Annotated in this window: 50 protein-coding genes and 1 pseudogene (2 of these 51 cut by a window edge); 18 read left to right on the plus strand and 33 right to left on the minus strand. The window is 70.2% G+C overall.

The genetic code is table 11. The annotated features are described in order from the left end of the window. From AUC47_RS04300 to AUC47_RS04330, 7 genes are all read right to left on the minus strand, one after another. Positions 1-438, minus strand: the beginning of a protein-coding gene (locus AUC47_RS04300) for a GntR family transcriptional regulator (RefSeq protein ID WP_096713972.1). Its footprint begins 672 nt before the window's first position; the window shows 438 of its 1110 coding nt (coding positions 1-438); its start codon is at positions 436-438; its stop codon lies beyond the left edge, outside the window. Positions 439-517: 79 nt separating this feature from the next. Next, positions 518-3637: a glycoside hydrolase family 38 C-terminal domain-containing protein gene (locus AUC47_RS04305; RefSeq protein ID WP_096713973.1), complete on the minus strand. Its 3120-nt coding sequence runs from the start codon at positions 3635-3637 to the stop codon at positions 518-520. Positions 3638-3721: 84 nt separating this feature from the next. Continuing rightward, positions 3722-4663 (minus strand): ROK family protein, encoded by a 942-nt coding sequence (locus AUC47_RS04310; RefSeq protein ID WP_218838199.1) that lies wholly within the window; start codon positions 4661-4663, stop codon positions 3722-3724. A gap of 39 nt (positions 4664-4702) precedes the next feature. Continuing rightward, positions 4703-5524, minus strand: coding sequence for a carbohydrate ABC transporter permease (locus AUC47_RS04315; protein ID WP_218838200.1), 822 nt, complete (start codon positions 5522-5524; stop codon positions 4703-4705). After that, positions 5521-6417 carry a carbohydrate ABC transporter permease gene (locus tag AUC47_RS04320; protein WP_096713974.1) on the minus strand — a complete coding sequence of 299 codons (897 nt, stop codon included), beginning with the start codon at positions 6415-6417 and terminating at the stop codon, positions 5521-5523. The genes AUC47_RS04315 and AUC47_RS04320 overlap by 4 nt, the downstream gene beginning before the upstream one ends. Before the next feature lie 5 nt (positions 6418-6422). Continuing rightward, positions 6423-7178, minus strand: a complete 756-nt coding sequence (locus AUC47_RS04325; protein ID WP_096713975.1) for an extracellular solute-binding protein — start codon at positions 7176-7178, stop codon at positions 6423-6425. Next, on the minus strand, positions 7118-7666 hold the full coding sequence (locus AUC47_RS04330) for an ABC transporter substrate-binding protein (protein ID WP_143740702.1): 549 nt from the start codon (positions 7664-7666) through the stop codon (positions 7118-7120). The genes AUC47_RS04325 and AUC47_RS04330 overlap by 61 nt, the downstream gene beginning before the upstream one ends. A gap of 194 nt (positions 7667-7860) precedes the next feature. Between AUC47_RS04330 and AUC47_RS04335 the strand changes: the two genes are divergently transcribed. Together AUC47_RS04335 and AUC47_RS04340 are read left to right on the plus strand one after the other, a co-directional pair. Next, complete coding sequence (locus AUC47_RS04335) at positions 7861-8874, plus strand: LacI family DNA-binding transcriptional regulator (protein WP_096714196.1); 1014 nt, start codon at positions 7861-7863, stop codon at positions 8872-8874. Between the two features lie 105 nt (positions 8875-8979). After that, positions 8980-10755: a class I mannose-6-phosphate isomerase gene (locus AUC47_RS04340; RefSeq protein WP_096713977.1), complete on the plus strand. Its 1776-nt coding sequence runs from the start codon at positions 8980-8982 to the stop codon at positions 10753-10755. 116 nt (positions 10756-10871) lie between these two features. Here the strand turns inward: AUC47_RS04340 and AUC47_RS04345 are convergent, their stop codons facing one another. After that, a complete protein-coding gene (locus AUC47_RS04345; protein ID WP_096713978.1) occupies positions 10872-11651 on the minus strand; it encodes an IclR family transcriptional regulator in 780 nt (259 codons plus the stop codon). 27 nt (positions 11652-11678) lie between these two features. Continuing rightward, positions 11679-13982, minus strand: coding sequence for an FAD-dependent oxidoreductase (locus tag AUC47_RS04350; protein WP_096713979.1), 2304 nt, complete (start codon positions 13980-13982; stop codon positions 11679-11681). A gap of 130 nt (positions 13983-14112) precedes the next feature. Between AUC47_RS04350 and AUC47_RS04355 the strand changes: the two genes are divergently transcribed. After that, positions 14113-15444: an MFS transporter gene (locus AUC47_RS04355; RefSeq protein WP_096713980.1), complete on the plus strand. Its 1332-nt coding sequence runs from the start codon at positions 14113-14115 to the stop codon at positions 15442-15444. Between the two features lie 2 nt (positions 15445-15446). After that, positions 15447-16442, plus strand: a complete 996-nt coding sequence (locus tag AUC47_RS04360) for an NAD-dependent epimerase/dehydratase family protein (RefSeq protein WP_096713981.1) — start codon at positions 15447-15449, stop codon at positions 16440-16442. Between the two features lie 91 nt (positions 16443-16533). Here the strand turns inward: AUC47_RS04360 and AUC47_RS04365 are convergent, their stop codons facing one another. Genes AUC47_RS04365 through AUC47_RS04375 form a run of 3 tightly spaced genes read right to left on the minus strand, consistent with a single transcriptional unit; the run spans position 16534 to position 18756 of the window. Then, complete coding sequence (locus AUC47_RS04365; protein WP_096713982.1) at positions 16534-17718, minus strand: MalY/PatB family protein; 1185 nt, start codon at positions 17716-17718, stop codon at positions 16534-16536. A gap of 46 nt (positions 17719-17764) precedes the next feature. Beyond that, a complete protein-coding gene (locus AUC47_RS04370) occupies positions 17765-18529 on the minus strand; it encodes a 3-keto-5-aminohexanoate cleavage protein (RefSeq protein WP_256999440.1) in 765 nt (254 codons plus the stop codon). Next, on the minus strand, positions 18529-18756 hold the full coding sequence (locus AUC47_RS04375) for a DUF2188 domain-containing protein (protein ID WP_096713984.1): 228 nt from the start codon (positions 18754-18756) through the stop codon (positions 18529-18531). The genes AUC47_RS04370 and AUC47_RS04375 overlap by 1 nt, the downstream gene beginning before the upstream one ends. A 201-nt stretch (positions 18757-18957) precedes the next feature. Between AUC47_RS04375 and AUC47_RS04380 the strand changes: the two genes are divergently transcribed. After that, positions 18958-20319 carry a serine/threonine-protein kinase gene (locus AUC47_RS04380; RefSeq protein WP_096713985.1) on the plus strand — a complete coding sequence of 454 codons (1362 nt, stop codon included), beginning with the start codon at positions 18958-18960 and terminating at the stop codon, positions 20317-20319. Between the two features lie 103 nt (positions 20320-20422). Here the strand turns inward: AUC47_RS04380 and AUC47_RS04385 are convergent. Next, a pseudogene (locus AUC47_RS04385) lies at positions 20423-20876 on the minus strand (VOC family protein). Between the two features lie 98 nt (positions 20877-20974). Between AUC47_RS04385 and AUC47_RS04390 the strand changes: the two are divergent. The 3 genes from AUC47_RS04390 to AUC47_RS16650 are packed head-to-tail and all read left to right on the plus strand — an operon-like array spanning position 20975 to position 24438. Continuing rightward, the gene (locus AUC47_RS04390; RefSeq protein ID WP_096713986.1) at positions 20975-21922 is read left to right on the plus strand and encodes a helix-turn-helix transcriptional regulator; all 948 of its coding nucleotides are present in this window, start codon (positions 20975-20977) and stop codon (positions 21920-21922) included. 39 nt (positions 21923-21961) lie between these two features. Continuing rightward, on the plus strand, positions 21962-24295 hold the full coding sequence (purL, locus tag AUC47_RS04395; RefSeq protein WP_096713987.1) for a phosphoribosylformylglycinamidine synthase subunit PurL: 2334 nt from the start codon (positions 21962-21964) through the stop codon (positions 24293-24295). Continuing rightward, a complete protein-coding gene (locus AUC47_RS16650) occupies positions 24292-24438 on the plus strand; it encodes a hypothetical protein (RefSeq protein ID WP_179297510.1) in 147 nt (48 codons plus the stop codon). The genes purL and AUC47_RS16650 overlap by 4 nt, the downstream gene beginning before the upstream one ends. A 232-nt stretch (positions 24439-24670) precedes the next feature. On the opposite strand, the gene mscL is transcribed toward AUC47_RS16650, so the two are convergent. Further along, positions 24671-25078, minus strand: coding sequence for a large conductance mechanosensitive channel protein MscL (gene mscL / locus AUC47_RS04400; RefSeq protein ID WP_096713988.1), 408 nt, complete (start codon positions 25076-25078; stop codon positions 24671-24673). A gap of 247 nt (positions 25079-25325) precedes the next feature. Continuing rightward, positions 25326-25898 (minus strand): TetR/AcrR family transcriptional regulator, encoded by a 573-nt coding sequence (locus tag AUC47_RS04405; RefSeq protein ID WP_096713989.1) that lies wholly within the window; start codon positions 25896-25898, stop codon positions 25326-25328. Between the two features lie 69 nt (positions 25899-25967). Here AUC47_RS04405 and AUC47_RS04410 point away from each other — a divergent pair, with 69 nt between their 5' ends. The 3 genes from AUC47_RS04410 (at position 25968) to AUC47_RS04420 (ending at position 29593) form a co-directional block, all read left to right on the plus strand. Next, positions 25968-28532: an MMPL family transporter gene (locus tag AUC47_RS04410; RefSeq protein ID WP_096713990.1), complete on the plus strand. Its 2565-nt coding sequence runs from the start codon at positions 25968-25970 to the stop codon at positions 28530-28532. Between the two features lie 229 nt (positions 28533-28761). After that, entirely contained in the window at positions 28762-29085 is a 324-nt protein-coding gene (locus AUC47_RS04415; protein ID WP_096713991.1) for a cupin domain-containing protein, read from the plus strand. Positions 29086-29242: 157 nt separating this feature from the next. Beyond that, a complete protein-coding gene (locus tag AUC47_RS04420) occupies positions 29243-29593 on the plus strand; it encodes a TraR/DksA family transcriptional regulator (RefSeq protein ID WP_096713992.1) in 351 nt (116 codons plus the stop codon). A gap of 74 nt (positions 29594-29667) precedes the next feature. On the opposite strand, the gene AUC47_RS04425 is transcribed toward AUC47_RS04420, so the two are convergent. The 7 genes from AUC47_RS04425 to AUC47_RS04450 form a co-directional block, all read right to left on the minus strand. Further along, positions 29668-30753, minus strand: a complete 1086-nt coding sequence (locus tag AUC47_RS04425; RefSeq protein WP_096713993.1) for a tartrate dehydrogenase — start codon at positions 30751-30753, stop codon at positions 29668-29670. A 10-nt stretch (positions 30754-30763) separates the two neighbouring features. Continuing rightward, a complete protein-coding gene (locus AUC47_RS16655; protein ID WP_179297511.1) occupies positions 30764-31789 on the minus strand; it encodes an ABC transporter ATP-binding protein in 1026 nt (341 codons plus the stop codon). Next, the gene (locus AUC47_RS16660) at positions 31786-32811 is read right to left on the minus strand and encodes an ABC transporter ATP-binding protein (protein WP_179297512.1); all 1026 of its coding nucleotides are present in this window, start codon (positions 32809-32811) and stop codon (positions 31786-31788) included. Before AUC47_RS16660 ends, AUC47_RS16655 begins: the two co-directional genes overlap by 4 nt. Next, complete coding sequence (locus AUC47_RS04435) at positions 32808-33710, minus strand: ABC transporter permease (protein ID WP_096713994.1); 903 nt, start codon at positions 33708-33710, stop codon at positions 32808-32810. Before AUC47_RS04435 ends, AUC47_RS16660 begins: the two co-directional genes overlap by 4 nt. Next, a complete protein-coding gene (locus AUC47_RS04440; RefSeq protein ID WP_096713995.1) occupies positions 33707-34672 on the minus strand; it encodes an ABC transporter permease in 966 nt (321 codons plus the stop codon). Before AUC47_RS04440 ends, AUC47_RS04435 begins: the two co-directional genes overlap by 4 nt. Before the next feature lie 40 nt (positions 34673-34712). Beyond that, entirely contained in the window at positions 34713-36413 is a 1701-nt protein-coding gene (locus AUC47_RS04445; RefSeq protein WP_096713996.1) for an ABC transporter substrate-binding protein, read from the minus strand. A gap of 384 nt (positions 36414-36797) precedes the next feature. Then, on the minus strand, positions 36798-38630 hold the full coding sequence (locus tag AUC47_RS04450; protein ID WP_096713997.1) for a S9 family peptidase: 1833 nt from the start codon (positions 38628-38630) through the stop codon (positions 36798-36800). Between the two features lie 187 nt (positions 38631-38817). On the opposite strand from AUC47_RS04450, the gene AUC47_RS04455 reads away from it, so the two are divergent. Beyond that, positions 38818-39549, plus strand: a complete 732-nt coding sequence (locus AUC47_RS04455; protein WP_096713998.1) for a TetR/AcrR family transcriptional regulator — start codon at positions 38818-38820, stop codon at positions 39547-39549. A gap of 116 nt (positions 39550-39665) precedes the next feature. On the opposite strand, the gene AUC47_RS04460 is transcribed toward AUC47_RS04455, so the two are convergent. Further along, positions 39666-40766 (minus strand): M20 family metallopeptidase, encoded by a 1101-nt coding sequence (locus AUC47_RS04460; RefSeq protein WP_096713999.1) that lies wholly within the window; start codon positions 40764-40766, stop codon positions 39666-39668. Beyond that, positions 40763-41638 carry an alpha/beta fold hydrolase gene (locus AUC47_RS04465; protein ID WP_096714000.1) on the minus strand — a complete coding sequence of 292 codons (876 nt, stop codon included), beginning with the start codon at positions 41636-41638 and terminating at the stop codon, positions 40763-40765. Before AUC47_RS04465 ends, AUC47_RS04460 begins: the two co-directional genes overlap by 4 nt. Positions 41639-41760: 122 nt before the next feature. Here AUC47_RS04465 and AUC47_RS04470 point away from each other — a divergent pair, with 122 nt between their 5' ends. Together AUC47_RS04470 and AUC47_RS04475 are read left to right on the plus strand one after the other, a co-directional pair. Next, the gene (locus tag AUC47_RS04470) at positions 41761-42570 is read left to right on the plus strand and encodes a hypothetical protein (protein WP_096714001.1); all 810 of its coding nucleotides are present in this window, start codon (positions 41761-41763) and stop codon (positions 42568-42570) included. Next, a complete protein-coding gene (locus AUC47_RS04475; protein ID WP_096714002.1) occupies positions 42567-43412 on the plus strand; it encodes an SMP-30/gluconolactonase/LRE family protein in 846 nt (281 codons plus the stop codon). Before AUC47_RS04470 ends, AUC47_RS04475 begins: the two co-directional genes overlap by 4 nt. Before the next feature lie 109 nt (positions 43413-43521). On the opposite strand, the gene AUC47_RS04480 is transcribed toward AUC47_RS04475, so the two are convergent. Both AUC47_RS04480 and AUC47_RS04485 read right to left on the minus strand, forming a co-directional pair. Further along, complete coding sequence (locus AUC47_RS04480) at positions 43522-44376, minus strand: fumarylacetoacetate hydrolase family protein (protein ID WP_096714003.1); 855 nt, start codon at positions 44374-44376, stop codon at positions 43522-43524. Between the two features lie 13 nt (positions 44377-44389). Next, positions 44390-45367: a C-terminal binding protein gene (locus AUC47_RS04485; RefSeq protein WP_096714004.1), complete on the minus strand. Its 978-nt coding sequence runs from the start codon at positions 45365-45367 to the stop codon at positions 44390-44392. A gap of 78 nt (positions 45368-45445) precedes the next feature. Between AUC47_RS04485 and AUC47_RS04490 the strand changes: the two genes are divergently transcribed. Then, on the plus strand, positions 45446-46195 hold the full coding sequence (locus AUC47_RS04490; RefSeq protein WP_096714005.1) for an SDR family NAD(P)-dependent oxidoreductase: 750 nt from the start codon (positions 45446-45448) through the stop codon (positions 46193-46195). Beyond that, the gene (locus tag AUC47_RS04495) at positions 46188-46529 is read left to right on the plus strand and encodes a nuclear transport factor 2 family protein (RefSeq protein ID WP_096714006.1); all 342 of its coding nucleotides are present in this window, start codon (positions 46188-46190) and stop codon (positions 46527-46529) included. The genes AUC47_RS04490 and AUC47_RS04495 overlap by 8 nt, the downstream gene beginning before the upstream one ends. Here AUC47_RS04495 and AUC47_RS04500 read toward each other — a convergent pair. From AUC47_RS04500 to AUC47_RS04515, 4 genes are read right to left on the minus strand one after another with little or no spacing between them, the layout of a single operon-like run. Further along, on the minus strand, positions 46519-47322 hold the full coding sequence (locus AUC47_RS04500; RefSeq protein ID WP_096714007.1) for an SDR family NAD(P)-dependent oxidoreductase: 804 nt from the start codon (positions 47320-47322) through the stop codon (positions 46519-46521). The two genes, AUC47_RS04495 and AUC47_RS04500, sit on opposite strands and share 11 nt — an antisense overlap. Next, complete coding sequence (locus tag AUC47_RS04505; protein ID WP_096714008.1) at positions 47319-48404, minus strand: enolase C-terminal domain-like protein; 1086 nt, start codon at positions 48402-48404, stop codon at positions 47319-47321. Before AUC47_RS04505 ends, AUC47_RS04500 begins: the two co-directional genes overlap by 4 nt. Further along, the gene (locus tag AUC47_RS04510; protein ID WP_096714009.1) at positions 48401-49162 is read right to left on the minus strand and encodes an SDR family NAD(P)-dependent oxidoreductase; all 762 of its coding nucleotides are present in this window, start codon (positions 49160-49162) and stop codon (positions 48401-48403) included. The genes AUC47_RS04505 and AUC47_RS04510 overlap by 4 nt, the downstream gene beginning before the upstream one ends. Beyond that, positions 49159-50598 (minus strand): hypothetical protein, encoded by a 1440-nt coding sequence (locus AUC47_RS04515; protein WP_179297513.1) that lies wholly within the window; start codon positions 50596-50598, stop codon positions 49159-49161. Before AUC47_RS04515 ends, AUC47_RS04510 begins: the two co-directional genes overlap by 4 nt. Positions 50599-50706: 108 nt before the next feature. On the opposite strand from AUC47_RS04515, the gene AUC47_RS04520 reads away from it, so the two are divergent. Further along, entirely contained in the window at positions 50707-51354 is a 648-nt protein-coding gene (locus AUC47_RS04520; RefSeq protein WP_256999441.1) for a GntR family transcriptional regulator, read from the plus strand. Between the two features lie 5 nt (positions 51355-51359). Then, positions 51360-52199, plus strand: coding sequence for an SDR family NAD(P)-dependent oxidoreductase (locus AUC47_RS04525; protein WP_096714011.1), 840 nt, complete (start codon positions 51360-51362; stop codon positions 52197-52199). Positions 52200-52311: 112 nt separating this feature from the next. On the opposite strand, the gene AUC47_RS04530 is transcribed toward AUC47_RS04525, so the two are convergent. The 3 genes from AUC47_RS04530 to AUC47_RS04540 all read right to left on the minus strand — a co-directional run. After that, complete coding sequence (locus AUC47_RS04530) at positions 52312-54465, minus strand: peptidase C14 (RefSeq protein ID WP_179297514.1); 2154 nt, start codon at positions 54463-54465, stop codon at positions 52312-52314. A gap of 85 nt (positions 54466-54550) precedes the next feature. Then, positions 54551-55492 carry a hypothetical protein gene (locus tag AUC47_RS04535; RefSeq protein WP_096714012.1) on the minus strand — a complete coding sequence of 314 codons (942 nt, stop codon included), beginning with the start codon at positions 55490-55492 and terminating at the stop codon, positions 54551-54553. Next, positions 55489-56215, minus strand: the 3' portion of a protein-coding gene (locus tag AUC47_RS04540) for a hydroxyacid dehydrogenase (protein WP_096714013.1). The gene runs 296 nt beyond the window's last position; 727 of the gene's 1023 nt are visible here — the last part of the coding sequence; the start codon falls outside the window, past its right edge; it ends in the stop codon at positions 55489-55491. Before AUC47_RS04540 ends, AUC47_RS04535 begins: the two co-directional genes overlap by 4 nt.

Below are 56215 nucleotides of genomic sequence, written 5' to 3' on the forward strand. Positions count from 1 at the left end.
CAGGAGCAGTCCCTCGACTCCCGCGTCGACGAGGGCACGGATGCAGGCGTCCTCTTCGGCGAGGTCCCCACTCGAGCGCTTGATGACGACGTGCGTGTCGGCACCGGCAGCGGCGAGGATGCCCTCGATCACCTTGTTGCCGAAGGTGTCGTCGAAGCTGGTGATGACGCAGCCGATGAGCGAGGGCCCGCGGTCGGGCTCGCCCGCCATGCGGGCGGTGGATGCCGTGGGCGTGGCGCTCGTGACGACCGTGCCGATGCGCGGACGACGCATGATCATGCCGTCGGTGCGCAGCAGGTCGAGCGCCCGCTTGACCGTGATGGGGCTGACCTCGAACTGCTTCGACAGCTCCGCCTCGGTGGGGAGCTTGTCGCCGACGGCGTAGGTGCCCTGCGCGATGGACTCGCGCAGGGCTTCGTAGACCCGTTTGTAGAGCACGGCGCCCCCTCACCCGATTAGTTATATTTAATCTACAGGGTGGGACCTCCCGGCGGGGAACCCGGCCCGCCGACGTCGCTCACCGAGCGGAGGAAGTCCGCACCTCGACCGCCGCCGTCTCGAACGGCGCGAGCTCGAGCACGACGCCGCCGTCGTCGACCGGGAGGTCGCCGACCGGGTCGCCGAGGAGAGTCGTGCGGCGCGCGGCATCCGTCCCGGCGAGGGCGATCCGCACCCGCGCCGGCTCGTCGGCGAACGACTGCAGCCGCACTCGTGACCACCCCGGTTCGTCGGCCGCCCCGACGCCGATGACGGCGATGCGATCGTCGTCGACGTGCAGGATCGAGGCGGTGGGCTCCGCCGCCCCTCGACCAGCGGCAGGGATGGCCAGCAGGGGTCGCGCGACCGCGGATGTGGTCGACACGGCCAGCGCCTCGACGCTCTGCGACTCGACCGCCCGCACGCCGATGGCGTACGAGAACGTCGCGGTGAACCCCTGCTCGATCGGGAAGTTCGTGTCCCACACGTTGTTGTGGAACCACGAGATCACCGTCGACGGTTCGTCCGGCGACGTGCTGGCGGGGAACGGCGAGTACGGCAACGCGATCGCCCCGGTCTGCACGAGCGGAGCATCCTTCGTCGCCCAGGCGACCGCGTCGGCGCCGTCGGCGACCGTGACCCAGTTGCGGATGGCCCGCATGTGCTGAGGCGCACCGGGGATATGGGCGATGCCGTCGCCGGTCACCCCTCCGGAGACCTCGAGTCGCACGACGGGGTCGGCCGCGGCGAACGGGAAGACGAAGTACCCGCTCTCCTTGACCCGTGTGACGGGCTTGCTGACGCGGTTCTCGATCAGCAGCGTCGGATCGCCGTGCCGCAGACGCAGCGTGACCCGCACCGCGTCCACGCCGTCGGCGGGGAACTCGTACACGAGCCGCTGCTCGATCACGTCGTCCACGCGCTCCACGACGACGGCCGGCCGACCGACGGTGCGCGAGGCCAGCAGTTCGAGCCGCGGCGAGACCGAGAGCTTGTTCGCGAGGTGGTTCACTCCGGCCCCCGAGCTGCCGTAGGTGTCGTAGACGTAGCCGTTGAATCCGGCGAACGAGTCGCCGTTCACCCAGTCACGGCCGGTCGACTTCTCGACCAGCGAGCGGATGACCGACCGGCGGTCGTCGACCTCGACCCGCAGATGCTCGTTCTCGAGGACCAGGATGTCTTCCCGGCGTCCGGTCTGCAGCGGATGCTCGGTGGGTGCCGCGGCCGGCTCGTCCGCGGCCACGAGGTCGAACCGCACCCACCCGACCTCGGGTGCGTCGGCGACCGGGAAGGTGATCCAGCGCCCCGACTCGCGGTGCAGCGAGTTGCCCTGGTCTTCGACGGTGTGGGGCACGACGTCTCCCGATCGTGCATCCACGACCGAGAAGTGCGCGTCGAGCGCGACCTGCGACTCCTTCACGAGCACCCGCGCGGTGGTCGACCGGACATGACCGGCGACGTTGACGACGACGTAGCTCGCGAGCGCATCCTCCGCCGGCGCGACAGCCTGACCGAGATGGTGCAGCGCCAGCTCGGTCGCGTCCACCGTGCGCTGGTGCGCGGCGATCGCGTGCCCGACCTTCCACTGCCACTGCCGCTCGCCCGAGTCGTAGCCCTCGTCACCGTGGGTCCAGGAGTTGCTGGCTCCCCAGGTGTGCTCGTTGAACATCGAGATCGCCTCGTACGCCGCGCGGGCGTCGGCTCCCTCCGAGGCGACCGGGTCGCCACCGCTCCACCGCGACAGCTGCGAGATGGAGCGCGCGACGGGGGCGGCGGCCTGGGCCTCGCGGGCGAGCGCGAGCGGCACGGCCCCCGAGCCGACGCCCTCGACCCACCAGTCGCCCCAGTCGCCCTCGAAGGTCACGAGCTCATCGCCGTAGCGCGCCTCGGCCTCCTCGAAGAAGTCCTCGTTGCGCGAGACGCGCAGTCGCGGGTACTCCCAGGTCTCGTTCCACTGGCGCACCTGCTCGGAGAGGTGGAGTCGAGCCGGGCCGTTGTCGCCCATGAAACCCTGCGTGCGCACGTGCAGCACGTCCCACGGGTACGGCTGACGGCCGGGGTCGTCCTCGCCGTGCGCGCCGAACACACCCGGAGGGAACGGATAGCCCTTCGTCGACAGCGACGTGAGGTAGGCAGAGAACACGGTCTCCAGCGTCTCGAACGACTCGGTGAACCCGACCATCGGTCCCTCGATGTAGGCGAGTCCGTGCGGGCTGTCGGTCATCCACACGAGCACCGACTTGCCCGCCGGCGACTGCCAGCGGAACATCCGGGGATTGTCGAGGCCACCGTTGCGGTGGGGTTCCGAACGGCCGGCCCAGTTGTGCGCGACCGCGAGATACCGCACCCCGAGGTCCGAGAGCGCGTCGGGGAGACCCGCCACCTGTCCTGGCACGTCGGTCTGCATCGCGCTGCGGAACGAGATGCCGTACTGGTCGCGGATCCGACGCGCCGAGGCGAGCAGTTCGTGCAGCTCGTCGGTGGAGCACGTGTCGGTGTGCAGGTTGTACGGCATCGCGCTCAGCCCGATCGACCCGTCCTTCACCAGGCGCACGAGCTCCTCGATCTCGGCCGGAGTGCGGTGGCGCTCCCAGTCGTCGAACGACCACAGCGCCTCCGCGTTCCAGCGGAAGCGCGACTCCTCGGGCCAGTCGGCGGTGCGGTGGATCAGCTCCACCGCCGAGTCGAGGTACGACCGCTGATTGGCGATCACCGCGGCCTGCGGATCGGTGTAGCCGAAGTCGAAGTGGGAGTGATGCACCACGTGCACGCTCCACGGGCGGACGCCGTCGAGCCGCACGGAGATCGTCTCGTGCCCGAGGTCGGGCACGCGCACGACGACATCGATGGGGTCGGCGGATGCCGGTACGAGCACGCGCACGGATCCTGCCGGAGCCGTCGCCCGATCGAGGCCGAGAGAACGGCCCTCCGCGTCGACGATCTGCACGTCGAGCGCGTCGGCGTCGGGCGCGCGATCGCCTTCGATCGCCACGCGGACGCTGCGAGCGCTCTGCCCGCGCGCCTGCCGCTGCAACGGCTCGGGGATGACGCGGACGGTGTGCGAGCCGACAGTGGCCACCGCGGCGGTCGCCCGTTCGAGCAGGCCTTCGCGGGCCTCCTCTCCGGTCCACGGGCTGGCGGAGATCAGGGACGGTTTCATGATCGGATGCTCCAGGGGTCGAGGTGCGGGGGATCAGTCGGAAGGGGGGTCGGTCGATGGGGGATCGGTGGGGCGCTGCCGCGGTCATGCGGAGGCGGGAAGGTCGTGGGCACGGAGCCAGTGCGCGGCACCGAGGAGCGGGGCGGCGTCGAGGAGCCGCGACGGGGTCACGTCGAGCCGGCCCGGGGCGCCACCCTGCGCGAGCCCGTCGCGGAGGGCGCCGACCAGCACCGGCCAGGAGCGCACCATCGAGCCGCCGACGGTGAGACGGTCGGCGCCGAACGACGCGAGCCACGGCGCGAGAGCCCGTCCGAGGGCGCCCATCGCGCGGTCGAGCACAGCCGCCGCATCCGCCTGCCCATCCGCCGCCTCGCCCGCGATCTCCTTCACGGTGCAGGATCGGCCCGTGCGGCGCTCGTAGTCGGCGACGATGGCCCTCGTCGAGATCGTGTCCTCGAGGGGTCGCCCCTCGAACTCCAGCGGGTACACCCAGCCGTCGGGCGGGACGCCGTCACCGCCGGTCACGATCCGGCCCTGATCGAGGAAGGCCGAGCCGACTCCGGTGCCGAGCGTGACGCACACCTGACGGGAAGCCCGGGTGTCGGCGCCGAACGCCCACTCCCCGAGGGCGTAGGCGGCGGCGTCGTTCACGAAGGAGACACGATCGGGCGCGAGGCCGAGACGTGAAGCCATGCCCTCGCGCACGTCGATGCCCCGGAGCGCGTCGAACTTGGCGACGTCGCCGAAGATTCCGATGCCTCGCTCGTAGTCGAACGGGCCGGGCATCGCGACGACCCACCGAGTCACGAGCGACTCCGTGAGTCGCCGCGCCGGTGCGACGAACCCGTCGAGGAGCTCGTCCGCCGACAGAGCGGGGTCGAGAGCTCGGGTAGCCGAGTCCACGATCCGTGCCGCCGACCCGAGCAGTTCGACGGTCGCCGCCGTCGCGTGGCTCCCGCCGACCTCGATCACGCCGCACAGCGTCGCCTCCGGCATCCCCGTCGTCTCCCGCGCGTCGTCGCTCATCGCTCGTACTCTCGCATCCTGCGTCGGGACGGGCATCGGTCAGTACTGCCCCAGAGCGAGACCGCGCTGGAACGTGCGCTGCGTGAACATGAACAGCAGAGCGGTCGGGATGGAGACGAGCAGCGCCGCCGTCAGCAGCACCGTGAACGCCGAGCCTCCGCCCTGCACCGACTGCAGCGCCTGCAGCAGGGGCATGACCGGACGGGTCTCGGAACTCTGCGTGAGGATGAGCGCGAGGAGGAAGTCGTTCCACACCCAGGTCGCCTGCAGGATGAAGACGACGACGAGGGCGCTGCGCGACATCGGCAGATAGATCTGCGTGAAGATGCGCCACGGCTTCGCGCCGTCGACGACGGCCGCCTCGAACACCGACTCGGCGATGCCCGCGAAGAAGTTGCGCATCACGAACGCGGAGAACGGCAGGCACACGACCGAGTAGATGAGGATCATGCCCACCGCGGTGTCGAAGAGCCCGACCTGCGAGTAGGCGGCGAACAGCGGGATCACCATGAGCTGCAGCGGGAACACCGTGCCGCAGAAGATGACGAAGAACCAGAAGAACCCGTGCTTGAGCTTCAGCGCGATCACGGCGTAGCCGACGGCCGCGCCGAGCACGACCGCGATGAACGGCGCGATGATGGCGTAGACGAGGGTGACGAACAGGCCCGACGGCACGTCGGTCGTCGTGAAGACATCGACGATGTTGGTCCACAGACTCCCGAGGTTGCCCGGTTCCCACAGTCGCGATCCGGAGTACTCCGAGGTCACCTTGCCCGCATTCGCGAGGAGCAGGTAGATCGGAAGGAGCCACACGATGCCCATGGCGATGAGGATGCCGTAGCGGAGGATCTTCGAGATCATGCGCGGCGCGCTCCCTTCGGTGCGCTGTCGCCGAGCGACAGCTGACGGCGCAGGTAGATGACGGATGCCGCGACGGTGACGACCGTGAGGAAGATGGCCACGGCCGAGCCCATGCCGTACTCGTTGTTGAGGAACGTCTCGCGGTACATCGTGACACCGAGCGTCTCGGACACCCGGTTGGGGCCGCCCTGGGTCATCGACTGCACGATGTCGAAGGTCTTGAGGCTGTTCACGATCGAGAGCCCGACGACGATCGTCGTGGTCGGTCGCAGCAGGGGCCAGACCATCGAGCCGAAGAGCCGGAACCCTCCCGCGCCGTCGAGCTTCGCCGCCTCCAGCGGCTCCTTGGGGATCGACTGCAGTCCGACAGTGAAAAGAAGCGCGTTCACCCCCACGCCCTGCCACGACGCCGCGAGGATCATGACGACGGTGTTCAGCGGCGCATCCTGCAGCCACCGCAGTTCGGATCCGGGCAGCCCGAGGAACGCGAGCGCCTGCGACAGCGCTCCCCCGTTCTGCAGGACGAAGGAGAAGATGACGCCGACGGCCACGCCGGAGAGTGCGTAGGGGATGAGGAACGGCACGCGCAGCCACGCGGCGCCGGGCAGCCCGTACGCGAGATACGCCACGAGGAGGCCGAGTCCCACGGGCACGAGCAGGGTGCCGCCGACCCAGGCCAGGGTGTTGAGGATGGAGGTGAGCATCGCCGGGTCGCGGAACATCTCCACGTAGTTCTCGACGCCGATCCACTCGGGGTCGCCGAGACCGTCGTACTCGGTGAAGCTCAGGTAGACGGTGTACAGCACCGGGACGTACAGCGCGAGGATGACCACCGCGACGCCCGGGCCCATGAAGGCCCAGGCGTCGCGCTGCCGCGCGGTATGAGCCGGCATCCGACTCAATGCTCGCTCCAGTACTCGTCCGCCGTGGCCTGGATCCCCTCCAAGAAGGGCATCGGGTCACCGGGGTTCGTCATGAATCCCGTGAACTGGTCGAGCGACGAGGTGAGGATCGGCGCAGGGGCCGCCTCGTAATAGCGCAGGTAGAACGTGTACTTCGGGTCGGTGTACTCCTCGCCGATCTTCTGGAACTCCTCAGTCGCGGCCGTGGCGTTCGGATTGAACGGCAGGTTGCCCTGCTGCTCCGACCACGCGGTCTGCGCGTCGGTGCCCATCCACCACTCCGAGTACTCGAGCCCGAGCTCGCGCTGCGCCGACTTCTCGGGCACGCAGGCGGGGGCGGTCTCGATGGCCACCGGAATGACCTCCTGCTCGGGGTTCACGTTCGGGATGGGGAACACGCCCCAGTCGGTGCCGCTCTCCAGCCCGACGGTGTCGAGCGTGCTCGCGTACCAGGTGCCGAAGGGGATCATCGCGACCTCCTGGTCCTTGATCTGCGTCTCGCCCGGAGTCTTCGAACCCGGGTCGGAGAAGTAGCCCTTCTCCTTCATGTCGAGCCAGACGTTCATGATGTCGACGACCTCGGGGTCGGTGAACTTCGCCTCACCCGAGACGAGGTCGTTGTAGAGCTCGACGTCGGTGCCCGCCGTGAGGATCTGGAACCACACGAACGCCCAGGGATTGCCGCCCGAGTTCAGAACGGTGCGATGCCGGCGTCTACGAGCGTGTCGGCGACCGTCATCATCTCGTCCCACGTCGTGGGCACCTCGAGGCCGAGCTCGGAGAACGTGCGCTTGTCGTAGTACATGACCCAGTCGTCGACGCTGATCGGGGTGCAGTACTGCTTGCCGTCGATCGTGTAGAGGTCCTTCACCGACTCGCTGATGTCGCCGTCGGCGACGGCCTTCTCCCAGATGTCGGTGGTCTCGGCGACGAGTCCCTCCGAGACGAGGTCCTCAAGCGACGAACCGGTGTGCCAGGTGAAGAGTCCCGGCGCCTTGTTCGATCGGAAGGACTGCTTGATGAACGCCTGGAACGCGTTCTGGTCGGCGTAGTACGCCGGGTCGAGCGACACGTCGATGTCGTCCTTCGACACGGCGGAGAACTTCTCGAAGTCCCAGCTCTTGTCGGTGACGAACTGCAGATCGGTCGATGATCCGGCAGTCGAGCCGGCGCACCCGGCGACCGATGCCACGGTCACGAGCGCCGCCGTGGCGACGATCATTCTTCGCGGGAACTTCACACGGAACTCCTTCGTTCGGGTCGAGGATCGGTATCGCGATCATCGGGTTGATATCGTTATCAGAATCGGACTGTAACACGGTCGAGAAGACGAGGGCAAGCGATCCAGCGCAAGTCGTCGGGCGCATCTCGCGGCAGGATGCCGGTCGCTCGGCGTTACCCGAACCGACGCGAATGTATCGATACCATGACGGCATGACCGGTCGTCCTGCGAAGAATCGCGGCTCCGCCGCTCCCACCGTCCAGGACGTCGCCGCAGCGGCCGGGGTCTCGCCGATGACGGTGTCGCGAGTGCTCAGCGGCGGGCCGAATGTGCGGCCCGAGAAGGTGCAGGCGGTGCTGGATGCGGCCGCCGCCCTCGGGTACCGCCGCAACGAGAACGCCCGCAGCCTCCGACCCGGTCAGCGCACCGGCCTGATCGGCGTGATCATCACCAACGTCGCGAACCCGTACTACGCGCAGGTGCAGCTCGGCGTCGAGGAGATCGTGACCGCCGACGGCATGCTCCTGCTCGTCGGCAACAGCGGCGAGGACATCGAGCGCGAGCGCGCACTGGTGAACGACTTCATCGGCCGGAAGGTCGACGGACTCATCGTCGTCCCGGCCGGCGGCGACGTCACGCACCTGCGCACGGCGGTGGCTGCCGGCATGCCGCTCGCCCTGGCCTCCCGCCAGGTCGACGGCGTGACCGCCGATGTGGTGCTCGTCGACGACGAGAACGGAGCGCGAGACGGCACGGCGTCACTGCTCGCCCGGGGGCACCGTCGGATCGCCTTCCTCGGGAACCGGGCCTCGGTCTTCACCAGTCGGCGGCGGCGCCTCGGTTTCGAGCGGGCGCACCGCGAGGCCGACGTCGCCATCGACCCCGCTCTGATGCGGGCCGGCCAGAACGACGATGCGGCCGCGCACGACGTCATGGTCGAGCTGTTGACGAGCGACGATCCGCCGACGGCGGTCTTCAGCGCCAACAACCGCAACACCATCGGCGCTCTCCGCGCTCTTGCCGAGCACCCCGAGCTCGCCGCGGGCATGCGCATCGTGGCTTTCGATGACTTCGAGCTGTCGGGCCTCGTGCCCTTCGACCTCTCGGTCATCGAGCACGATCCGCGCGAGCTCGGGCGCACGGCCGCCCGCATGATGATGCAGCGTCTCACCGCACCCGACAGCGAGCCGCAGCTGGTCGAGCTGCCCACGCGATTCCGGGCGTGAGGTCCGCGTGATGCGCTTCCGCTGGACGTAATGTACGTTGATAACGATATCAGCGCGGGGCCTCCTCGGCATCCGCGTCGGCATCCGGAACGAAAGGCTGCAGCGATGCCCCACACCCCCGCGCGCGCCGGTGAGCGTACGTCCTCCTACGACCGCCATCCCGTGATCGGACTTCCGCCGGGCGAGGCGATCCGTCACGGTGCCGACGTCTGGCGCGCGATCCGCGACGCCGCGGAGCCTGCGGGCGATCGAGCCCTCATCGCGATCGACGCCTATCCCGGTACCGACCTCACCGCGCTCGCCGACGAGATCCGCACCGGCCTCCCCGGGTTCGAGGTCGTCGACGTGGAGTCGGCGGCGCTGCCGGCATCCGAGCTGGCTGCGCGATTCGCGCACACCCTCACCGACGATCGAGTGTTCGGGATCATGTCGCACGCGACCATCGACGCCTTCTACGACGCGGCGAAGCGTGACGAGCTGCGCGACCGGGTCGAGCACCGCGCGGCTCCGACCGTGGTGCTCGGCTGGGGCGCGGCCGCCCTCACGCGCCCCGACGTGACGGTGCTCGTCGAGATGGCGCGGTGGGAGATCCAGTTGCGCTACCGCCGCGGCATGCCGAACTGGCACGCCGAGAACGCCGACGAGGATCCGCTGCGCAAGATCAAGCGCGGCTTCTTCCTCGAGTGGCGCGCCGCCGACCGGCACAAGCGACCCCTGTTCGACACCGCGGACTTCATCATCGACGCGAACCGGGTCGGAGACGCGACCCTCATCACCGGCGACGCCTTCCGCGGTGCGCTGGCCGCGGCATCCCACCGGCCGTTCCGCGTCGTGCCGTACTTCGATCCCGGCGTCTGGGGCGGGCAGTGGATGAAGCAGGTCTGCGGCCTCGACGCGTCGGAGGCCAACTACGCCTGGTCGTTCGACGGCGTGCCCGAGGAGAACAGCCTGTTGCTGAGCGACGGCGACGGCGTCTTCCAGATCCCGTCGATCGACCTGGTGTTCTCGCACCCGAGGGAACTCCTCGGTGAGCGCACGTTCGCGCGTTTCGGGGCCGAGTTCCCCATCCGCTTCGACCTGCTCGACACGATGGGCGGCGGCAACCTTTCGCTGCAGGTGCATCCGCTCACCGAGTACATCCGCGACCGCTTCGGCATGGCGTACACGCAGGACGAGAGCTACTACCTGCTGGATGCCGATGACGATGCCGTCGTGTACCTCGGACTCAAGACCGGGGTGGACCGGGAACGGCTCGCCGCCGACCTGGCCCGCGCGCAGGGCGGTGAGATCTCGTTCCCCGCCGGGGACTACGTCAACACCTACCCGGCGAAGAAGCACGACCACTTCTCGATCCCCGCCGGCACCGTGCACTGCTCCGGAGCGAACTCCATGGTGCTCGAGATCTCGGCGACGCCGTACATCTTCACCTTCAAGATGTGGGACTGGGACCGCGTGGGCCTCGACGGCGTGCCCCGACCGATCCACCTCGATCACGCGCTCGCGAACATCCAGTGGGAGCGCGACACCGCGTGGACAGACGAGAATCTCATCGATCAGGTCGAGCCGATCACCGAGGGCGACGGCTGGCGGGAAGAGCGCACCGGTCTGCACGGACTCGAGTTCATCGAGGTGCGCCGCCACTGGTTCACGGACCCAGTGCCCCATCACACGGCCGGGACGGTGAACGTGCTGAACCTCGTCGAGGGAGCCGAGGCGATCGTCGAATCGCCCACCGATGCGTTCGAACCGTTCGTCGTGCACTACGCCGAGACCTTCATCGTTCCGGCGGCCGTCGGCGCGTACACGATCCGTCCGCACGGCGCGGGTGTCGGTGCCGAGTGCGCGACCGTGAAAGCCTCCGTGCGGGGCACCGCCGTGTGATCGGATCTCGGCGGAGGGGTCGGGGTGAGACTTTCCGCGGAGGGCACCGCGTTTCGTCTCGCTCGGCTCCGCCGTGCTCGCTCAACGGCCGGAGGGGATGGGCCCGCGAGGCCGGCTCACCGGGCGGTCGGAGGCACCGCCGAGATGAGGCCGAGGGCGACGCTGATGCGGTCGGCGGATTCGACGACGTCCTCCTGCAGCCGGTCGAGTCCGTGGTCGCGCATCATCGTGAGGCGGCCGGACAGCGAGATGGCGCCGACCGCCCGTCCGGTCGCGTCGCGGATGGGCGCGGCGACGCACAGCCGCCCCAGGGCCAACTCCTGATCCTCGGTCGCGTACCCGTCGCGGGCGACGCGGTCGAGCTCGGCGTCGAGCGCGTCGTGGTCGCCGATCGTGTTGACGGTGAACTTCGGCAGCTCGTCGCCGAGCAGCTCGCGTCGCTCCTGCGCGGAAAGTCCCAGCAGCAGACACTTACCCAGCGCGGAGGCGTGCAGAGGCTGCCCGAGTCCGACCATCGTGTGCGACTTGCGCGCGAGCTCGCCCTCGGCGTGCGAGAGGTACACGGCTTTGTCGCCGACGCGCACGGCCACATTCGCGCTGAAGCCGGTGCGCTGCGCGAGCTCCTGCACCGGCGTGCGGCTCTCGCGATGGATCGGGTACTGGTTGAGACCGCGGCTCGCGAGCGACATGACCTCCGCTCCGATCGCGTAGCCGTTGTCGACCTTCGAGACGTAGCCGAGCTCCTCGAGAGTGGTCAGCATGCGGGCGATCGTCGACGCGCCGAGACCGGTCGCGCGCGAGATGTCGGAGGCACGGGGCGGCCCGCCCGTCGCACTCGCGATCGCCTCGAGCACCGCCGCCGCCCGGCCGACTCCCTGCTGAACTTCCGCCGCCATGCCCCCAGTCTCCCCTACGACCGCGCCTCACCAGGGAAGTGCGACATCGCGCCCGCTCTGCTCGGCGTACACGCGCACGCTGCTCAGCGTCACGTACGCGTAGCCGTTCGTACGGCTCACGCGCACCCGCACCGCCTCGATCTCGTGCCGCGCGAAGTCGTGGATGCGGTGCCGGTGCCTGTTGTCGGTCACCGCGGCGACCGTCAGCCACGCGCCGTCGACCTGCACCTGCACCTCGTAGTCGGCGACGAGCTCGGGAATCACGGTGAACTCGGTGCGGTGGTGGTGGAGGTTGATGAGATCCTCGTCGACGTCGTCGTTCCACACGAGACGGACGGATGCCGCGGCGACCGGCTCCGACCAGCGCAGCTCGATCCACTCCGGCGAGACGGCGAGCGCCTCGGCATCCACCCGCTCCGACGACCACATACGAGGGCCGCCGTAGGGCCGGTTGCTGCCGTCGACGATCTTGTCTGCTGACCACGCGCGAGTCTCGCCGAGCGCGCGGAGCGAGACGCTGCGGCGACGCAGCATCCGGGCGTTCCAGTCGGTGACGAGCTGGTGATCGGCGTCGGGGATGTGGTCATCGAACGCGGCGTCGTCGGCGCGCTTCGCGCCCATCGCGAGCACGCCATAGGGTCGCTCGTCCGTGAGCACGAGGGAGACGTGCGGGTCGGCGCGCACGATGACGACGGCGTTCGCGGGGCTCTCCGGATGCCAGGCGAGCGGGGCGAGGACGGAGTCCGCGCCCGCGGTGACGGGCACCTCGACCTGGGCGATCCGCTCGACGGGCACGGCGTTCTGCGGCTTGCCGGTGTTCCACAGCTCCACGCGGAGGGTGGTGTCTGCGTCAGCCACGACGTCGAGCTCGACCCCCTCGATCCGCGGATCGACCGGCACCATCACGGCGATGTCGCGATCGAGCGGCAGCGTGTCGGCCGTGCGGTGCGCTCGGGTCGACACCTCGGCGAGCGCGCTCGACGCCGTGACCGTCGCCGTCTGCGCGAGGTCGTCGGCGTCGGTCGCGGAGACGCCGAACACCGGGGCGTCCTCGCGCAGCAGCGCCGCCTGCAGGTCGCCCCGGTGCGACCCGGCGAGGTCGCGGGGCGTGAGTCCATCGCGGGCGAGCAGTGCGGCGGCCGTGCCGACGGCCTGCCCCTGCGTGGCGCAGGTGGCCATCACGCGGGTGGAGCCGAATGCGATGTGCGACGCCGAGATGTTGCGGCCGGCGAAGAGCAGGTTGGAGACGTCGCGGGAGTAGAGGCTCCGGAACGGGATCTGGTAGATGCCGTCGCTGTAGCGCTGCAGCGCCCCCGCCTTCTCGGCGTAGACGCCCTCGACGGGATGGAGGTCGATGGACCAGCCGCCGAAGGCCACGGCGTCATCGAACGACCTCTGCTCCAGCACGTCGTGCTGCGTCATCGTGTAGTCGCCGATGAACCGCCGGTACTCGCGCTTGCCGGGGATCGCGCCGACCCACTCCAGCGTCAGCCGATCGGCGTCGAACTCGCCGGAGTTCTTGATGTAGTCCCAGATGCCGTAGACGATCGACCACAGCTCGTCGCGGATCTGCTCATTCGATGAGACGGTGTCGAGGTGTCCGCCCCACTCGATCCACCAGTAGTCGCAGCCGTTGTCGCCGGTGCGGATGATGCGGTTGCGCACGATCGGCGTCTCGCGGATGTCCTTCGCGATCAGCGGGGGCACGAAGCGCTCCGGCCGCCCGGCATCCTTCGTGTAGAAGAAGAGGGAGCTGCCGAGCAGCTCGTCGTCGGCGACCTCGGGCGCCCAGGGCTCGTCGAACTCCGCACGAGACTCGCGGCCGACGCGGTAGCCGGCGCCGGCGAGGTGGCCGATGAGGCCGTCACCCGAGCAGTCGAGGAAGACCGGAGCCTCGAACACCGTCTCGATCTCGCTGCCCATGGTCCAGCCGACCACGGCGGCGATGCGCGGCGCCTCGCCTGGTCGGGTGTCGTGCATGCGCACCTCGCGGACGTCGGTGTTGAGGTGCAGCGAGATGTTCGGCTCAGACCGCACGCCGTCGAGCAGCACCTGGTCCCAGTAGTAGGGGTTCCCCTCGGGGTTGCGGTACTGGTTCTCGAGCACGAGCTCGCCGACGATCCCCGTCTCGCGGGCGAACCGCTGCGTGCCGTGCGCCGTGGCGCCGACGACCCACACCCGCACCTCGCTCGAGGAGTTGCCCCCGAGTACCGGCCGGTTCTGGATGAGCGCGACGCGCGAACCCATCCGCGCTGCGGCGATGGCCGCGCACGTCCCGGCGAGCCCCCCGCCGACGACCACCACGTCCACCCGGCTCTCCGCCTTGATCATCGGACCTCCTCGTCGCTTCGACTCATCAGACTTTACCGTTCAGAGGTTGCAGATTACCACTCAGCGGTAGTAGCTTCTCATCAGACGCTACGATCGTGGTGTCCCCACCACCTCTACTCAAGGACGCGTAATGGGTATCACTGACACCGCCGACGGCGTCGGCACCGCGGTTCTCACCGACGACGAGCGCCGCCGGCGCATGCGCAAGGTCATCACGGCAGCCGGCGTCGGCCACTTCGTCGAATGGTTCGACTTCGGCCTCTACGGCACCCTTGCCACCGTCATCGCGCTGCACTTCTTCCAGACCGGCGACCCGCAGGCAGCGCTTCTGTCGTCGTTCGGCGTCTTCGCGGCCGGGTTCATCATGCGCCCGATCGGCGGACTCTTCTTCGGCTCCATGGGCGACCGCATCGGTCGCCGCACCACGCTCGGCCTGGTGATCATGGTCACCTCGGGCGCGACGTTCATCATGGGCATCCTGCCGACGTACGACGCGATCGGTCTCGTCGCGCCGATCCTGCTCGTGATCGTCCGGCTGGTGCAGGGCTTCGCGGCCGGAGGCGAGAGCAGCGGAGCGACCACCCTGCTCGCCGAGTACGCGCCGAGCAACCGCCGCGGATTCGTGTCGAGCTTCGTCGACGTGTTCGGCTTCGCGGCGTTCGTCGCCGGTTCCGGTCTCGTGCTGCTCTTCACCGCGACCCTGGGCTCCGACGCCCTGAACGACTGGGGCTGGCGGGCGATGTTCGCCCTCGCGCTGCCCCTGGGCGCGGCGGGTCTCTACCTGCGACTCAAGCTCGAGGACACCCCGGAGTTCCAGAAGATCAAGGAGAAGGGCGAGGTCACCGCGAAGCCGCTGCGCACCTCGATCTCGCGCTGGTGGAAGGCGCTGCTCTTCTGCGTCGGCTTCGTCGTGCTCAAGGCCGTCGGACACTGGATCCTGCAGACCTTCATGCCCTCGTACCTGCAGACCGACCTGAAGTTCGACCAGCAGACGGCCTACGCCGTGACGACCATCGGGCTCGCGGCCATCATGATCCTCGTGCCGCTGTTCGGCCTGCTCAGCGACCGCATCGGCCGCAAGCCCGTCATGATCATCGGCGCCGCCGGCTTCATCGTGCTCACCTACCCCACGCTGATGCTCATGGGCTCGGGAGCGTTCCTCGCGGCCGTGGTCGCCATGATCATCCTCGGCGTCTTCATGGCCGCCTACGACGGGGCGATGAGCGCCGCGATGGCCGAGCTCTTCCCCACGAACATCCGTTACGGCTCGATGGCGATCGCGTACAACATCTCGGTCGCCGCGTTCGGGGGCATCACGCCCTGGTTCTCGCAGAGCCTCATCTCGTGGACCGGTAACACCTACGCTCCCGCGTTCTACGTGATGGGCGCCGCCGTCATCACGCTCGTCGTGGTGATCGGTGCTCGTGAGACCGCGAAGAGCCCGCTGATCGAGAAGGGCTGACCATGCGCATCGTCGTCACCGGAGCCTCCGGACGCGTCGGATCGACCGTCGCCGCACAGCTCGTCGAACGCGGCCACGCCGTGATCGGTCTCGACCGGGTCGCACCAACCGAGCCCATCCCCGGCGTCGAACACATCGTGACCGACCTCACGGAGCTCGCGCCTCGCGATCCACGACTGGCCGATGCCGAGGCCGTGGCGCACCTCGGAGCCTTCATGTCGTGGAACGACGCCGATGCCGAGGCGGTCTACGAGGCCAACGTCACCGGGACGTTCGCGCTCGTCCGCGCGCTGACCGGGTCGGCGGTGCGGCGGTTCGTGCTCGCGAGCACCGGCGAGGTCTATCCCGAGAACGCACCGCAGTACCAGCCGCTCGACGAGCAGCATCCGCGCCTTCCGCGCACCTGGTACGGACTCAGCAAGGTGCTCGCGGAAGAGACTGTCGCGTTCGCCGGCCGCACCCTGGACTGGAGCACGGTGGTGCTGCGGTTCTCGCACACACAGCATCCGGCCGAGCTGCTCGATCCGACGTCGTTCTTCTCCGGCCCCCGCTTCTTCGCGAAGGCACGGTTCGCGAAGGAGGATGCCGCAGGCAACGCGTTCGTCGCCGATCAGCTCCGCGGCTTCGCCGACGATGAGGCCGACACCGTGATCGTCGCCACGCGCGCCGACGGCACCCCGACGACCATGGGGATCATGGCCGCGCCCGATCTCGCGCGGGGTGTCGTGCTGGCCCTCGAAGGCGACACGTCCGGCCATGAGGTCGTCGGGCTCGGGCCCGACTCCTCGACCGACCTCGGCTCGTTCGCCGCGCGTCTGGCGGATGCCGCAGGGCTGCCCACGACGACGCTGATCCTGCCCGACACCGCACCGTCGTACACGACCAGCAACGCACAGGCCAGGGAGCTGCTGGGCTTCCGGCCCGAGTACGACGAGGCGCACATGATCGAGGCCGCCGTCGCGGCTCGACGGGAGCGCGCGGAGGCGGCGCGGGCGTAGGCGGTCTGCGGAGGGAACCGCGTTTCGTCTCGCTCCGCTCGCTCAACGACCCGGCGGGGCTCCGCTCGCTCGACGACCGGGCGGCGGCTCGTCAGCGCGATGCGCGGACGGCATCCCCCATCGCGGCGAGCGCCTCGGCCAGAATCGGCCGCGGCGTCGCGAACACCACGCGCACGAAGCCCTCGTACCCGTGGCCGAGCAGCGCGCCGTCGGTGAGCACGACGCCCGCCTGCTCACGGAAGAACCCGGCGGGCGAGCCCTGGATGCCGAGCGCGCGCGTGTCGATCCAGCCGATGTAGGTGGCCTCGGGTTCGCGGTAGACCGCACCGGGCAGGTGCTCGGCGATGAGCTCGCCGAGCGTGCGCCGCGAGTCGGAGAGGTAGGCGAGCACATCGTCGAGCCAGGGTCGCCCCGAGCGGTACGCCGCGGTCGACGCCACGACTCCGAGCGTCGAGGCTCCGTGCTGCACCGAGAATCCGAAGCGCCGGTACTGCTCTTGGTCGATGTCGTTCGACAGCACGAGCTGGGCCGCCTTGAGTCCGGGGATGTTCCACGCCTTCGACGCGCTCGTGCCGGTGACGGTGTGCGCGGCCGTCGCCTCCGACAGCGAGGCGTAGGGAGTGAACGGGCGTGCGTCGAAGCGCAGCGGCGCGTGGATCTCATCGGCGAACACCCGCCCGCCGTGCCGCTCGACGATCTCGGCGATCGCCTCGAGCTCGGCGCGGTCGACGACGGTGCCGGTCGGGTTGTGCGGGTTGCACAGCACGAGAGTGCGCGCACCGGCGGCGAAGGCCTCGTCGATGCGGTCGAGGTCGTGGTGCCAGCGTCCGTCGACTTCGACGCCCGGCACCTCGATCACGGAGTGCCCGATCGACGGCAGGTAGGTGAGGAACGGCATGTACGCGGGGGTCGGCACGATCACCGGCGATCCGGCCGGCGCGTACTCCTCTACGGCGACGCGGAGGGCGGCCATCACGTCCGAGACCGGATGCACGCGCTCTGGGTCGACCGTCCAGCCGTACTCGTCGCGCATCCACTCGGCGGTGGCCGCTCCGAGGTCGGCCGCGAGCGGCGGCGACAGATATCCGAGCGTCTCCTCGTCGATCGCGCGGTGGAGTGCTGCGGCGATCTCGGGCGCGATGCCGAAGTCCATCTCGGCCACCCACGCGCCGATGCTGCCCGGGTGCAGGCTCCACTTGCGGCTCTCGGGACGATCGAGATCGAATCGGGTCCGAGAGTCGAAGGGATGCGGGGTCTGGCGCGCGGGGTGGTTCACGTCGCTCGACTCTAGGCCACGGGCCGATCTCCCGCACCGTACGTGCTCATGCCGGGGCGACGAGCGCCATCGCCGCACGCACGAGCGCGGCGTTGTCGAAAGCGGTGCGGTCGTCGGGGAGCACGAGCGTGTCCTCCAGCCCGATGCGAGTGTCGAGTCCGAGTTCGGCCGCAAGGACGAGCGCCGGCCAGGCCGACCGCTCCTCGCCGTGCAGCAGGATCGGCACCTCGGCATCCTCCGCCCGCACATGCGCGATCAGGCCCTCGGCATGGGTGCGCACGACATCGGCGGCCTCGTCGGGCAGCTCGATCAGCACACGGAGGCATTCCGCGCGGACAGCGGAGTCCCGCCAGACCTCGAAGCCGGTGCCGTCCCAGATGCCCGCCTCGACACCCACGCCCCGGCGCCGCAGCGCCACCGCGACCTCATCGGCACCCGCCTCGTGCCAGTTCACCGAGGCGTAGTCGGGCAGCTCTGTCCAGGCCTCGATCGCCGCGATACGGCGCTCGACGTCGGGTTCCGTCCAGGCGCCGGTCGTCACGCCGATCGGGATGCCGGGGCACGCCGCGCGCAGCGCGCTCACCCACTCCGCGACATGGTCGGGTGCCACCGAGTCGCGCCCCGCGGCGTCTTTCGGGTGCACGTGGATCTCCCGCGCGCCGGCCGCGACCGCCCGCGCCGCATCCGCGGCGGCCAGCGTCGCATCGGCTGTCAGCCGCGGATGCTGGGTGAGCTCGCGCGCGCCGTTGATGCACGCCTGCACCAGCATCCGTCCTGAATCGACAGACCCCGCGTCACCAGGCGCGGACATCAGTTCATGAGCTCCCGCGGGTGGAACTGATGCAGCCCTCCGGTGTCGGACGGGCCCTCCTCGGTGCGGATGTTGTGCGCGACCTGGCGTGCGGTCGCCGCGCCGCGCCCGACCCGCACCGCTTCCTCCTGCGTCTCGAAGCTGTTCCCCAGAGTGCGTGACTCCCCCTCGATCCGGTTGAACCAGATGCCGTCGCGCTGGAACGTCTCGATGTCTCCTGCAGCCATGGGGATGTCCTCTCCGTCCCCTCTTTTCTACGCGAGGGCTGGGACACGGCAGGAGGGGCTTGACAGAATCCGCGGTTCTCGACGATGGGGACGGCCTCGCGATGCAGACATCCCGCGTCACGTCAAGGGCGATGACGGGGCGATTCCACGACCGTACGGTCATGTCATGCCCGACCCGAAGACCGCTGCGTGGAGCGCCCGATGAGCCTCGAGGTGATGTCGCCCACTGAGGCGCTGCTCGACGGCCGCTACGTGCTCAAGGAGCGGGTCGGTCGGGGCGGCATGGCGACCGTGTACCGGGCGGAGGACACCCACCTCGAGCGCGTCGTCGCGATCAAGATGATCCACGAGGATGAGGACGCCTCCTCTGCCGAGCGGGCTCACAACGAGAAGGCACTGCTCGCGGCCGTCGATCACCGTGCACTGGTCACGCTCTACGACGCGCAGCTGATCCCCGGTCGCCCGCGGTATCTCGTCATGGAGTTCGTCGAGGGCCCTACCCTCGCCCGCCGCATGAGCACAGGGCCGATGCGTGCGCGCCAGGTCGCCCGCGTCGCCCGGGACGTCGCCGAGGCACTGTCGATCGTCCACGGAGCGGGCATCGTGCACCGCGACGTCAAACCGTCGAACGTGCTGCTGGCCCGCGATCCGGGCGGCGGACCGTGGACCGCCAAGCTCGCCGACTTCGGCATCGCCTGCACGGTCGGCAGCCCCCGCCTGACCTCGCCCGGGATCGTGCTCGGCACCCTCACCTACATGGCACCCGAGCAGCTGCGCGACGCCGAGCCCGGCACAGCTGTCGACGTCTTCTCGCTGGGCCTCATGCTGATCGAAGCCCTCACCGGCGAGCCCGCCTACCCGGCGATGAGCACCGGGCGCGGAGCAGCCGTCGCCCGGCTCATGAACCCGCCCACGATCCCGGCGAGCGTGCCCGAGGAATGGCGCGAACTGCTCGAGCGGATGACACGCCTCGAGCCCTCCGAACGCCCCACCGCGCGCGAGGTCGCCCGCGCCGCCCGAGCGCTCATGCGCGGCGAGGCTCCGACCGCTGTCGTGCCCGCTGCTGGTGCCGGGATCGCCGCGGGGGCGGATGCCGCGGGGGCGGATGCCGCCGCCTCTCCTGACGCCAGCGCAGGCGCCGCAGGCGCCGCTGCCGCCGCCGCTCCTGCGGAACGGCCGACCGACCGCACCGCCGTCCTCGACTCCGCAGCCTCTGCACGCCGCCGTCGCAACCCGCGCGCCGTCGCCGGCATCGCCGCAGCCGCCGCGGTCGTCGTCGCCGGAGGACTCGTCACCGGCTTCGTGGCCGGGAACCCGCCCGTCGCCGAGGGCGGCCGCCTCGCGGCATCCTTCGCCGAGCGCACCGTCATCGCGCCCGACGACTCCGGCGAGGCTCCCGTCGAGGTGGTCGTGAGCGAGCCGACCGATCAGGAACCGATCGTGAACCAGCCGGCGGTCGACCAGCCGGCGAAGAACGAGAACAAGGGCCCGGGCAACAACAACGGCGCCGACAAGCCCGGCGACGGGAACAAGGGTCCAGGCCACAAGGGCGACGACGACTGACCCCCGGCCCCCCGCCCCGGCCCCCCGTCCCCCGTTCAGTTGGCACCTCCTGCGGGAATCCACGCGGAATTCCCGCAGGAGGTGCCAACCGAAGGCGTGAGGCTCACGCCCCGCGCACGTCGAGCACCCAGGTCACGCCGAACCGGTCGGTCAGCATTCCGAATCCGGCCGACCACGCCGACGCGGCGAGGGGCTCGATGACCTGCGCGCCGTCGGCCAGGGCAACCCAGCAGCCCTGCAGTTCGACCAGCGACTCCGGCCTGCAGCGACTGGAAGAACGTCCGATCCGTGAGCGTGACGCCGTTCTCACGGCGGGTGGTCCCGGCGACGGACTCGGCCTCGTCGGCGCCCGGCACGTCGTAGGCCATGAGGCGGAACCCGGAGGCGTTCGCGACCTGCCCGAATACGACGCGGTCGGAGCCGGGCGCGTCGGCCGGCATCCCGAAGTCGGCGTAAGTCGCGATCGTGACGTCGGCGGCGAAGACCGCGCCGTAGAACTCGAGCGCCTGACGAGCCGTGCCGCGGAAGTTCAGGTGGGTGGTGGTGGTGACGGTCATGACGTTCTCCTGTCGATGAGTGCGGCGGATGCCGATGAGAACCACGATCACAGCAGTAGAGGTCAATTTCGGTCCGCTTCTCGCAGCAGAATGGAGGCATGTCGGGCTCCTCATCGCGGATGCTGTCGCTGCTGTCCCTCCTGCAGGCAAGGCGCGACTGGCCGGGCGCAGTGTTGGCCGATCGCCTCGAGGTCACCCCGCGCACGATCCGCCGCGACATCGACCGTCTGCGCGAGCTCGGCTACCGCATCACGGCGATCAAGGGCCCCGACGGCGGGTATCGACTGGATGCCGGATCCGAGCTGCCCCCGCTCCTCTTCGACGACGCGCAGGCCGTCGCGATCGCCGTCGCCCTGCAGAGCATCCCCGCGAGCGGCGTCGATGTCGACGAAGCGGCGGTGCGGGCCCTCGCGACGGTGCGCCAGGTGATGCCCTCACGGCTGCGGCACCGCATCGACGGCATCCGCTTCTCCGGATCCGCGAACGACGTGCGCGTCGACCCCGCTGTGCTCGAAGCGACGAGCGCCGCGGCGCGCGACCACCTCGTGCTGCGCTTCGATTACGGACGGGCCGACCGACCGCCCCGGCGCACCGAGCCGCACGCCGTCGTCGCCCGCGAGGGCCGGTGGTATCTGCTCGCCTGGGACCTCGACGCCGACGACTGGCGCACCTTCCGCCTCGATCGGATGACCGCGCGCATCCCCACCGGCCCGTCGTTCACTCCGCGTCCGCTCCCCGCGCAGGACGCGCAGACCTACCTCGCCGCGCGAGCCAAGGGGTCGGATGCCGACGACCGCTGGCCCTGCATCGGCGAGGTCGTGATCGAGCTCCCGGCACGCGAAGTGGCACCCTGGATCGGCGCCGACGGCTCGGTCGATCCCGTCGACGACGGATCGTGCCGGGTCACGGTCGGGTCGTGGTCGTGGGTGGGCGTGCTCGCCGCCGTGACCCGCTTCGACGCCCCGTTCACGGTCGCGGGTCCGGCTGCCTTGGCGGAGGCCGCCCGCACACTCGCGGCGCGCTTCGCCGCGGCATCCCCCCGGTAGACTGGGGTCGCCCCGCCGGCCCCTTCCCTAGGAGTGCGCGTGACCACCGCCCCTGCACCTGCCCACAAGCACGTCCCCGACTCCGTCGAGAACGCGATCGCGACTCCCGAGAAGGAGCAGCCCTACGCGGCGCTGGGCCTCAAGGACGACGAGTACGCCCGCATCAAGGAGATCCTCGGTCGCCGCCCCACCTCCGGCGAGCTGGCGATGTACTCGGTCATGTGGTCGGAGCACTGCTCCTACAAGTCCTCCAAGAACTACCTGCGCCGCTTCGGCCAGAAGGTCTCGGACGAGATGAAGGAACGCCTCATGGTCGGCATGGGCCAGAACGCGGGCGTCATCGACGTGGGCGAGGGCTGGGCCGTCACGTTCAAGGCGGAGAGCCACAACCACCCGAGCTTCATCGAGCCCTTCCAGGGAGCGGCGACCGGCGTCGGGGGCATCGTCCGCGACATCATCTCGATGGGCGCCCGCCCGGTCGCGGTCATGGACGCCCTGCGCTTCGGTGCGATCGACCACCCCGACACCGCCCGCGTCGTGCACGGCGTGACGAGCGGCATCAGCTTCTACGGCAACTGCCTCGGCCTGCCGAACATCGGCGGCGAGACGGTCTTCGACTCCGTCTACCAGGCCAACCCCCTCGTGAACGCCCTCGCCGTCGGCGTGCTCCGCCACGAAGACCTCAAGCTCGCGAACGCCACCGGCGTGGGCAACAAGGTCGTGCTCTTCGGCGCCCGCACGGGCGGCGACGGCATCGGCGGCGCCAGCATCCTCGCCTCCGACACCTTCGCCGACGGCGGACCCACCAAGCGCCCCGCGGTGCAGGTCGGCGACCCCTTCGCCGAGAAGGTGCTCATCGAGTGCTGCCTCGAGCTGTACCGCGGCGAGCTCGTCGAGGCCATTCAGGATCTCGGCGCGGCCGGCATCTCGTGCGCGACCTCCGAGCTCGCGGCCAACGGCAACAGCGGCATGAAGGTCTCGCTCGACAACGTGCTGCTTCGCGATCCGTCGCTCACGGCCGAGGAGATCCTCATGTCGGAGTCGCAGGAGCGCATGATGGCGATCGTCGCTCCCGAGAAGCTCGACGCGTTCATGGCCGTCGTGAACAAGTGGGAGGTCGAGACCTCGGTGCTCGGCGAGGTCACCGGCGACGGACGCCTCATCATCGACTGGCAGGGCGAGCGCATCGTCGACGTCGACCCCTCGACCGTCGCGGTCGACGGCCCGGTCTACGACCGCCCGGTCGCCTACCCGACGTGGATCGACGCACTCCAGGCGGATGCCGCTGAGAACCTGCCGCGCTCGAACGACCCCGACGTGCTGCGCGAGCAGTTCCTCGCGCTCGTGGCCTCGCCGAACCTGGCGGACACCCGCTGGATCACCAACCAGTACGACTACTACGTGCTCGGCAACACGGCCCTCGCGTTCCCCGACGACGCCGGCATGATCCGCGTCGACGAGGAGTCGGGCCTGGGCTTCGCGATCTCGACCGACGCCAACGGCCGCTACTGCCAGCTCGACCCGTACGCGGGTGCGCAGCTCGCCTTGGCCGAGGCCTACCGCAACGTCGCCGTCACGGGCGCCGTCCCCACCGCGATCACCGACTGCCTGAATTTCGGCTCCCCCGAGAACCCCGAGGTCATGTGGCAGTTCGGCCAGACCGTCGACGGTCTCGCGGACGGATGCTACGAGCTCGGGACCCCGGTGACCGGCGGCAACGTCTCGTTCTACAACCAGACCGGAGACGTGCCGATCCACCCGACCCCGCTCGTGGGCGTGCTCGGCATCATCGACGACGTCTCGCGCCGCATCCCGTCGGGATGGCAGGACGAGGGCCAGAACATCTACCTGCTCGGCACGACGTCGACGGAGCTCTCGGGTTCGGCGTGGGCCGAGACCGTGCACCAGCACCTCGGCGGGCTGCCCCCGAAGGTCGACCTCGCGGGCGAGAAGCGCCTCGCCGGTCTGCTCGCGGCGGCGCGCGACGAGTGGCTGATCTCGTCGGCGCACGACGTGTCAGAGGGCGGTCTCGCGCAGGCGCTCGCCGAGGGCGTCTCGCGCTTCGGCGTCGGCGCGCGCGTCTGGCTGAACGAGATCATCGAGCGGGACGGAGTGGATGCCGCATCCGCGCTGTTCTCAGAGTCGACCGGTCGCGTGATCGTGACCGTGCCACGCGAGGACGACGTGAAGTTCCGCGGTCTCTGCGAGGGCCGGAACTACCCGGTCGCCCGCATCGGCGTCACAGACGGCCAGGATGCGAAGCTCGAGGTGCAGGACGTGTTCACGATCCCTGTCGCCGAGATCCGTGAGCGCTCGCAGGCCACGCTGCCCGCGGCCTTCGGCCCGACCGTCGCGGAGCCGGTCGGCGCATGAGCGAGCTGAGCCGCCCCGACGACGACTACGGCGACCTGGGCGAGCGCCGCAATCGCCGCATCCGCGTGGTCGCGTGGGTCGTGATCGTGGCTCTGCTGCTCGGCGGTGGCGGCGCGACCGTGATCACGCTGCTCCTCGGCTGATCCCCGGAGTTCATCCGCGACGGGACACCCTCGAGGACACGGATGAGGGGTGACCGCCCGAGCGGCCACCCCTCTCCGGTTCCGAGGGGAGGTCTCGTCACCGGAATAGGCTCGGTCCCGTACTGAGCCTCTTGTCGACCGCGCCCTACGGGGAGTGCGGCCGACGATCGAGGCCCGGCGCCGGCACCGGTCCTCGACGATCGACGGGACTCGGGGGAGTCCCGCGTCTGTCTCAGCGTGCTGCGCCCTCGCGCAGCAGATCGCGGATCTCCACCAGAAGCTCGGCCTCGGTCGGCGCGATGACCTCGACGACCGCGGGCTTGCGTGCCGCCTGCCGGGCCTTCCAGGTGTTCATCGGCAGCACGAAGACGAAATACACGACGAGCGCGACCGCGAAGAACGCGATGACCGCCGAGAGCAGGTCGCCCAGCGGGAAGGTGACCTCGTTGCCGTAGATGTTCGTGAGCTTGGGTCCGAACTCTCCGCTGGCGTCGGCCTCGAACACGAGTCCCACGAGCGGAGTGATGACGCTCGCGACGACCGCGTTGACGATGGCCGTGAACGCGGAGCCGATGACGACGGCGACGGCGAGGTCGATCACATTGCCCTGTGCGATGAAATCCTTGAATCCCTTGATCATGGTGTCCCCAATGCAGAAATCGGCCCCAGCCGAGAAGGAAGTGGCGAGACGAATGCCCCGATGACGTCCGTCGCACGATGCACGATCGGATGCCCGACATTCAAGCGCATTCCGCGTTCACAGTTGCCGGCCGAATTGTGTGAACAACCGCTCGATCGCGCGCTTTTTCGGAAAATGATGGTGCGCGAACGCGTTGATTTCATCTCGGTATATTGCGCCACCGCATGATGGCCGACCGAGAAGGGATTCAGCGCGAGAACAGAAAGCGCGTCAGTTGCACAACCGCGGCGGTGTCGTGCTGCTCGCGTCCGAGTGATTCCACGATGATGGCCCCGAGGATCGCCCGCCCGAGCTGCTCCACCGGAGCGTCGGCGGCGAGCTGCCCGTCGCGGATGCCGCCGTGCAGCCGCTCATTCAGGTACTTCTCCACCCCGAGGCTCTCGCCGAGGTGGGCGCCGACCCCGGCATCCTCCGTCGCCGCCGCGACGAGCGAGCGCAGCAGCGCGCCGCCTTCGGGAGCGTCGAGGATCGACAGCACGCTGCGCAGCCACGTCTCGACGTCGGCGGCGAGATCACCGGTGTCGGGCACGACGAAGTCGACGGGGATCAGCCTCCCCTCCGCGAGGCACTCGCCGATCAGCGCACCGCGAGACGGCCACCATCGATAGATCGTCTGCTTGCCGACACCGGCCTCTTTGGCGATCCCCTCGATCGTGAGGCGGTCGTAGCCGCGGTTGTGGAAGAGCCGGGCCGTCGCATCGAGGATCGCCTCGCGAGCAGCCGTGCTGCGCACGGGCCCGCTCCGATGCTCGTTCACCACGTGTTCAGGATAACCACAGAACTCTAGACGAGACGCACCGTATGCTCTTGATGACTGAAGGAGATCGCGTTGGCCTCACTGCTGTACCGCCTGGGTTCGCTCGCTGCTCGTCGCGCCTGGGCGGTGATCGTCACCTGGGTCGTGCTCCTCGGCATCGGCGTCGGCGCGTTCCTCGGCCTCGGCGGCACGCTGAGCAACAGCTTCGACATCCCCGGCACCGCGTCCGGGGCCGTTACCGACCAGCTCGCGAAGAAGCTTCCCGACACCGCGGGAGGCACCGGCACCGTCGTGTATCGCACGACCGACGGCTCAGCGTTCACCGACGAGCAGAAGAAGGAGATCTCCGACCTGGCGACGGGCGCGGAGGATCTCGACGGGGTCGCCTCTGTCATCGACCCGTTCGCGACGCAGGCGGAGCTGGCCGACCAGGCCGCTCAGCTCGCCGACGGAGAGAAGCAGATCGCCGACGGGCGGGCGCAGCTCGAGGCCGGTCAGGCACAGCTCGACGACGGCCGCGCGCAGCTGCAGTCCGGACTCGACCAGCTCACCGCCGCCCGCGCGCAGGCCGAGGCCGCCGGGGCGCCGTCGGCGCAGCTCGCCACACTCGACGCGCAGCTCGCCGGGCTGAACGCTCAGCTCGCCCAGCTCGACGCGCAGCAGAAGACGCTCGACGAGTCGCGCACCGAGCTGGAGGACAACGAGGAGCAGGTCGAGCTCGGCTCCACGCTCCTCGACCTCGCGAACGGGATCGGCGTCGTCTCGGAGGACGGATCGACCGCCATCGTCAACGTGTCGTTCGAGGACCCCCGCCTCGAGCTGTCCGAAGAGATCAAGCAGGGGACGATCGCGCACTTCGCCGACTCGCCCGTCGACGGCGTCGAGGTCGACTTCGGCACCGACATCGCGCAGGGCGTGCCCGAGATCTTCGGCGTGGGCGAGGCGATCGGCCTGGCCATCGCCGCCGTCGTGCTGATCGTGATGCTGGGCTCACTGCTCGCGGCATCCTTCCCCATCATCACCGCGGTCGTCGGCGTGGGCGTCGGCGTGACGGCATCCCTCGCGTTCTCCGGAGTGGTCGACATGGCGTCGGTGACTCCGGTGCTCGGCGTCATGCTCGGACTCGCCGTCGGCATCGACTACTCGCTCTTCATCGTCAACAGGCACCGCAAGCAGCTGCTCGCCGGATCGCCGGTGCAGGAGTCGATCGGCCTCGCGACCGGCACCTCGGGAACCGCCGTCGTGTTCGCCGGCTCCACCGTGATCGTCGCGCTGCTCGCGCTCAACATCACCGGCGTGCCGTTCCTCGGCCTCATGGGCACGGTCGGCGCCGCCTGCGTCGCGGTCGCCGTGCTCGTCGCGATCACGCTGACGCCGGCGCTGCTCGGACTGGCGGGGATGCGTCTGCTCGGCCGCAAGGCCCGGGCCGCCGTCGGGCAGCCGCACGCCACAGGCAAGCCCGTGAAGCGCATGTCGACCCTGCGCGCGATCGTCACGGTGCTCGTCAGCGTCGTCGCGCTGCTGGTCGTCGCCATCCCCTCGATGTCGATGCGCCTCGGACTTCCCGACGGGTCGAGCGAACCCACCGATTCGACCAGCTACCGCGCGTATCAGACCGTGGACGAGCAGTTCGGCGAGGGCGCGAACGGACCGCTGCTCGTCACGGCGTCGCTCGACGACGCGGTGAGCGACGACGATCTGCTCGCCACCCAGGTCGAGGTCGCGCAGAAGCTCGCCGATCAGGACGACGTGCTCGCGGTCGCACCGATCGCGGCATCCGACGACAACACCCTGCTCGCGTTCCAGGTGCTGCCCGCCGAGGGTCCCAACAGCGCGTCCACCGAGAAGCTCGTGCAGGACATCCGATCGCTGCCGTCGAACGACGGCATCACGCTCGGAGTGGCGGGCCAGGCGGCGATCAACATCGACATCTCGGAGTCGCTCGCCGGCGTGCTGCCGATCTACCTCGTCGTCGTGGTCGGGCTCTCTCTGCTCATCATGATCGTCGTGTTCCGGTCGCTGCTCGTGCCGCTCATCGCCACCGGCGGATTCGTGCTGTCGCTCTTCGCGACCTACGGTCTGACCGTCGCGGTGTTCCAGTTCGGCTGGGGTGCGGAGCTCATCGGGCTGCACAGCACGGGGCCGATCCTCAGCTTCCTGCCGGTCATCCTCGTCGGCATCCTGTTCGGACTCGCGATGGACTACCAGCTGTTCCTCGCCTCAGGGATGCGCGAGGCGTACGTGCACGGAGCGAGCGCGCGGGATGCCGTCGCCCAGGGCTTCCGCGCCGGCCGCTCGGTCGTCATCGCGGCGGCGCTCATCATGGTGTCGGTGTTCGGCGGGTTCATCTTCTCGGAGTCGACCATCATCCGCTCGATCGGGTTCGGCCTCGCGTTCGGCGTGCTGCTCGACGCGTTCGTCGTGCGGATGCTGCTCATGCCGGCGCTCATGCACCTGCTCGGACGCTCGGCCTGGTGGCTGCCACGCTGGCTCGACCGCATCGTGCCGAACGTCGACATGGAGGGAGCGGCGCTCGAGCGCGACCACCCCTCGGTGCACACCGACACGGTGACCGTGGCCGACCCGGAGAGTGCTCCGGCACCCCGGACGCGGCGGGCTCGGCGCGAGCGGGGCTGACGACCGGCATCCGCCCTTTCGCAGGTCGGGAACCCGCCTGCATGCCGAACCGTCCGATTTCGGCATGCAGGCGGGTTTCGGGCATGCAGGCGGGTTCGGTGTGGCCGTCTGGTTGACGGAATCCCGGATGGCGGGATGCCGGTGGTCGGCCAGCCGACCGGGGAAGGGCCAGCCATGCGGGTGGTGGGAGCGGACGCCGGACGGTAGCCTCGGCGTGCGAGGAGGCGCCATGACGACCCAGCCCACCCCCATCGGAGCGGACGAGAACATCAAGGGCTACCTGATCGGCTCGCCGGTGAGCCTGATCCGGGAGTTCACGGCGGCGCCGGGATCGGGGCCGCGGCTGCACCGGCATCCGTACGTCGAGACGTTCCTCGTGCACTCGGGGCGGGCGCTGTTCACGCTCGGCGACGACCAGGTCGTCGTCGAGGGCGGACACGTCATCACGGCGCCCGCGCTCGTCGCGCACCGGTTCGAGGTGCTCGACGGCGGCACGTACAACGCGACGCACATCCACGCCAGCGACCGGTTCGTGACGGAGTGGCTGGTCTAGATCTCGTCGGGCACGGAGGTCTGGCGCATTCTCGGATGACGGGACGGCTGCCGCGGCGCCGCCGGCCATCCGGGGATCATCAGCCGGATGTACCGTGCCGCAGGTGTCGGATGCCGTCGGGGATGCCGGTGTCGGTAGGGCGGCGTAGGGTGTGCGGATGGCATCGGACCCGCGTGACCTGCTCGAACGGCTGCGCGCGGACGCGCTCTCGCGGGTCGAGTCGACGAGGGCGACGCTGGATCAGCTCACGCACGACCGCGAAGGATCGAACGACGATGACGAGCACGACCCCGAAGGGGTGACGCTCTCGTCGGAGTGGTCGCGACTGACCGGGCTGGCCGAGGCGGCGGCATCCGAGCTCCGGCAGGTGGACGAGGCGATGGAGCGGCTGGATGCCGGAACGTACGGCGTCTGCGCACGCTGCGGCCGGCCGATCCCGGCGGCGCGCCTGGAGGTGCGACCGTTCGCCACGCACTGCGTCGCCTGTGCGGAGAAGCTCGGGCTGTGAGGCGCCCTGCGGAACCGGAACCGCGTTTCGTCTCGCTCCGCTCGCTCAACGACCCGAAGCGTCGCTCCGCTCGCTCAACGACTGGAGGCCACGGCCTCCGCGATCGCCGTGCCGAGGTCGACCGTCGTGGCGGTGCCGCCGAGGTCGGGAGTGAAGGGCGCGGCATCCGCTCCACGGGCGAGCACCTGCTCGATGCCGGCGAGCACGGCGGCGCCGGCATCCGCGTGGCCGAGGTGCTCGAGCATCATGGCGCCGCACCAGATCTGGCCGATCGGGTTGGCGACGCCCCGCCCGGCGATGTCGGGCGCCGATCCGTGCACCGGCTCGAACAGGCTCGGGAACACGCCCTCGGGGTTGATGTTCGCGCTCGGCGCGATGCCGATCGTGCCGGTGCAGGCGGGGCCGAGGTCGGACAGGATGTCGCCGAACAGGTTGCTCGCCACGACCACGTCGAACCAGTCGGGGTGCAGCACGAAGTTCGCGGTGAGGATGTCGATGTGGAACTGGTCGCGCGTCACGTCGGGGTAGTCCAGCCCGACCGCCGCGACACGTTCGTCCCAGTAGGGCATCGAGATCGAGATGCCGTTGCTCTTCGTCGCCGAGGTGAGGTGCCCGCTGCGACGCGCCGCCAGATCATAGGCGTAGCGCAGCACCCGGTCGACGCCGGTGCGGGTCATGACGGTCTCCTGCAGCACGAACTCGCGCTCGGTGCCCTCGAACATGCGGCCGCCGATCGACGAGTACTCGCCCTCGGTGTTCTCGCGCACCACGTAGAAGTCGATGTCGCCCGGCTCGCGTCCTGCGAGGGGCGAGACGACGCCGGGCATCAAACGGCACGGCCGCAGATTGACGTACTGGTCGAACGCACGCCGGAACTGGATGAGGCTCCCCCACAGGCTCACATGATCGGGAACGACCTCGGGCCAGCCGACGGCGCCGAAGTAGATGGCGTCGAATCCGCGGAGGGTCTCGAACCAGTCGTCGGGCAGCATCGTGCCGTGCTGCTGCCAGTACGCGGCGCTCGCGAAGTCGAACTCCTCGAACTCCAGGGCGATGTCGAACCGGGATGCCGCGGCGCGCAGAACGCGCAGCCCTTCTGGCATCACCTCGGTGCCGATGCCGTCTCCGGCGATCACTGCGATGCGGTGGATGGTGGTCATGAAAGTCCTCTCAGTGTCCGGGTCGGAGCACGTCGCGCTCGGCGGGGTGATGGCACGCGACGCGGTGCGTGCCGCCGTGGTCGGCGAGCTCGGGCACGACCTCGGCGCAGATCTCGCTGGCCTTCCAGCAGCGGGTGCGGAACCGGCATCCGCTCGGCGGTGCCACCGGGCTCGGCACGTCTCCCGTGAGCACGATGCGCTCGCGGGCCCGCTCGGCCCGGGGGTCGGGAACGGGGATCGCCGACAGCAGCGCCTGCGTGTACGGGTGCAGCGGACGCTCGTAGAGCTCGTCGACCGGGGCCTCCTCGACGAGCTTGCCGAGGTACATGACTCCCACGCGATCGCTGAGATGGCGCACGACCGACAGGTCGTGGGCGATGAACAGGTAGGTGAGGCCCAGGTCGCGCTGCAGGTCGTCGAGCAGGTTGAGCACGCCGGCCTGCACGCTGACATCGAGCGCGCTGACCGGCTCGTCGAGCACGATCACCTCCGGCTCGACGGCGAGCGCCCTGGCGATGCCGATGCGCTGCCGCTGGCCGCCGGAGAACTCGTGCGGGAAGCGGTCGGCGTGGGCGGGGTTCAGCCCGACCTGCGCGAGAAGCTCCTCGACGCGGCGATCACGGTCGCCGCGGTGCAGCCCGTGGATGATGAGCGGCTCGGCGAGCGTCGCCCGCACCGACTTTCGCGGGTTGAGCGAGGCGTACGGATCCTGGAACACGAACTGCACCCGCCGTCGCAGCAGGCGCAGACTCTCCCCCGACACGGCGGTGATGTCGTCGTCGCCGAGCCGGATGGAACCGGCGTCGCTGGGCTGCAGGCGGGCGACGCTGCGTCCGAGCGACGACTTGCCGCACCCCGACTCGCCCACGAGCCCGAAGGTCTGTCCGCCCTCGATCGACAGGCTCACATCCGACACCGCCTGCACGACGTCGCGGCCCCGGCCGAACAGGCCGCCGCCGACGCGGTACTCCTTGACGAGTCCGTCGACCGTGAGACCGGTGCTGCCGGTACGTTCCCCCACCTGCGATGCGCTCATGACACTGCCTCCGTCTGCCATTCGTCGACCCGCACGCACGCAGCGGTGTGCCCGACGCCGACCTCGACCGGCGGCGGCACCACCACGTCGCAGAGTCCCGCGACGGCGTGGGCGCAGCGCGGTGCGAAGCGGCATCCCTGCGGCCATTCCGTCGCCACCGGCGGCTGTCCGGCGATCTGGTACAGGCGCTCGTCGCGTGACGAGCGCCTGTCGAGCCGCGGCAGAGAGGCGAGCAGCCCGGCGGTGTACGGATGGGCGGTCTCGTAGAAGAGCGGGTCGACGTCGGCGGTCTCGACGAGTCCTCCCGCGTACATGACCAGCACGCGGTCGGCGGTGCCCGCGACGACGCCGAGGTCGTGCGTGATGAGCAGCACTGTCGTGCCGGTGCGGCGCTGCACCTCGCGCAGCACCTCGAGCACCTGCGCCTGCACGGTCACGTCGAGGGCGGTGGTCGGCTCGTCAGCGATCAGGAGATCGGGTTCGTTCGCGATGCTCATCGCGATCATCACGCGCTGGCGCATGCCGCCGGAGAACTCGTGCGGGTAGCGATCGACGCGCAGCTCGGGAGAGGGGATGCCGACGAGGTCGAGGAGTTCGACGGCCCTGGCCTTCCGCCCGGCGGCCGTGCTCTCGGGGCGGTGCACGCGCACGGCCTCGATCAGCTGCTCGCCGACGCGCATCACCGGGTTCAGTGCGGTCAGAGCATCTTGGAACACGATCGCGACGTCCTTGCCGCGGATCTCACGCAGCTCGTCGTCGGAGAGCCCGACGAGTTCGCGGCCGCGCAGTCTGATCGACCCGGTGACGACGGCTTTCTTCGGCAGCAGTCCCATGATCGCCATCGCCGTCATCGACTTGCCCGATCCGGACTCGCCGACGATGCCGACGGTCTCGCCCGTGCGCAGCGTGAACGAGACCCCTTCGACGGCGCGGGCGAGGCCGTGGTCGGTGGGGAAGCTGATCGCGACGTCCTCGACCTGAAGCAGGATCTCGCCGCGTCCGCCGACAGAGGGGCTGGTCATAGGTTCTTCCCCTGCGGGTCGAGGGCGTCGCGGAGACCGTCTCCGATGAAATTGACGCAGAGCACGGTGACGAGGATGAACAGGCCGGGGAAGTACAGCAGGTACACCTGCGGGGTGCCGACGTACCCGGCGGCCTGGCTGAGCATCGATCCCCAGCTCGTCTGCGGCGGCTGCACGCCGAACCCGAGGAAGCTGAGGGTCGACTCGGCGATGATCGACGACGCGACGGCGAGGCTCATCGCGACCGCGATCACTCCGGCGAGGTTCGGCAGCAGGTGCGACACGACGATGCGGAACCCGGATGCTCCGATGCCGCGCGCCGCGTCGATGAAGTCCTTCTCGCGCAGCGACAGCACCTGCGCCCGCACGACCCGGGCGATGTAGGTCCAGCCCAGCGCGGTGAGTGCGAAGACGATCGTCGTGGGCGACGAGCCGAGCCCCTGCAGGATGACGGCGAGCAGCGCGATCGCCGGCACGATGAGGAACAGGTCGGTGATGCGCATGATGAGCTCGCCGATCCACCCGCCGAGGTAGCCGGCGATCGCGCCCAGCGCTGTGCCGACAACCGTGGCGAGGAGGGCGACGGCGAGACCGATCGCGAGGGAGATCTGCCCGGCGAACAGGATCTCGCTGAGGTAGTCGCGGCCCAGTTCGTCTGTGCCGAGCCAGTGCGCGCCCGAGGGCGGGGTCGGGCCGGTCAGCAGGTCCTGCTGTCCCTGCGGGTACGGCGCGATCCACGACGCGCCGAAGCAGACCACGAGCAGGATGACCAGGACGACGAGACTCACGACCCCGAGCCGATGCCGCAGGAAACCCTTCAGCAGCTGCCGGGTCGGCGCCTTCTGCGGATCCTGCTCGGCCAGCAGCTCCTCCCGGCCGGCGATGCCTGCACCGCTCATGACAGCCTCACTCTCGGGTCGAGCACCGCGTAGGCGGTGTCGGCGATCAGGTTGCAGACGACGACCGCGACGGCGACCACGATCATCCACGGCAGGAGCACGTAGACGTCGCCCGCGACGAGCGACTGCAGGAACAGTCGACCCATGCCGGGGATCGCGAAGATCTGCTCGGTCACGACGAGTCCGCCGATGAGGATCGCCGCATCGAGTGCCACGACCGTCACGAAGGGGGCGAGGGAGTTGCGCACCGCGTGCCGCCAGATGACCTGGCGGCGGGGCACGCCCTTCGCCCGCGCGGTGCGGACGTAGTCGCTGGACAGCGCGTCGAGCATGGCCGCGCGCCCGAACCTGCTCCACGACGCGACGAGCGCGATCATCAGCGCGGCCACCGGGAGGACGAGGTGACGGAGGTAGTCGAGCGGATCGCTCTGCCCCGGCGAGTTCAGCCCGATGAAGAACAGCGGCGGCTCGCTGAGACCGAACTGCTCCTTGGGCCACACCGCGAAGGTCTGGATGAGGATGAGGCCGAACCAGAACGCGGGCATGGCGATGCCGATGTACGAGGCGCCCGTCAGCAGGTTGTCGCCCAGCGAGTACTGCCGGACGGCCGAGTACACGCTCACCGCGCCGGCGATGAGCACGGCGATCACGAGTCCCCAGAACGCGAGCTGCAGCGTCGGCCACAGCGCTTCACCGATGAGCGGCAGCACCGGGGTGCCGGTGCGGGTGCTGAGCCCCCAGTCGCCGACGACCATCGATCGCAGCCACAGGAAGTACTGCTCGGGGATGCTGCGGTCGAGGCCGAGGCGCTCGATCTCACGGGCGATCACCGCCGGGTCGTGCGCCAGGCGGAGCTTCGCCAGCGGGTCGAACGTCGAGCGCACGGCCCAGAAGAGGATGAACGAGGCGACGACGATCACCGGGATCGAGTAGAGAACCCGTCGGGTAATGAATGTGAGCACGTCGTCGCCTCGTTCCTGTCCTGCTGTGCGGGAGCGCGCCTCAGCCGGCCAGGCCCCATTCGGCGAGGTTCCAGAACGGACCCTCGATCGGGTTGATCTGCAGCGGACCGCCGACCTTCTCGCTCCACAGGAGCACGTTCGGCACGACGTCGAGCGGCAGCGAGGGCACGTTCTCGGCGATCAGAGCGTCGGCTTCCTGCGAGGCCGCGATCCGCGCATCCTGGTCCACCTCGGTGTCGACCTGCGCGAGCAGGTCATCGAGGCCGTCGATGTTCGCGCGGTAGAAGTTGATGCCCGAGAAGCCGTTCGCGTCGCTGGGGATGTTTACCGACGAGAAGGTCGACGACAGCGTGGGGTCGGGGAACGTGTCGACCAGCGCCCAGATGCCGGCCTGGAAGTCGCCCTCGGGCGCGATCGTGCCGAACAGGTCGGCGGGGGTGACCTGGTCGATGGTCATCTCGAATCCGGCATCCGCCAGCTGCGACTGCAGCACCTGCACCGTGAGGTCGCGGCGCTTGTTGCCGGCGAGCGTCTTGATCGAGAACGTCGCGGTCTCGCCGCCCTTGGCCCAGACGCCGTCGCCGTTCTTCGACCAGCCGTCGCCCTGCATGAGCTCGTCGACCTTGTCGAGGTCGAGCGAGTACTGCGAGAAGTCGTCGGCAGCGAACGGCGCGACCATCGGGGAGTTGAAGCTCTGCTGCGCCTCGTCGATCCCGAGGCTGCCGAACAGTCGCTCGACGATCGCGTCGCGATCGATCGAGTACGCGAGAGCCTGACGCACGGCGACCGAGTCGAAGGGCGCGACGGCGTTGTTCAGCCAGATCGCCTCGAGGTTGCCGCTGCGCGCATCGACCTGCGAGCGGATGCCGGGCAGCCCCGCCTCGATCTGGTTCAGCGCGTCGAGCTGCGGCGTCGGAGCGAGGACGCTGACCTGGCCGCTCTTGAGCGCCTGGAACGCCGCGGTCGTGTCGGGCAGGAACAGGAACGTGACCTTGTCGAGGTGCGGCTTCTCACCCCAGTAGTTATCGTTCGGGACGAGCGTGACCGAGGTGCCGCGCGTCCACTTCTCGATCTTCCACGGGCCGCCGCTGAAGTCGTAGCCGTCGGCCATGATCGCCGCGCGGTCCTGCCCCTCGAGCAGGTGGGAGGGCATCACGCCGTAGACGCTGAACAGAGTGCGCCACCCGGCGTAGGCGGAGTTCAGAGTCACCACCGCGGTCGCCGGGTCGGACGAGTCGACCGCGGTGATGCGGTCGTAGCCCGTCTTGTCGAAGATGTCGTCGCCGTCGCGGATCTGCAGCGCGGTATAGGCGAAGTCGGCGGAAGTGATCGGCTCTCCGTCCGACCACACGGCGTCGGGATTGATCGAGTAGGTGATGGTCTGGGTGCCGTCGTCGGCGACCACGACCTCGGGCTCGCCCGTGACGAGGTCGGACGGGGTGGGCTGCCACTCGTCGTCGACGAGCCGGGTCTGGAACACGCTCGGCATCGTCGGGATCTGCATCACGTACGTGCCCCAGATCGAGCCCCCGCAGGTCGCGATCCAGTCGGCGCAGTCGGGCTCCTGCTCGGCGCCGATGACGATCTCTCCCCCGTCGACGACGGCGACGTCGCTGGGCTCCGGCGTCGACGACGACGAGGTGCAGGCGGCCAGCGAGCCGACGAGGGCGGCGGCGGTCAGGGCCGCGATGACAGCGCGGCGTGAAGCGGGTACAGCGGTGCGGAGGCGTGATTGCGACATTGCCGGATCTCCAGTGATCGATACGAATCGGGCGGGTACGACCGTGCTGTGGTGCGGGTAGGTGGTCTGACTCTAGAACCGTCGACCCGAGATAGCAAGTGTTTTAGTCAATGTTCGTGACTATCGGACGGGCAGGCACCCTGTTCGAGGGTGGCGAGGGGCCCGAGAGGCGCCTCGGATCAGGCGTTCGGCGCGGCTACGTCAGGGCGCCGCCCCCTTGAGGAGCAACCCGGCGAGGAAGGCGACGGCGATGAGTCCCAGCGTCAGAAGGACGCATCCGATCACGATCGTGCGCGACACGAAGAAACCGGTGCCGTGGCCTTGCGTCGGGGGCTCATCCCCCGACGCTATCGCGGCGGGTGCCGCGGGGCGCGCCGCGTCGGGTCAGCCGTCCCAGCGCTCTCCGGCAAGGGTGCGGCGGGCGAACTCGTGCATCCGACGCTGGTCGACCGCCGCGGCATCCAGCCCGGTGGGCTCATGCCCACCCTCGAAGACGTCCAGTACGACGTCGCCGCCACGCGCGCTCAGCTCGTCGACGTAGCGCTGCACGCCGACGATCGGAGTGCGGGTATCGACGTCGCCCTGGTTGATCCACACGGAGGCCGTCACGTCGTCGAGATAGGTGATGGCCGAGAAGGGTTCGACCATCTCCGGCGGGACCCACGAGCTCCACACACTGCGCACCGCGGGGTTCATCGCGTCGATCGCCGCCGACCACTCGGCTACCGCGACGTGGGCGAGTCCGCCGGCGAACAGGTCGGGCAGCCGTCCGACGCTGAGCAGGGTCATGTGCCCGCCGTAGGACGCACCCGTGATGAACGTCGTCGCGGGGTCGGCGAGGCCCTGCTCGCGGAGGAAGCCGATCGCGGCCGCGACGTCTTCGATCTCCCGATCTCCGCCGACGCCCCAGAAGCCCTCTCGAAAGGCGCGGCCGAATGTCACCGACCCGCGATAGTTGAGCGCGGCGACGGCGAAGCCGGCATCCAGCCACGCCTGCGCCGAGGGATCGTAGCCGTCGACCGTCACGAGGTTCGGCCCGCCATGGATGGTCAGCACCGTGCCGAGCGGCTCAGCCCGCGACGGCCGCCCCCACCAGAGCTGTACGCGGGTGCCGTCGGCGCTCGGCACCATGGCCGAAGCGAGCGGATGCCCCGGCGGCACCGGTGCGGGCTCGATCAGGGTGACCGCGGTGCCGTCGGCGGCGATCTGCTCGACGTGCAAAGGCACGTCCCAGGTCGAGCGCACGGCACGCACGGCGCCGGTCGGTGCGAAGTACGACGCCCATTGGAACGGATGCAGGTCGGCCACGTCGGGGTCGAAGACGCTGCCGCCCTCTGCCACCACACGCACGTCGCCGGTGGCCTCGGCGATCTCGAGCAGACGGTGGATGCCGTCGTCGACGTGAACCGCGAGGATCCGGCCGGTCGGCGAGTGCCAGTCGACCGGGACCACCTCACCGGCGAGATCGGGCAGGTCGAAGTCGACGCGCTCCCCCGTGCGAACGCTCCAGATCGCGGGGCGCGAGAACCCGCTGCGCTCGGTGTTCAGCAGGAGACGGTCGTCACCGGCATCCGACGCGAAGCGCACTCCGCGCACGGGCCCGGCGGGGAGGTCGTCGAGAGTCGCGACGACCTCGCCGGTACGACCGTCGACGACCGTGAGCAGCGGACGGCGGATGCCGGGATTGTGCGCCGTCGTGTCGACCGAGACGAGCGCGCCGTCAGGGGAGATCTGCCCGTACCAGGCCTCCACGGGGTTCGAGTAGACGACCCGGGGATCGCCCCACGGAGCTGCGGGGATCACGAGCACGTGGAAGCCGTCCTCGTCGACCACGGTCGAGACGACCGAGCGGCCGTCGAACGAGGACTCGAGACCGCGCAGGACGTACGGGGCGCGGCCGGGCGTCAGCGAGACGCGTTCGGAGCCGTCGACCGCGAAAGCGACGAGACCGCCGACCTCCGATCCGCCGTCGTCGTCGAGGTCGACCACCCAGCGGGCATCCGCCGTGAGGATCGCTCCGACCCCGACCGGGAACGGCAGGAGATCACTCGGCGCAGCGGGCGCACGCCAGATGCGACCGCGCGCGCCGTCGGGGTGGTTCTCGACGAGGAGGGCGAGGTCGTCCGGGCCGGGCACGGGGCGCACCGTCAGCAGGTACGGCACCGCGAAGCGCGCATCGAGCGCCTCGTCGGACGGGACTGCGGGGACCTCGAGCATCCTTGCTCCTTCATGTCGCACCCATGCTCGCGCACGCGTTGGTCAATAACGTTGACTATAACAGTGGCTACTGTTCCGAGGCTAGACTTCGGGCATTGTCGACGGCACTGACAGCTCGGCTGACAGGCGTGAGGTACCGTGAATCTGCGCGAGCCGACACGGCCGCGATCTGCGAACGGAGTACTCGATGGCGACACGGAAGGCCGCGGATCCGGCGAAGAAGCCGGCAGCGACATCCGGTGCGAAGGCGACCAAGGCAACCGGTCGCCCGCGCCGAGCCCGCGACTCGCTCAGCCGCGAGATCATCGTCGCCGCCGCCGACCGCGTGGTCGAGCGCGAAGGCCTCGACCGCCTGACGTTCCAATCGATCGGCGAAGAGCTCGGCGCACACCCCACGTCGATCTACCGGCACTTCCGCGATAAGGACGAACTGCTGCTCGCGCTCATCGACACGCTGCGCGCCCGCTCGTACAGCGGCGGCATGGTCGCGACCGACGACTGGCTCGCCGACCTGCGCGCCCAGGCGCACCTCATCCACGACCACTACATGCGCTATCCCGAGTTCGCCCTGCAGATGGCGCTGCGCCGGCCGACGGACTTCTCGTCGATGGAGTTCTCGATCGGCGCGCTGCGCCGCGGCGGGTACGACAGGGAGCAGGCCGCCCTGTATGCCAGGGCGCTCGGGCAGCTGATCCGCTCGGCGTCGAGCATCCAGGCGGCGCTCACCGCGATTCCGGCCGAGGTGCAGGATGCCGATGAGCTGACGTGGCAGATGGACCGCCGCCGCCTCGACGCCGACGAGTATCCGGAGATCACGTGGGCGGGCGACGCGCTGCCCGGCATCCGCGACCCCCGGGCCTGGGAGACGGCGCTCGACCTGATGCTGGAGAGCATCGCACGACACGCCCCCGGCGCCTGACGCGGGCAAGGCGTCTTGTGCGCGCATAACGAAGGAGATCTCGCGCTACGAAGGAGCATCTACGCGGATTCGTCCTGCGATACGTGAGATCTCCTTCTTTGTGCGCGTGGCGCGAGTCAGCCCGCGCCCGATTCAGAGGCGGCGTCGAGGTCGTCGATCATGCCGGCGAGCAGATCGATCCGCTCGTGCAGCGACGCGATGGACACCCACTCGTGGTCGGCGTGGGCGCCGGAGCCGCGCGGCCCGAGGCCGTCCAGGGTCCTCGCGCCGACCGCGGCGGTGAAGTTGCCGTCCGACGCCCCTCCCGCCGACACCGCCTCGACCTCGGCGTGCCCGAGCCGCTCGGCGACGCGGCGCGCACACGCGAGCAGCTCCTCCGACACGCTCTGCTCCATGGGCGGCCGGTTGATGCCGCCGTGCACGTCGACCCGCACATCGGGCGTATGGGCGCCGAGCGACTGCATCCGTCCGTCGACCCGTTCGAGCTCGTCGAGTGTCCAGGCGCGGACGTCGACGCGCAGCTCGGCGTGTTCGGGGATGACGTTGGTGACCGTGCCGGCCTCCGCGACGGTCGGGCTCACCGTCGTGCCTCGGTCATCGTCGGCGAGCAGCGGCAGCGCCAGCACGTGGTGGGCGAGCTCGGCGAGGGCGCTGCGTCCCTTCGCCGGTTCGAGTCCGGCGTGCGCGGCGCGTCCGGTGAAGGCGAGGCGGTAGATGCTGCCACCGCGCCGAGCGATCTTGAGCGCGCCGTCGAGGCTGGGTTCGAGCACGAGTACCGTGCCCACGCGGGCAGCCTCGCGCTCGATCAGCGCACGGGATGTGATCGAGCCGACCTCCTCGTCGCTCGTGAGAAGGATCGCGACGCGTTCGGGGCGCGCCACCTTCTCGAGGGCGGCGGCGATGATCACGATGCCCGCCTTCATGTCGAAGACACCGGGGCCGGTGGCGCGATCGCCGTCGACCCGGAATGGGCGCTCGGCGATCGTGCCCGCTGGGAAGACCGTGTCGACGTGGCCGATCAGCAGCACCGTCGGATCGTCCCCACCCGACCATCGCAGATGCGCGACGCCCTCGACCGTCTCGAGGTCGCCATCGCCCACGATGGGACTGATCCACGAGCGAATGAGCTGCTGCGCAGCGGCCAGGCCCGCGGAATCCCCCGTCGGCGTCTCGATCGTCACCAGCTCAGCGAGCCGGTCGACCTCGCGCGCGGTCATGCGCCCACCTCCGCGAGAAAGGTGCGGAGTGCGGATGCCGTGGGCGCCGGCGACTCCTCAGCGAGGTAGTGGTCGGCGTCGATCGACCGGCCCGTGATGCCTGGAGCGTACGGCTCCCAGGTCGACAGCACGTCGAAGTTGCGGCCGACGTAGCTGTGCGCTCCCCAGAGGGCGAGGGTCGGCGCGGTGACGACTCGCCCCGCCGACCGGTCGGCGCGGTCGTGGTCGAGATCGACGGATGCCGCGGCGCGATAGTCGGCGCCGGAGGCGTGCACGGTATCGAGGTCGAAGCAGCGCCGATACTCGTCGAACGCATCGGGCAGGGCATCGCCGTCGTGCCGGCGTCCGGCGAATCGGCTGCGCAGCCAGGTCTCCGGATCGGCCCCGATCAGGGCCTCAGGGAGCCCGTCTGCGCGCGCGAGGAAGAACCAGTGGAAGTACGCGGTCGCCATCTCGCGGTCGACGTTCTCAAACATGTGCAGCGTCGGCACGATGTCGAGCACGGCGAGCGCCGTCACGGCCTCCGGGTGATCGAGCGCCAGGCGGTGCCCGACGCGGCCGCCCCGGTCGTGGCCGATCACTGCGAAGCTCGCGTGTCCGAGCTGCCGCATGAGCGCGACCTGGTCGCGCGCCATGTCGCGCTTCGCATACGGGGCATCTCGCGGCTTGGCGGAGTCTCCGTATCCACGCAGGTCGGCGGCGACGATCGTGTGGTCCACGGCGAGCGCGCCGGCGACGGCATCCCACATCGCCTTGGTCTCGGGGTAGCCGTGCAGCAGCAGCACGGCCGGCCCGGAGCCGCGGACCTCAGCCGCGATCCGGATGCCGTCGCACTCCGCCGTGATCGACACGGGAGCGGGAGGTGTGGTCATCGTCGTCCAACCGTCGGAACAGCAAGTCAATAGCGTTGACTATATCATTGACGAGCGAATCCGCCACCCCGGTTCTGCTCGGGTGTCCACCGGAACAACGCCGGAAGTAGGCTGAGGGCATCATGGACGAGTTCATCCGCGGTTTCTGGGTATGGGCAGGCACCTATTGGTGGCTCATCTTCCCCGTCATGGGTATGGCCGGCGGAGCCGCGAAGGCCTGGGAGCGCAGTGCGAAGCGCCGGCATGAACGCCGTCTCGAGACGCTCCGCGTGAAGGCCGAGCTCAAGGCGGCGCAGCTCGAAGCCCGCGCCGGGGGCAGGCGTCAGGGACCGTCGGTCGTCGACACCACGGCCCCGCCCGTCGCATCGAACACCCTGCTCGAGCGGCTCTTCGCCGAGCACGACGAGATCACCGCGCGGTGGCTCGACTACGAACTCGACGTCGCGAAGCTCATCGCGTTCCCCGCCATGAGCGACGGCCGCCAGCCGCTCGTCGCCGCGTTCCTGCGGGCGAAGCGCACGGCCGACGCGCTGCGTCCGGCATCCGCCGACGCCCCCGTGACCGAGCAGCAGGTGTCGGAGTACCTCGACGCGGTCGGCGCCTACGCCGTGGCGTTCGAGGTCGCGGAGAAGGATGCCAGGCGACTGCGCGACTCGACCTTCACCGAACCGGAGCGCAAGCGTCTCGATCGTGCGCAGCAGCTGCTCAAGGTCGCGGTCGACGAATCGGCCACGCAGGCCGAGCGGAACATCGCCTACAAGCGGGTGCGCGACGAGCTCGACGGGCTGATCCTGCTCAGCGACGAGGCCGTGCAGGTGCTCGAGAAGCAGGTGGCACGCGAGCTCCCCGCCCACCCGGCAGCGATTCCGGATGCTCCGGAATCGCATCCCGAACCCGAGCGGCTGCCGCTGCGCCGCGACGAGGCATCATGACGCCGGAGAATCTGACCGGGCCGATCTGCGTGCACGCCGAGGCGCCGGTGTGGTCGCCGTCGTGGGGCGGGGTCAGATGGGTGGATGCCGAGGCCGCCGACCTCGTGACCCTGCGCGACGACGGCATCCACCGCCTGCACCTCGACGACGACTACGCGGCGTTCTTCCGGCCTCGCATCGGCGGCGGCTTCGTCGCGGTCGGGGCGCGCCGTCTTCACCTCGCCGACACCGCGGACGGACCGGCGCGGGTCGTGGCGTCCTTCGATCTCGGGTCCGCGCAGTTCAACGACGGCACGGTCGATCCGCGGGGTCGCCTGCTCGCCGGATCCATGGCCACCGGGAACGACAGCGCGGCCGGGAGAGTGCTGCGCATCGACGGCGATCTCTCCTCGACCGACGTGCTGTCCGGAGTCGAGACCTCGAACGGCATCGGTTTCTCCCCCGACGCCACGCTTGCCTATTACAACGACACACCGACGGGCCGCGTCGACGTGTTCGACGTCGTCGACGGCGAGCTGCGCGACCGGCGCGGGTTCGTGTCGATCGCGGACGACCAGGGGCTGCCGGACGGCCTCACCGTCGCGGCGGACGGTTCTGTCTGGGTCGCGCTCTGGAACGGCTCGGCCGTGCACGGGTACTCGCCCGAAGGGGCGCTGATCGCCCGCATCGAGCTGCCGGTCCCGCAGGTCAGCGCGTGCACGTTCGGCGGCGACGACCTCGGCACGCTGTTCATCACCACGTCGGCGCAGGGGCTCGGCCCCGATCACGGCACCGAAGCCGGATCGCTGTTCGCGGTGCACCCCGGCGTGCGCGGTCTGCCGGTCGCGCCGTTCGCCGGCTGAATCAGCCACGGTCGGGGTGGCGGAGGGGTCCCGACGCCCTCCGCCCGCGACACGGCTGCACTCAGCCGGATGAACCGTGTCACGGGCGCAAGGCGCCGGGTCAGCGAGGTCAGCGCACCCGGGCGCGCTCCACCCGCTGCCGCTGGCGACCGAGTCCCTCGATCTCGATCAGCATCTCGTCGCCCTCCGCGAGATACGGGAACCGCCCCGACAGCGCCACACCCTCCGGTGTTCCGGTGTTCACCACGTCGCCGGGCTCCAGCACCATGTACTGGCTGAGATCGCGGACGAGCTCGAGAACGGGGAACACCATGTCGGCGGTCGACGAGTCCTGTCGGGCCGCGCCGTTCACCGACGACCGAAGCCGCAGCGCCTGCGGGTCGACCTCGTCGGCCGGCACGAGCGCAGGCCCGAGCGGATTGAAGGTCTCGGCGCACTTGCCCTTCGACCACTGGCCGCCCGACACCTCGATCTGGAAGGCGCGCTCGGACACGTCGTTCGACACGGCGTACCCGGCGATCACGTCGCGCGCCGCCTCGGCCGAGGGCAGGTAGCGCGCGGTGCGACCGATCACGACCGCGAGCTCCACCTCCCAGTCGACCTTCTCGGCCTCCGGCGGCAGCAGCACCACGTCGTCGGGCCCGACGACGGTGTTCGGATGCTTGAAGAAGACCACCGGATGCTCGGGAGGCAGCGACCCCGATTCGGCGGCGTGCGCGGCGTAGTTCATGCCGATGCAGATCACGGCTCCGGGGCGCGCGACCGGGGCGCCGATGCGCAGACCGCTGATGTCGGCCGCCGGCAGCGCGTCTGCGGCGAGCGCCGCTCGGACGCGGGTGATGCCGCCATCGGCGAGGAACGCCCCGTCGATGTCGGGCGTGAGCGAGGACAGATCGTAGACGGCACCGTCGTGTCGCACGAAGGGCTTCTCCGAGCCGAGCGATCCGAGACGCAGCAGTTCCATGGTCGGCTCGCGATCAGCCGGCGTGGGCGGGGGCAGGAGTGACGAGCGGGACGGACTCGTCGGCGAGGAAGCGGATGACGTTGTCCGCCGCGTGCACGGGCAGGTCGTCGAGCGCCTCCGGCGAGAACCACGCGGCGTGCGGGGTGAGCAGGACATCGTCGAGATCGCGCAGCGGGGAGTCCGCCGCGAGCGGTTCGCCGTCGAAGACATCCAGCGCCGCACCGCCGAGGTGCCCGGATAGGAGGGAGGAGGCAAGCGCCCCCTCGTCGACCAGCGGCCCGCGACACGTGTTCACCACGACCGCTCCCCGCTTCATCGTCGCCAGGGCGTCGGCGTCGATCAGATGCCGAGTCTCATCGGTGAGCGGCACGTGCAGGGTGAGGATGTCGGCGGCGGCGATCGCCTCGCCGATCGCGACCGGCTCGCAGCCGGCCGCCCGCACGGAGTCGGCGGCGGCGAACGGATCGGCGACGAGAACACGGAACCCGAGCGCACGGCATCCGCTCGCGACGACGCGTCCGATGCGCCCGAAACCGAGCACCGAAACCGTGGTGCGCGAGGGGCGCACGGCGAGAGGACGCGCGTCGACGGCCTTCCACGTGCCGGCGCGCACCGCGCGGTCGTACGCGAGGAGGCCGCGCGCCTGAGCCATGATCATGGCGACGGTGTGCGCGGCGACCTCTTCGATGCAGTAGCTCGGGGTGTTCGCGACGGCGATCCCGCGCTCGGCGGCGGCATCCACGTCGATCATGTCGTAGCCGATGCCGACGCGGCTGATGATGCGGAGGTTCGGCAGACGATCGAGGACGTCGGCGGTGATCGGCATCCACTGCACGACCAGTCCTTCGGCGTCGGCGGCGCCGGCGGCGAGGAGGTCGTCGATCGTGGCGGACGCGGCACGCTCGGGGCGTAGACCGGCGGCGCGGAGGGTGTCTTCGATGACGGACCCCGGCAGGTCGCAGTCGGTCACGATGATGAGGGGCTCGGTCATGAATGCGATGCTATAGCATCTAGCAAATGCACCGCCAGGTCGTTTCGGGTGATCGCGCATTTGCTATAGCGTTCAGGTATGACACAGCGACGAGCGCTCATCACCGGCGCGAGCTCGGGCATCGGAACCGCAGCCGCCCTCGAACTCGCCACCGAGGGGTACGCCCTCTGGATCACCTACACCGGGCGCGAGGCCGAAGCCGCCCGCGTCGCCGACGAGTGCCGCGCCGCCGGCTCTCCCGATGTGCACGTGTCACGGCTCGACCTGCGCGATCAGGCGTCGATCGACGCGCTGCTCGCGGAGATCACCGCCGAGTGGGGATCGCTGCACGTGCTGATCAACAACGGCGGCGTCTGCCCCTACACCCCGTACGACGACATCGACGTCGAGGAATGGGACTTCGTGCTCGAGACGAACGTGCGCGGCATGTTCTTCCTCACCCGCGGCGCGCTCCCCCTGCTGCGCGCCGCCGACGGCGACCGCTCCGTCGTCAACCTGTCGTCGATCGCCGGCCAGGTCGGCGCGCTGCAGACCGGACTCCACTACTCCGCGAGCAAGGGAGCGATCCTCGCACTCACGCGCAGCTTCGCTCGGCACCTCGCTCCGGAGGGCATCCGGGTGAACGCCGTCAGCCCCGGGCCCGTCGCGAGCGCCATCACCGATCAGCTGCAGGGCGAGGGACGCGACAGGCTCGCGGCATCCATCCCCCTCGGCGCATTCGGACAGCCGGCCGACGTCGCGTGGATCATCGCCTCCCTCGCCTCCGAGCGGGCGGGCTTCATCACCGGCGCCACGTACGACGTCAACGGAGGAGTGCGCATTGACTGACAGCATCCGCTCGGCGGCGCTCACCGTGCAGGCCCAGCTCGACGCGTTCAACGCGCACGACCTCGACGCGTTCGTCGCGACCTACGCGGCGGATGCCGTGATCACCGGCGTCGCACCGGAGCCGATCGTCGGCACGGCGGCGATCCGCGCGTTCTACGAACCCCGGCTGCAGAACCCCGAGCTGTCGTGCGTGATCGAGAACGCCGTGCTGTTCGGCTCGCGATGGGTCGTGGCCCAGGAGCAGGTCGTGAACGCGGGCGTCGCCACCGAGACCATCGCGACCTTCGACGTGGTCGACGGTCTCATCGCCCGGGCCTCGCTGCTCAAGGCCTGAGTCGACCGTCGAAGCGGGCGCGGAGCGCCGGGTCGACGACGACCTCGCCGAAGGACGCCGTCCACGCGCCGTCGACCGCGATCGACTGCCCCGACAGATACGGCGCCTCGTCGGAGAGCAGGAACGCCGCGACAGCCGCGACCTCCTCGGCTCGGGCGACCCGGCCCATGGGCGGCCCCTCCGCGAGCGCGCGCTCTGCAGCCACCGGGTCGGAGGATGCCGCGATCTGCGCCTCGAGGTGCGGCGTGCGCACGCCACCCGGCGCGACCGTGTTCGCACGTATGCCGAGTCCGCCATATGTCACGGCCACACTGCGGCTGAGCGCGTCGATGCCACCCTTCGTGAACTCGTACGCCGCGTGGTCGACGAAGCTGGAGCGGCCGTGGATCGACCCGACGTTGACGATCGCACCCGCGACGCCCTGGGCGAGGAACGACGAGACCGCCGCCGAGCATCCCCAGACGTACCCGAGGCCGTTGATGTCGAGGATCTCGCGCACCACCGTCTCGTCGAGCTCGTGCAGGGGTGTGCGCTTGGTGATGCCCGCGTTGTTGACCCAGCCGCGCAGGGGCGCGTAGGCGAGGGCGGCGTCGGCGGCACGCTCGTGGACGCTGCGGTCCGCAGCATCCCCCGCCACGACCTGGGCGACGATCCCCTGCTCGACGGTGCCCGACCCGGCGGACCGCTCGAGCCCCACCACCGTCCACCCGTCGGCGGTCAGCCGTTCGGCGATCGCCCGGCCGATGCCCTTGCCGCTGCCGGTCACGACGGCGCTCCTCGGCGCGGATGTCATGGTCGCTCCTCTCGGTCGAAGGCGAAGACGGCCGGGTCGAGGCCGAATCCGAGTCCCGGACCGCCGGCGGGACGGACGTCGCCCGCGAACGTCGGCCCGCCCGTCACGAAGCTCGGCGCGGGGTCGTACGGATTCACTCCGCGAGCGAACGTCTCCACCTCGATCCCGAGGTGGGCGGTGACCTCCGGGTACACGTGCCCGGACACCCGGATGCCGCGCTCCGCCGCCCACGACACGATCTCGCGCGCGGGAGTGATGCCGCCGATCGCGACGACGTCGAGGCGCAGCACATCGACCCCGCCCTGCTCGACGAGCGCACGCAGCACGGCGGGGTCGGTGACCTCGTCGCCGACCGACAGCGGCAGCCCGCTCTCGGCCCGGATCCGTGCGCATCCCGCTGCATCCTCGGGCAGGAGCGGATCCTCGAGCCAGGCGAGGTCGGGCGCTCCCCACTGCGCGATCTCGGAGAGCGCCTCGTCGGCGTCCTGCCATCCGAAGCCCACATCGACCACGAGGCCCGTCTGCCGCGGCAGCTCCGCACCGAGGATCACGAACAGCTCGCGCATGTATGCCGGATCGGGAATGCGCGACACCTTGACCTGCGCCCATCCCGCGGCCTGGCGCAGAACCTCGTCGGCGACGTCGCGAGGAGTGCGCTGCGGCGAGGGGTACGCCGCGACGAGCATCGCGCGACGAGGGGCGTCGCCGGTCCCGAGGAGCTGCCACAGCGGCACCCCCGCCCGGCGAGCGGCGATGTCCCACAGGGCGATGTCGACGAGGCCGATCGCGCGCCGCACGAGGCCCACTCGTCCGACGATCGCGCTGCCCCGCAGCATCCGGTCCCACGCGGCCGACGGATCGTCGGCATCCGCCCCGATCGCGTGCGGAGCGACCAGGCGGTCGACGATCTCGGCCATCGGCGCCTCCCGCGACAGGCAGTACGCGACGCCGGTCGTGCCGTCGGCGTCGGACACGCGCACGGCGCTGTACTCGCGACGGGTCACCGTCATGGCACCGAGGTGCAGCGGAGCAGGAAGCGGCAGCACCGCCGTCGCGGTGTCGACCCGTGCGACCGCCGTCATTCGGGCCTCTTCGCGAGCGGCACGCCGTAGTCGACCAGGAACCCGCCGTCGACGTAGAGCGTCTGGCCGTTCATGTAGCGCGACTGATCCGAGACGAGGAAGCTCACGGCATCCGCGATCTCACTCGCCTCCGCGAGACGACCCGCCGGGATGCGCGACAGGATCGTGTCGAGGCTCAGCGTGCCCTGCTCGACACCCTGGCGGAACACGCCCGTGTCGACATAACCGGGTGCGACCGCGTTCACGCGCACCCCGCGGGCCGCCCATTCCGCCCCCGCGGTCGACGTGAGACCGATCACCGCGGCCTTCGTCGTCGCATACGGTGCGCGGCCGGCGGAACCTCGCGACGAGATCGACGAGATGTTCACGATCCGGCCGGCGCCGCGCGACAGCATCCGTCGTCCGGCTGCCTGCAGCGCCGAGAACACGCCGTGCAGGTTCACGTCGACCACCGCCGACCACTCGTCCCACGAGAGGTCTTCGATCGCGCGATGGCGCTGGATGCCGGCATTGTTCACCAGCACCTCGATCGGCCCCAGCTCCGCCTCGATGGCCCCGAAGACCCGATCGGTCGCATCGTGGTCGGCGACGTCGAGCTCGCGCCACAGCACGCCGGCGCCCGCATCGGATGCCGTGAGGCCCGGCACCCGGTCGGCGGCGACGACGCGATAGCCGTCTGCGACGAGGCGGCGTCCGATCTCCCAGCCGATGCCGGCGGATCCTCCCGTGACGATGGCGACGGGGGCGTGGTCTGTCATTTCTCTCCTCTGGTCGGGGCGGATGCGGCTGGCACGGATGGCGCGTGCGGGGCACTCGCGAGGAGGGCCGCGACGACCTCGCAGGCGTGCTCCTCGAGAAGCTCGAGGCAGCCCGCGGCGAGGGGCGTCTGCCAGGCCTGATACGCGCCTCGTTCGTACGCCTCTCGCGTCGGCAGGTACACGAAGCCCGGGCCGTTCGTGAGGTTCATCACCACGATCGGGACGTCGGGAAACCGGGCGCGCAGCGTCGTCTGCAGCCGCGAATACGCCTCGCCGGGGTGGCCGACGATCACCGCATGCCCCCACCGCCAGGCCCACACGGGGTGCGGGACGGTGGGCCCGTCGATGTACCCCTCGCGGAGGTTGCGGGCACGGCCCAGCCGCTCGTCGCGCGAGCGCGGATCGATGTCCTTCCACTCCTCGGCGAGCTGATCGAGCGTGGGCAGGTCGCGGAGCGGCAGATCGACCGTCGTCGTCGAGCCCGCGGCATCCTCCCCTCCGTCCCCCGGGCGTCCCTGCCAGATCGCAAGCGGTGCGCCGGACTCGACGACCCCGCCGAGGGTCAGCTCGTCTCCGGGCAGCGGCAGGCCGTCGAGGGCCGAGAGCACCGCGTGTCCGAGCGATCGTCCGTGTCGGTCGGCCACGGCGACATCGCCGGTGTACTGCTCGCGCGGCGCGAGCTCGCCCGACGCTCCCTGCACGAACAGGCACGGCGCTCCGGTCGCCGTCTCGACGATCTCGCGCATCGCGCCGACGTAGTCGGGAGACAACTCGCGGTTCTGCCACGCGAGCGTGGTGGGGTGGCACGCGTAGTTCACGATCGTCGCGCGCACCGCCCCGCCGACGCTCACCCGTCCGATCGTCACGGTGTCGTCGGCGGCGACGCCCGGGTTCCAGCCCACGAGGGCCCGGCCGTCGACGTCGAGTTCGCGATCGGCGGCGAGGTCGCAGCGCCCGGTCGTCCACTCGATGAGGCCGGGTCGGGCGGAGTCGAGCGCATCACGGCCGGCCGCGATGCCCTGCTCTGCAAGGGTCTCGAGGTATCCGGGGATCAGCTCGCCGCCTTCGAGGTGCGCGTCGGCCGCGCACAGCACCGCGCCGGCGTGCGTGTGCGAGAGCGACAGCATGAGTTGATCAGCGTCGAGGCCGAGCCCGTCGAGGATGGCCCCTCGCACCCCGAGCTCGTCGGCCACCCGTCGCCACCATGTGCCGTCGACCGCGAGCAGCACACGCGCGCGCCCGTCGCCACCGGTCACCGCGAGCGCGGTCAGTTCGAAGGGCCGATGCGCGCCCTCCGCGCGCTCCCAGTCGGCGGGTCCCCAGTTCTTCGCGCGGATGCCGACCGGCGGGGTCACATCGCGCCTGCCCACGCCGACGAGCGCCGACGTGCGCGGGACGCGGATGCTGTCGCCGATCGCGAGCGGGGCGGTGGTCATGCGGACTCCTTCGGGTGTGCAGGGGGAGGGAATGCCATAGCATCGAGCGGAGCGCCCCGGCATCCGCTGACGGCGTCGCGCATCGAGGAGGGCACACGAGTGCGCAGCGTGTCTGACCAGAACATCGCCGAACAGGTCGCCGACGAACTGCGCTCCGCGATCCATTCCGGGGAACTCGCTCCCGGCGAGAGACTCGTCGAGCGGAAGCTGGCGGAACGGCTCGGCGTGAGCCACATCCCCGTGCGCGAAGCGCTCACGAGGCTCGCGCAGGAACGCCTCGTCGTGCACGAACCGCGCCGCGGAGCCCGCGTGGCCGCGCTCACCGCCCGCGACCTGGAGGAGATCTCGAGCCTGCGGATCGTGCTCGAGCAGTTCATGGCCGTCCGCGTGCAGGAGCGGTGGGACGAGGAGGCGGCCGCGCGCCTCGGCTCCGTGGTCGAGGCGATGGCGGCGGTGCCCGAGGGCGACATCGCCGAATTGCTGCGGCAGGACCGGCTGTTCCACGAGACGCTGTCGGAGCTCGCCGACCACCGCTTCCTCGACGAGGTCACCTCGCACCTGCGCGGCCGGGTCGCCGGGTTCCTGCACGCGGCGAACTCCGCTCTCGACCCCGCCGAGCAGGAGGAGCACGTGCGCAGCCACCAGCGGATCGTGGACGCGATCGCCGGCGCCGACCCCGGGACCGCTCGCGCCGTGATCGCCGAGCACGTGACCAGAGCAGCCCAGCGCATCACCCCGACCGACGCGGAGGCATGACCCCCATGACGAAGACCATCGTGATCACGGGAGCGTCCGACGGCATCGGTGCCGCCGCCGCTCGGCAGCTCGCGGATTCCGGGCACCGGCTGCTGCTCGTCGGTCGATCGGCCGAGAAGACCGGCGCGGTGGCCGACGACACCGGCGGCGAGGCGCTGACCGCCGATTTCGCGCGACTCGACGACGTGCGGGCGCTGGCCGGTCGGATCGACGACCTCCTCGGCGACGACGGCCTCGACGTGCTCGCCAACAACGCCGGCGGCATCTTCGGCGACCGCACCCCCACCGTCGACGGACACGAGAAGACCATCCAGGTCAACCATCTCGCACCGTTCCTCTTGACGAACCTGCTCCTGCCCCGACTGCTGCGCAGCCGAGGGGCCGTCATCAACACGTCGAGCGTCGGGCACCGCCTGTTCGGCGACCTCGACGTCGACGACCTCGACAACGAGCGGCGCTTCAGCGCGAACAAGGCCTACGGCGACGCCAAGCTCGCGAACGTCCTCTTCGCGAAGAGCCTGCACACGCGGTTCCATGCCGACGGGCTCAGCGCGGTCGCCTTCCACCCCGGCACCGTTCGGACGAACTTCGCGGCCGACTCGTCGAGCCTCATGCGCCTCGTCTACCGCAGCTTCCTCGGCCGGCTCATACTCACGGGCGTCGAGGAGGGCGGCAGCATCCTGCGCTGGTTCATCGAGGGCACCCCCGACGAGACCTGGTTCTCGGGCGCCTACTACGACGAACGCACCCTCTCGAACCGCGTCAATCCGCAGGTCGACGACCCTGCCCTCGCCGAGGCGCTGTGGCAGAAGAGCGCCGAGCTCGTCGGCATCCCGGCATCCTGACCTCGCGCGCCCGCGCGGCTGCGAAGGAGATCTCTCATAACGAAGGAGCGGACGGGGCATCTGCTCCTTCGTTACGCGAGATCTCCTGCACAGCACGGGGCGACCAGGATGCTCAGACCGCGATGTTCGCGGTGTCGACGACGCGGTCGCCCTCGGCGGGGAACCCCATGCGGGTGACGCCTGATTCGACGTTGCCGGTGTGCAGGAGGGTCGACTCCGAGCCGAAGGCGCCGTCAGCGAGTTCGAGCGCGCCGCCCTCGAAGCGGTTGCCGACCGCGCGGTAGTGCGTGACCCCGGTCTTCAGCGAGACGTGCGTCGCCGACCCCTCCGCGCGCAGGGTGCTGTCGCTCACGGTCAGGTGCAGCGGCCCGGCGCCGGTCCGCGTCACCCCGGTGCCACCCTTCAGCAGGACGTCCGACCCGGCGATCTCGACGGCCTGACGCTCGCCGCGGGCGGCAGCGATGCGGGCGTTTCGCAGCGTGGACCCCTCGAAGCGCAGGCGCTCGGATGCCGAGGTGATCGGCGCCGCGTCGTCGGCCGCGGTGAGCGTCGACCCGCGGAACGTGACGGCTCCTGGTCCGGTGATCTTCATGCCGCCGACGCCGCTGAGCACGGTGTCGACGAAGGTCACGGGCGTGGTGACCGCCGCGCTCGTGAGCTCGCCGGGGGCGACGAACGTGAAGTGCGAGTCGGCGATCACGTTCGGCCGAGCCGACGCATCGGACTGCTGCGTGATGATCAGGGTGTCGGATGCCGTGCAGCCGCGCAGCTGCGCCCCGTCGGCGTTGATCCACAGCATTCCGGAGCCGGAGAGCGAGGGCTTGCCGATCACCTGCACGTCTTCCAGGGTGAGATCGGTGATGCGCACCCTGGCGACGAACCACGAGCAGACGTGCTTGCGCACCGTGATGCGCTTGGCCGCCGAACCCCAGGCCGCGCCCGAGTTCGCGAACGTCATGAGCCCCGAGTTCCCGGTGTAGGTGAGGTCGTGCTCGTACTGGCCGTGCGTCACGAACGGTCCCTGATCGTCGCCGTCGCCGTGGCAGTTCTCGACGAGGCAGTAGGCGCTGGCGGTGAAGTCGTTGAGGTGCCGGGCGTTCGAGGTGTGGCAGTTCGCCACGTAGCCGTACAGGCAGTAGATCTGCTGCGTCAGGTACCCGGCACCGCCCCATGTGACCGACGTCGGGTTCGAGAGGTTGCAGCTCTCGGTGGTGAAGTACGTGTTCCAGCGGCGCTGGATGAGTGGCCAGAACGTCGCGGTCCCGTCGATGTGGTCGACGTCGCAGCGCACCGCGTACTCGAACGCGAGCGGGTGCGAGCCGGTGTACTCGTCGGCCCCGCCGCCCAGGAATCGCAGGTTCGACACGGTCACGTCGTGCACGGGCTTCACGAGCCGCCACGTGATCGTGCGGTCCTTGCCGAGCGGCCAGCCGTTCTTGTAGTTGACGCGGATGTGGGTGCCGTCGACGATCTGGGTCACCTGCACGAGCCGCTGCAGCTCGCGCTCCCACCGACCGGCCAGGCCGTTCACCTCCGCGGCGTACCAGCTGCCCACGGCGAAGAACGACGAATCGGCGACCGGGAAGACGTCGGCCAGGTCGGGCACGGTCTCTCCGAGCTTCGCCTCCTGCACGGCATCCGTCACCTCGCCGCGGAAGAACATGACCGCGGCGAACGGGTCGTCCTTGGGGGCGTTCTCGATGCCGACGGTGGTCATGAGGTTGTTGCCGAAGTCGAAGGCCAGGTTCGAGCGGGTGAAGCGGTGCCGTCGCACGAAGTTCAGGTCGGTGTGCGCCTCGATGCGGTGGATCGAGAGGTCTCCGACCATCGCGTCGAGGGCGTCGTCGGCGGGCGCGGAGGCGTCGAACAGCCCGAACTGCCGGAACTCCACGACGCCGGAGTGCACGAGCAGCCACGCGCCCTCCTTCTTCGCGGCGAGCACGGTACCCCCGTTCACGGCCGGTGCGTCCTTCTTCACGAAGCGGTAGAGCCCGTGTCCGCCGTCGCCCGGTGCCGCGTACCCGGACGTGCGCACGAGATCGCCGTCCTTGCCCTTGAGCCCGGCGAGGTCGGCGGCGGTCCCGGCGTTGCCGACGGCCTTCGACGTCGCGGCGCTCAGCGGAGCAACCGGACCAGCGGCCTGCGCGGGCGCGTGGCTCGCGACCGCCGCCACCCCGCCCAGCGCTGCGGCCCCGAAGCCGGCGAGCAGCATCCGCCGGCTGCGGAACGCGGCGGTCTCGGTCCTGTCCTCGTTCGTGATCGTCATGCTGTCGTCCCTTCGTGCGGCGGCATCGCCGCTGTCGGGCGTGCGACCGGCCGGTCGGCACGCGGCATCCGGTACATCTCCTGCGTCACCACGAATCCCCGCCGTCACCGGAGCGCGCGAGCTGCGCTGCGCGCACGGTGTTCTCGACGACGACCTGCGCCGAACGCCACGGGGCGACGACGCGTCGATCAGCACTCGCATCGAGCAGAGCGCCGATCAGTCCCTCGAAGCCGAGGGCAGCATGGGGGTTCTCCACATCGAGCACGCACGAGCGGAGCCCGTCGGTCGTGACGACGTCGATCGCATAGGCATCCGGACCGGGGGTCCCCGACAGCGACACCTGCACGGGCAGCTCGCGCCCGCCGACGAAGACGCGGACGTCGAGGCCCGCGACATCCTCCGAGTGCGGCGATCCCGCGGCCTGGCGCGTCCAGCCGGTGCCCGAGGTCAGCCGCGCGCCGGGCAGCACGACGTCGACCATCTCCCAGGCGTGCACGCCCACGGTCGCCAGGATCCCGCCTCCGAGGTCCGGCGCGTCCTGCCAGTTGCGCTCCGGCGTACGGAACCCGGCCGCGTCGTGCTGCGCCCGCACTCGCACAGCGAGCACCTCGGCGTGCTCGACCTCGGCGCGGAGCGCGGCGAGCGCGGGGGCGAACCGCAGCACCGAGCTCGTTCCGACGAGCGCGGGGTCCGCGGCATCCGACCACTCGTGGAGCTGCGCCGAGGTGGCGGCCACGACCTTGTTCACGAACACGGGTGTCACGCCGTCCTGCAGCACCCGGATCAGCGCCGCCGCCTCGTGCGTCCGCGGCGTGGCGATCACGAGATCCGGACCGAGCGCGAGCAGGTCGGCCGGTGAGCCGACGGATGCCGTGCCGTGCCGCCGCGCGAAAGCCGCCGCCGCGACGTGGTCGTCGTCGTGCACGCCCACGACCTCGCCGCCGAGTCCACGGACGTGGGTCGCATCCGTGTCGGGGTGGGAGTGCGCGAGACCGGCGAAGGCCACGCGCTGCGGCGACGTCGTCATGCCATCGACGCCAGTCGGGCTCGATCGACGGCTTCGACCAGCGGCCGGCCCTCCGCGAAGGCGGTGATCTCGTCGGCCACGATGCGGCCCTGGCGCAGACGCCCCTCGACCGTGCCGGCGGCGCGGTGCGGGGTGAGCAGCACGTGCGGGAGTCCGCGGAAGGGGCTGGTGGCCGGCAGCGGCTCCTCGTCGAACACGTCGATCGCTGCACTCAGGCGTCCGCTGCGCACCTCGTCGAGCAGCGCCGCCTCGTCGACCAGCCAGGAACGAGCCGTGTTCACGAGTCCGGCGCCGTCTGGCATGAGTGCGAGCTCGCGTCGCCCGATGAGGTGGCGGGTCTCGGGCAGGGTGGGCGCGTGCACCGCGACGATGCGGGCTCGGCGCAGCGCCTCGTCGAGCGGCAGCAGCTCGGCGCCGAGAACAGCGGCCTGCGCGGCGTCGAGGGTCGGATCGACGAGCAGGGGCTCGGCCCCGAGCAGCCGGACGAGCTCGAGGTACGCGCGCCCCGTGCGCGAGGCGCCGATCACCGCGATCGGCGCCCCGAGGATCTCGTGCTGCGGGCCAGCGGCACCGGCGTCGTCCCAGTCCGCCGAGTCGCGCAGGGCGTTGTGCATGCTCGGGATGCGGTGCAGCAGCGCCATCGTGAACGCCAGCGCCACCTCGGCCACCGGTCGGGCCATCGCCGCACCGGCCTGCGTCACGACCACGCCGCGGTCGAAGAGC

It is taken from the genome of Microbacterium sp. SZ1, assembly GCF_002362255.1.
In the GTDB taxonomy this organism is placed as follows: Bacteria; Actinomycetota; Actinomycetes; order Actinomycetales; family Microbacteriaceae; genus Microbacterium.

What these genes read in the sequence shown, in the direction of transcription:
- AUC47_RS04305 (WP_096713973.1), bottom strand. Translation starts at nt 3,637, where the DNA reads ATGAAACCGTCCCTGATCTCCGCCAGCCCGTGGACCGGAGAGGAGGCC.
- AUC47_RS04310 (WP_218838199.1), bottom strand. Translation starts at nt 4,663, where the DNA reads ATGAGCGACGACGCGCGGGAGACGACGGGGATGCCGGAGGCGACGCTG.
- AUC47_RS04315 (WP_218838200.1), bottom strand. Translation starts at nt 5,524, where the DNA reads ATGATCTCGAAGATCCTCCGCTACGGCATCCTCATCGCCATGGGCATC.
- AUC47_RS04320 (WP_096713974.1), bottom strand. Translation starts at nt 6,417, where the DNA reads ATGCCGGCTCATACCGCGCGGCAGCGCGACGCCTGGGCCTTCATGGGC.
- AUC47_RS04335 (WP_096714196.1), top strand. Translation starts at nt 7,861, where the DNA reads ATGACCGGTCGTCCTGCGAAGAATCGCGGCTCCGCCGCTCCCACCGTC.
- AUC47_RS04340 (WP_096713977.1), top strand. Translation starts at nt 8,980, where the DNA reads ATGCCCCACACCCCCGCGCGCGCCGGTGAGCGTACGTCCTCCTACGAC.
- AUC47_RS04345 (WP_096713978.1), bottom strand. Translation starts at nt 11,651, where the DNA reads ATGGCGGCGGAAGTTCAGCAGGGAGTCGGCCGGGCGGCGGCGGTGCTC.
- AUC47_RS04350 (WP_096713979.1), bottom strand. Translation starts at nt 13,982, where the DNA reads ATGATCAAGGCGGAGAGCCGGGTGGACGTGGTGGTCGTCGGCGGGGGG.
- AUC47_RS04355 (WP_096713980.1), top strand. Translation starts at nt 14,113, where the DNA reads ATGGGTATCACTGACACCGCCGACGGCGTCGGCACCGCGGTTCTCACC.
- AUC47_RS04360 (WP_096713981.1), top strand. Translation starts at nt 15,447, where the DNA reads ATGCGCATCGTCGTCACCGGAGCCTCCGGACGCGTCGGATCGACCGTC.
- AUC47_RS04370 (WP_256999440.1), bottom strand. Translation starts at nt 18,529, where the DNA reads ATGTCCGCGCCTGGTGACGCGGGGTCTGTCGATTCAGGACGGATGCTG.
- AUC47_RS04375 (WP_096713984.1), bottom strand. Translation starts at nt 18,756, where the DNA reads ATGGCTGCAGGAGACATCGAGACGTTCCAGCGCGACGGCATCTGGTTC.
- AUC47_RS04380 (WP_096713985.1), top strand. Translation starts at nt 18,958, where the DNA reads ATGAGCCTCGAGGTGATGTCGCCCACTGAGGCGCTGCTCGACGGCCGC.
- AUC47_RS04390 (WP_096713986.1), top strand. Translation starts at nt 20,975, where the DNA reads ATGTCGGGCTCCTCATCGCGGATGCTGTCGCTGCTGTCCCTCCTGCAG.
- AUC47_RS16650 (WP_179297510.1), top strand. Translation starts at nt 24,292, where the DNA reads ATGAGCGAGCTGAGCCGCCCCGACGACGACTACGGCGACCTGGGCGAG.
- mscL (WP_096713988.1), bottom strand. Translation starts at nt 25,078, where the DNA reads ATGATCAAGGGATTCAAGGATTTCATCGCACAGGGCAATGTGATCGAC.
- AUC47_RS04415 (WP_096713991.1), top strand. Translation starts at nt 28,762, where the DNA reads ATGACGACCCAGCCCACCCCCATCGGAGCGGACGAGAACATCAAGGGC.
- AUC47_RS04420 (WP_096713992.1), top strand. Translation starts at nt 29,243, where the DNA reads ATGGCATCGGACCCGCGTGACCTGCTCGAACGGCTGCGCGCGGACGCG.
- AUC47_RS04425 (WP_096713993.1), bottom strand. Translation starts at nt 30,753, where the DNA reads ATGACCACCATCCACCGCATCGCAGTGATCGCCGGAGACGGCATCGGC.
- AUC47_RS16655 (WP_179297511.1), bottom strand. Translation starts at nt 31,789, where the DNA reads ATGAGCGCATCGCAGGTGGGGGAACGTACCGGCAGCACCGGTCTCACG.
- AUC47_RS16660 (WP_179297512.1), bottom strand. Translation starts at nt 32,811, where the DNA reads ATGACCAGCCCCTCTGTCGGCGGACGCGGCGAGATCCTGCTTCAGGTC.
- AUC47_RS04435 (WP_096713994.1), bottom strand. Translation starts at nt 33,710, where the DNA reads ATGAGCGGTGCAGGCATCGCCGGCCGGGAGGAGCTGCTGGCCGAGCAG.
- AUC47_RS04445 (WP_096713996.1), bottom strand. Translation starts at nt 36,413, where the DNA reads ATGTCGCAATCACGCCTCCGCACCGCTGTACCCGCTTCACGCCGCGCT.
- AUC47_RS04450 (WP_096713997.1), bottom strand. Translation starts at nt 38,630, where the DNA reads ATGCTCGAGGTCCCCGCAGTCCCGTCCGACGAGGCGCTCGATGCGCGC.
- AUC47_RS04455 (WP_096713998.1), top strand. Translation starts at nt 38,818, where the DNA reads ATGGCGACACGGAAGGCCGCGGATCCGGCGAAGAAGCCGGCAGCGACA.
- AUC47_RS04460 (WP_096713999.1), bottom strand. Translation starts at nt 40,766, where the DNA reads ATGACCGCGCGCGAGGTCGACCGGCTCGCTGAGCTGGTGACGATCGAG.
- AUC47_RS04465 (WP_096714000.1), bottom strand. Translation starts at nt 41,638, where the DNA reads ATGACCACACCTCCCGCTCCCGTGTCGATCACGGCGGAGTGCGACGGC.
- AUC47_RS04470 (WP_096714001.1), top strand. Translation starts at nt 41,761, where the DNA reads ATGGACGAGTTCATCCGCGGTTTCTGGGTATGGGCAGGCACCTATTGG.
- AUC47_RS04475 (WP_096714002.1), top strand. Translation starts at nt 42,567, where the DNA reads ATGACGCCGGAGAATCTGACCGGGCCGATCTGCGTGCACGCCGAGGCG.
- AUC47_RS04480 (WP_096714003.1), bottom strand. Translation starts at nt 44,376, where the DNA reads ATGGAACTGCTGCGTCTCGGATCGCTCGGCTCGGAGAAGCCCTTCGTG.
- AUC47_RS04485 (WP_096714004.1), bottom strand. Translation starts at nt 45,367, where the DNA reads ATGACCGAGCCCCTCATCATCGTGACCGACTGCGACCTGCCGGGGTCC.
- AUC47_RS04490 (WP_096714005.1), top strand. Translation starts at nt 45,446, where the DNA reads ATGACACAGCGACGAGCGCTCATCACCGGCGCGAGCTCGGGCATCGGA.
- AUC47_RS04500 (WP_096714007.1), bottom strand. Translation starts at nt 47,322, where the DNA reads ATGACATCCGCGCCGAGGAGCGCCGTCGTGACCGGCAGCGGCAAGGGC.
- AUC47_RS04505 (WP_096714008.1), bottom strand. Translation starts at nt 48,404, where the DNA reads ATGACGGCGGTCGCACGGGTCGACACCGCGACGGCGGTGCTGCCGCTT.
- AUC47_RS04510 (WP_096714009.1), bottom strand. Translation starts at nt 49,162, where the DNA reads ATGACAGACCACGCCCCCGTCGCCATCGTCACGGGAGGATCCGCCGGC.
- AUC47_RS04515 (WP_179297513.1), bottom strand. Translation starts at nt 50,598, where the DNA reads ATGACCACCGCCCCGCTCGCGATCGGCGACAGCATCCGCGTCCCGCGC.
- AUC47_RS04525 (WP_096714011.1), top strand. Translation starts at nt 51,360, where the DNA reads ATGACGAAGACCATCGTGATCACGGGAGCGTCCGACGGCATCGGTGCC.
- AUC47_RS04530 (WP_179297514.1), bottom strand. Translation starts at nt 54,465, where the DNA reads ATGACGATCACGAACGAGGACAGGACCGAGACCGCCGCGTTCCGCAGC.
- AUC47_RS04535 (WP_096714012.1), bottom strand. Translation starts at nt 55,492, where the DNA reads ATGACGACGTCGCCGCAGCGCGTGGCCTTCGCCGGTCTCGCGCACTCC.